Annotated in this window: 50 protein-coding genes (1 of these 50 running past the window's edge); 22 read left to right on the top strand and 28 right to left on the bottom strand. The window is 59.1% G+C overall.

What is annotated here, in order from left to right; translation table 11 throughout:
• Positions 1 to 383 precede the first annotated feature (383 nt).
• Together iolB and ABLU50_RS19740 are read right to left on the bottom strand one after the other, a co-directional pair.
• Positions 384 to 1,193, bottom strand: coding sequence for a 5-deoxy-glucuronate isomerase (gene iolB, locus ABLU50_RS19745; protein WP_087832353.1), 810 nt, complete (start codon positions 1,191 to 1,193; stop codon positions 384 to 386).
• Between the two features lie 18 nt (positions 1,194 to 1,211).
• Positions 1,212 to 2,717, bottom strand: a complete 1,506-nt coding sequence (locus ABLU50_RS19740; RefSeq protein ID WP_004146794.1) for a CoA-acylating methylmalonate-semialdehyde dehydrogenase — start codon at positions 2,715 to 2,717, stop codon at positions 1,212 to 1,214.
• Between the two features lie 351 nt (positions 2,718 to 3,068).
• Here ABLU50_RS19740 and ABLU50_RS19735 point away from each other — a divergent pair, with 351 nt between their 5' ends.
• Both ABLU50_RS19735 and ABLU50_RS19730 read left to right on the top strand, forming a co-directional pair.
• Positions 3,069 to 3,890 carry a TIM barrel protein gene (locus tag ABLU50_RS19735; protein WP_087832354.1) on the top strand — a complete coding sequence of 274 codons (822 nt, stop codon included), beginning with the start codon at positions 3,069 to 3,071 and terminating at the stop codon, positions 3,888 to 3,890.
• Between the two features lie 97 nt (positions 3,891 to 3,987).
• On the top strand, positions 3,988 to 5,490 hold the full coding sequence (locus ABLU50_RS19730; protein ID WP_060656880.1) for a helicase HerA-like C-terminal domain-containing protein: 1,503 nt from the start codon (positions 3,988 to 3,990) through the stop codon (positions 5,488 to 5,490).
• A 48-nt stretch (positions 5,491 to 5,538) separates the two neighbouring features.
• Here ABLU50_RS19730 and lptG read toward each other — a convergent pair whose 3' ends face one another.
• Together lptG and lptF are read right to left on the bottom strand one after the other, a co-directional pair.
• On the bottom strand, positions 5,539 to 6,621 hold the full coding sequence (gene lptG / locus ABLU50_RS19725) for an LPS export ABC transporter permease LptG (RefSeq protein WP_002886956.1): 1,083 nt from the start codon (positions 6,619 to 6,621) through the stop codon (positions 5,539 to 5,541).
• Positions 6,621 to 7,718: an LPS export ABC transporter permease LptF gene (lptF, locus tag ABLU50_RS19720; RefSeq protein ID WP_012969078.1), complete on the bottom strand. Its 1,098-nt coding sequence runs from the start codon at positions 7,716 to 7,718 to the stop codon at positions 6,621 to 6,623. The genes lptG and lptF overlap by 1 nt, the downstream gene beginning before the upstream one ends.
• A gap of 389 nt (positions 7,719 to 8,107) precedes the next feature.
• Here lptF and pepA point away from each other — a divergent pair, with 389 nt between their 5' ends.
• From pepA to ABLU50_RS19700, 4 genes are all read left to right on the top strand, one after another.
• Positions 8,108 to 9,619, top strand: a complete 1,512-nt coding sequence (gene pepA, locus ABLU50_RS19715; RefSeq protein ID WP_004206531.1) for a leucyl aminopeptidase — start codon at positions 8,108 to 8,110, stop codon at positions 9,617 to 9,619.
• Positions 9,620 to 9,740: 121 nt separating this feature from the next.
• Positions 9,741 to 10,184, top strand: a complete 444-nt coding sequence (holC, locus tag ABLU50_RS19710; protein ID WP_004206530.1) for a DNA polymerase III subunit chi — start codon at positions 9,741 to 9,743, stop codon at positions 10,182 to 10,184.
• Positions 10,184 to 13,039: a valine--tRNA ligase gene (locus ABLU50_RS19705; RefSeq protein ID WP_017900564.1), complete on the top strand. Its 2,856-nt coding sequence runs from the start codon at positions 10,184 to 10,186 to the stop codon at positions 13,037 to 13,039. Before holC ends, ABLU50_RS19705 begins: the two co-directional genes overlap by 1 nt.
• Before the next feature lie 119 nt (positions 13,040 to 13,158).
• Positions 13,159 to 13,662 carry a GNAT family N-acetyltransferase gene (locus ABLU50_RS19700; protein WP_017900565.1) on the top strand — a complete coding sequence of 168 codons (504 nt, stop codon included), beginning with the start codon at positions 13,159 to 13,161 and terminating at the stop codon, positions 13,660 to 13,662.
• Between the two features lie 281 nt (positions 13,663 to 13,943).
• Here ABLU50_RS19700 and miaE read toward each other — a convergent pair whose 3' ends face one another.
• Both miaE and rraB read right to left on the bottom strand, forming a co-directional pair.
• Entirely contained in the window at positions 13,944 to 14,708 is a 765-nt protein-coding gene (miaE, locus tag ABLU50_RS19695) for a tRNA isopentenyl-2-thiomethyl-A-37 hydroxylase MiaE (protein ID WP_004206526.1), read from the bottom strand.
• 58 nt (positions 14,709 to 14,766) lie between these two features.
• Complete coding sequence (gene rraB / locus ABLU50_RS19690; protein ID WP_004206524.1) at positions 14,767 to 15,189, bottom strand: ribonuclease E inhibitor RraB; 423 nt, start codon at positions 15,187 to 15,189, stop codon at positions 14,767 to 14,769.
• A 163-nt stretch (positions 15,190 to 15,352) separates the two neighbouring features.
• On the opposite strand from rraB, the gene argF reads away from it, so the two are divergent.
• Complete coding sequence (gene argF / locus ABLU50_RS19685; protein WP_004178387.1) at positions 15,353 to 16,357, top strand: ornithine carbamoyltransferase; 1,005 nt, start codon at positions 15,353 to 15,355, stop codon at positions 16,355 to 16,357.
• A gap of 69 nt (positions 16,358 to 16,426) precedes the next feature.
• Here argF and ABLU50_RS19680 read toward each other — a convergent pair whose 3' ends face one another.
• On the bottom strand, positions 16,427 to 16,879 hold the full coding sequence (locus ABLU50_RS19680) for a YhcH/YjgK/YiaL family protein (RefSeq protein WP_057212378.1): 453 nt from the start codon (positions 16,877 to 16,879) through the stop codon (positions 16,427 to 16,429).
• A 194-nt stretch (positions 16,880 to 17,073) separates the two neighbouring features.
• Here ABLU50_RS19680 and ABLU50_RS19675 point away from each other — a divergent pair, with 194 nt between their 5' ends.
• The 5 genes from ABLU50_RS19675 to ridA all read left to right on the top strand — a co-directional run bounded on the left by ABLU50_RS19675 (position 17,074) and on the right by ridA (position 19,165).
• Positions 17,074 to 17,178 carry a pyrBI operon leader peptide gene (locus ABLU50_RS19675; RefSeq protein WP_002886930.1) on the top strand — a complete coding sequence of 35 codons (105 nt, stop codon included), beginning with the start codon at positions 17,074 to 17,076 and terminating at the stop codon, positions 17,176 to 17,178.
• Positions 17,153 to 17,212 (top strand): pyrBI operon leader peptide, encoded by a 60-nt coding sequence (locus tag ABLU50_RS19670; protein ID WP_227650304.1) that lies wholly within the window; start codon positions 17,153 to 17,155, stop codon positions 17,210 to 17,212. The genes ABLU50_RS19675 and ABLU50_RS19670 overlap by 26 nt, the downstream gene beginning before the upstream one ends.
• Positions 17,213 to 17,214: 2 nt before the next feature.
• Positions 17,215 to 18,150, top strand: a complete 936-nt coding sequence (gene pyrB, locus ABLU50_RS19665; RefSeq protein ID WP_004206522.1) for an aspartate carbamoyltransferase — start codon at positions 17,215 to 17,217, stop codon at positions 18,148 to 18,150.
• Between the two features lie 14 nt (positions 18,151 to 18,164).
• Positions 18,165 to 18,626, top strand: coding sequence for an aspartate carbamoyltransferase regulatory subunit (gene pyrI / locus ABLU50_RS19660; protein ID WP_002886927.1), 462 nt, complete (start codon positions 18,165 to 18,167; stop codon positions 18,624 to 18,626).
• Positions 18,627 to 18,778: 152 nt separating this feature from the next.
• A complete protein-coding gene (gene ridA, locus ABLU50_RS19655) occupies positions 18,779 to 19,165 on the top strand; it encodes a 2-iminobutanoate/2-iminopropanoate deaminase (protein ID WP_002886926.1) in 387 nt (128 codons plus the stop codon).
• 73 nt (positions 19,166 to 19,238) lie between these two features.
• Here ridA and mgtA read toward each other — a convergent pair whose 3' ends face one another.
• Positions 19,239 to 21,947, bottom strand: a complete 2,709-nt coding sequence (mgtA, locus tag ABLU50_RS19650; RefSeq protein ID WP_004206521.1) for a magnesium-translocating P-type ATPase — start codon at positions 21,945 to 21,947, stop codon at positions 19,239 to 19,241.
• 377 nt (positions 21,948 to 22,324) lie between these two features.
• Between mgtA and treR the strand changes: the two genes are divergently transcribed.
• From treR to nrdG, 5 genes are all read left to right on the top strand, one after another.
• Positions 22,325 to 23,272 (top strand): trehalose operon repressor TreR, encoded by a 948-nt coding sequence (gene treR, locus ABLU50_RS19645; RefSeq protein WP_069135465.1) that lies wholly within the window; start codon positions 22,325 to 22,327, stop codon positions 23,270 to 23,272.
• A gap of 130 nt (positions 23,273 to 23,402) precedes the next feature.
• Positions 23,403 to 24,821 carry a PTS trehalose transporter subunit IIBC gene (treB, locus tag ABLU50_RS19640; RefSeq protein ID WP_004206516.1) on the top strand — a complete coding sequence of 473 codons (1,419 nt, stop codon included), beginning with the start codon at positions 23,403 to 23,405 and terminating at the stop codon, positions 24,819 to 24,821.
• A 51-nt stretch (positions 24,822 to 24,872) separates the two neighbouring features.
• Entirely contained in the window at positions 24,873 to 26,528 is a 1,656-nt protein-coding gene (treC, locus tag ABLU50_RS19635) for an alpha,alpha-phosphotrehalase (protein ID WP_087832355.1), read from the top strand.
• Between the two features lie 385 nt (positions 26,529 to 26,913).
• Positions 26,914 to 29,052, top strand: a complete 2,139-nt coding sequence (nrdD, locus tag ABLU50_RS19630; RefSeq protein WP_004206513.1) for an anaerobic ribonucleoside-triphosphate reductase — start codon at positions 26,914 to 26,916, stop codon at positions 29,050 to 29,052.
• A 382-nt stretch (positions 29,053 to 29,434) separates the two neighbouring features.
• A complete protein-coding gene (gene nrdG, locus ABLU50_RS19625; protein ID WP_032456904.1) occupies positions 29,435 to 29,899 on the top strand; it encodes an anaerobic ribonucleoside-triphosphate reductase-activating protein in 465 nt (154 codons plus the stop codon).
• Between the two features lie 3 nt (positions 29,900 to 29,902).
• On the opposite strand, the gene ABLU50_RS19620 is transcribed toward nrdG, so the two are convergent.
• From ABLU50_RS19620 to pmbA, 14 genes are all read right to left on the bottom strand, one after another.
• The gene (locus ABLU50_RS19620) at positions 29,903 to 30,184 is read right to left on the bottom strand and encodes a type II toxin-antitoxin system RelE/ParE family toxin (protein ID WP_048322786.1); all 282 of its coding nucleotides are present in this window, start codon (positions 30,182 to 30,184) and stop codon (positions 29,903 to 29,905) included.
• The gene (locus ABLU50_RS19615) at positions 30,174 to 30,416 is read right to left on the bottom strand and encodes a type II toxin-antitoxin system RelB/DinJ family antitoxin (protein ID WP_002886901.1); all 243 of its coding nucleotides are present in this window, start codon (positions 30,414 to 30,416) and stop codon (positions 30,174 to 30,176) included. Before ABLU50_RS19615 ends, ABLU50_RS19620 begins: the two co-directional genes overlap by 11 nt.
• A gap of 77 nt (positions 30,417 to 30,493) precedes the next feature.
• Positions 30,494 to 32,404 (bottom strand): PRD domain-containing protein, encoded by a 1,911-nt coding sequence (locus ABLU50_RS19610; RefSeq protein ID WP_087832356.1) that lies wholly within the window; start codon positions 32,402 to 32,404, stop codon positions 30,494 to 30,496.
• 22 nt (positions 32,405 to 32,426) lie between these two features.
• Positions 32,427 to 33,578 carry a lactonase family protein gene (locus ABLU50_RS19605; RefSeq protein WP_087832357.1) on the bottom strand — a complete coding sequence of 384 codons (1,152 nt, stop codon included), beginning with the start codon at positions 33,576 to 33,578 and terminating at the stop codon, positions 32,427 to 32,429.
• Positions 33,579 to 33,644: 66 nt separating this feature from the next.
• On the bottom strand, positions 33,645 to 34,385 hold the full coding sequence (locus ABLU50_RS19600; protein WP_017900574.1) for a KDGP aldolase family protein: 741 nt from the start codon (positions 34,383 to 34,385) through the stop codon (positions 33,645 to 33,647).
• Entirely contained in the window at positions 34,382 to 35,500 is a 1,119-nt protein-coding gene (locus ABLU50_RS19595) for a DgaE family pyridoxal phosphate-dependent ammonia lyase (RefSeq protein WP_087832358.1), read from the bottom strand. Before ABLU50_RS19595 ends, ABLU50_RS19600 begins: the two co-directional genes overlap by 4 nt.
• The gene (locus tag ABLU50_RS19590) at positions 35,484 to 36,617 is read right to left on the bottom strand and encodes an amidohydrolase/deacetylase family metallohydrolase (RefSeq protein ID WP_348864940.1); all 1,134 of its coding nucleotides are present in this window, start codon (positions 36,615 to 36,617) and stop codon (positions 35,484 to 35,486) included. Before ABLU50_RS19590 ends, ABLU50_RS19595 begins: the two co-directional genes overlap by 17 nt.
• A 112-nt stretch (positions 36,618 to 36,729) precedes the next feature.
• Positions 36,730 to 37,374 carry a DUF4310 family protein gene (locus tag ABLU50_RS19585; protein WP_004206504.1) on the bottom strand — a complete coding sequence of 215 codons (645 nt, stop codon included), beginning with the start codon at positions 37,372 to 37,374 and terminating at the stop codon, positions 36,730 to 36,732.
• Between the two features lie 13 nt (positions 37,375 to 37,387).
• Entirely contained in the window at positions 37,388 to 38,164 is a 777-nt protein-coding gene (locus tag ABLU50_RS19580) for a DUF4311 domain-containing protein (RefSeq protein WP_002886897.1), read from the bottom strand.
• Positions 38,165 to 38,185: 21 nt separating this feature from the next.
• Positions 38,186 to 38,485, bottom strand: a complete 300-nt coding sequence (locus ABLU50_RS19575) for a DUF4312 family protein (RefSeq protein WP_004206503.1) — start codon at positions 38,483 to 38,485, stop codon at positions 38,186 to 38,188.
• A gap of 2 nt (positions 38,486 to 38,487) precedes the next feature.
• Positions 38,488 to 38,850: an SFCGS family glycine-rich protein gene (locus ABLU50_RS19570; protein WP_004206501.1), complete on the bottom strand. Its 363-nt coding sequence runs from the start codon at positions 38,848 to 38,850 to the stop codon at positions 38,488 to 38,490.
• Positions 38,851 to 38,860: 10 nt separating this feature from the next.
• A complete protein-coding gene (locus tag ABLU50_RS19565) occupies positions 38,861 to 39,199 on the bottom strand; it encodes a PRD domain-containing protein (protein WP_004206500.1) in 339 nt (112 codons plus the stop codon).
• A gap of 289 nt (positions 39,200 to 39,488) precedes the next feature.
• A complete protein-coding gene (cybC, locus tag ABLU50_RS19560) occupies positions 39,489 to 39,875 on the bottom strand; it encodes a cytochrome b562 (RefSeq protein ID WP_002886893.1) in 387 nt (128 codons plus the stop codon).
• A 36-nt stretch (positions 39,876 to 39,911) separates the two neighbouring features.
• Positions 39,912 to 41,264 (bottom strand): metalloprotease PmbA, encoded by a 1,353-nt coding sequence (gene pmbA / locus ABLU50_RS19555; protein WP_042929315.1) that lies wholly within the window; start codon positions 41,262 to 41,264, stop codon positions 39,912 to 39,914.
• A 94-nt stretch (positions 41,265 to 41,358) separates the two neighbouring features.
• Between pmbA and yjgA the strand changes: the two genes are divergently transcribed.
• Positions 41,359 to 41,910, top strand: coding sequence for a ribosome biogenesis factor YjgA (yjgA, locus tag ABLU50_RS19550; RefSeq protein ID WP_004206498.1), 552 nt, complete (start codon positions 41,359 to 41,361; stop codon positions 41,908 to 41,910).
• 428 nt (positions 41,911 to 42,338) lie between these two features.
• Positions 42,339 to 43,547, top strand: a complete 1,209-nt coding sequence (locus tag ABLU50_RS19545; protein WP_087832359.1) for an aldose 1-epimerase family protein — start codon at positions 42,339 to 42,341, stop codon at positions 43,545 to 43,547.
• Positions 43,548 to 43,589: 42 nt separating this feature from the next.
• Here ABLU50_RS19545 and ABLU50_RS19540 read toward each other — a convergent pair whose 3' ends face one another.
• Together ABLU50_RS19540 and mpl are read right to left on the bottom strand one after the other, a co-directional pair.
• Positions 43,590 to 44,117 carry a GNAT family N-acetyltransferase gene (locus ABLU50_RS19540; RefSeq protein ID WP_004206495.1) on the bottom strand — a complete coding sequence of 176 codons (528 nt, stop codon included), beginning with the start codon at positions 44,115 to 44,117 and terminating at the stop codon, positions 43,590 to 43,592.
• 68 nt (positions 44,118 to 44,185) lie between these two features.
• Complete coding sequence (mpl, locus tag ABLU50_RS19535; protein WP_106479136.1) at positions 44,186 to 45,559, bottom strand: UDP-N-acetylmuramate:L-alanyl-gamma-D-glutamyl-meso-diaminopimelate ligase; 1,374 nt, start codon at positions 45,557 to 45,559, stop codon at positions 44,186 to 44,188.
• Between the two features lie 175 nt (positions 45,560 to 45,734).
• Between mpl and fbp the strand changes: the two genes are divergently transcribed.
• A complete protein-coding gene (fbp, locus tag ABLU50_RS19530; RefSeq protein ID WP_004206493.1) occupies positions 45,735 to 46,733 on the top strand; it encodes a class 1 fructose-bisphosphatase in 999 nt (332 codons plus the stop codon).
• Positions 46,734 to 46,777: 44 nt separating this feature from the next.
• Here fbp and yjfF read toward each other — a convergent pair whose 3' ends face one another.
• The 4 genes from yjfF to ytfQ all read right to left on the bottom strand — a co-directional run bounded on the left by yjfF (position 46,778) and on the right by ytfQ (position 51,381).
• Positions 46,778 to 47,776 carry a galactofuranose ABC transporter, permease protein YjfF gene (gene yjfF / locus ABLU50_RS19525; protein ID WP_002886825.1) on the bottom strand — a complete coding sequence of 333 codons (999 nt, stop codon included), beginning with the start codon at positions 47,774 to 47,776 and terminating at the stop codon, positions 46,778 to 46,780.
• The gene (gene ytfT / locus ABLU50_RS19520; protein WP_004206491.1) at positions 47,763 to 48,788 is read right to left on the bottom strand and encodes a galactofuranose ABC transporter, ATP-binding protein YtfT; all 1,026 of its coding nucleotides are present in this window, start codon (positions 48,786 to 48,788) and stop codon (positions 47,763 to 47,765) included. Before ytfT ends, yjfF begins: the two co-directional genes overlap by 14 nt.
• Positions 48,789 to 48,798: 10 nt before the next feature.
• Positions 48,799 to 50,301 (bottom strand): galactofuranose ABC transporter, ATP-binding protein YtfR, encoded by a 1,503-nt coding sequence (ytfR, locus tag ABLU50_RS19515; RefSeq protein ID WP_008807146.1) that lies wholly within the window; start codon positions 50,299 to 50,301, stop codon positions 48,799 to 48,801.
• Between the two features lie 123 nt (positions 50,302 to 50,424).
• Positions 50,425 to 51,381: a galactofuranose ABC transporter, galactofuranose-binding protein YtfQ gene (ytfQ, locus tag ABLU50_RS19510; RefSeq protein WP_087832361.1), complete on the bottom strand. Its 957-nt coding sequence runs from the start codon at positions 51,379 to 51,381 to the stop codon at positions 50,425 to 50,427.
• A gap of 403 nt (positions 51,382 to 51,784) precedes the next feature.
• On the opposite strand from ytfQ, the gene ppa reads away from it, so the two are divergent.
• Complete coding sequence (gene ppa / locus ABLU50_RS19505; protein WP_002886766.1) at positions 51,785 to 52,315, top strand: inorganic diphosphatase; 531 nt, start codon at positions 51,785 to 51,787, stop codon at positions 52,313 to 52,315.
• A gap of 74 nt (positions 52,316 to 52,389) precedes the next feature.
• Positions 52,390 to 52,575: the 5' end (the start) of a hypothetical protein gene (locus ABLU50_RS19500; protein WP_087832362.1), read on the top strand. Its footprint extends 1,002 nt past the window's final position; only the first 186 of its 1,188 coding nucleotides appear in the window; it begins with the start codon at positions 52,390 to 52,392; the stop codon falls past the right edge of the window.

The raw sequence follows: 52,575 nt of genomic DNA, 5'->3' as shown, positions 1-52,575 counted from the left end.
TGCGGGCTGCCCCGGCCTTCCGGGAACGTCTCAGCGATTTTGAGGCCGTCAGCACTGGCAGTTTCAGTCGCGCAAGTGGGTAAATCAAGGACAGGTCGCAGGAACCCTGTAGGCCGGGTCAGGCGCCACCCGGCATAAAGGCGGCGCTACGCTTGCCGGGCCTGGGGTATATGGGCTTAGGGGGGATCCTGTAGGCCGGATAAGCGTAGCGCCATCCGGCACAGCCACGGGTACGGTGCCTGACTGCTCAGCGGCGCTGTGCTTGCCGGGCCTGAGAGAGAGATTCTGCGGAGCGTTACGCTACAAATGTACCCGCTGCTCTCAAACAAAAAGGCCGGTTAGCATCGCTAACCGGCCTTGTTTATCGGCGTCTGCGCGTCACGTTAGTCGTGGCGCGGATACTCCGGCGTGTTGATCCAGGCGTGGCCATCTTCCCAGGTGAACAGCCATTTCCGGTCCGGCCCGGCCATGACGTTCAGATAGTAGCTGTCGTAACCGGCAATCGCCGCCACCGGATGGTAACCGCGCGGCACCATCACCACGTCGTGGTTATAGGGCGCCATGCAGGCATCCAGGCTGCGGTCGTCGGTGTAGACCCGCTGGAAGGCAAAGCCCTGCGGCGGATCGAAGCGGTGATAGTAGGTCTCTTCCAGCTGCGTCTCTTTGCCCGGCTGGGCGGTATCGTGCTTATGCGACGGCCACGAGCTGGTGGCCCCTTCGTCGGTGTAGACTTCCACCACCAGCAGGCAATCCGCCTCGGCGCTGTCCGGCAGAATATTATGCACCCGACGCTGGTTGCGCCCTTTCCCACGATGCTCGACGCCGACGTCTTCCGGCCGAATAAGGCGTGCCGGGAAGCTGCCTTTGCCCGGCGCGCTACACACCGCCAGCTCCAGATCGGAATCGGCGGTCACCTCGACCCGCTCCTGCGGTGGCACGTACACCGACCACGGCGGGGTGCGTTCAAACGGCGACATCCGTTTACCGAGATTTGGGAAATCGGCCTGCTGCGTTTTCACCGACGCCAGGCCGGCGACCAGCACCAGGCACAGCTCGCGGTCGCCGCTCTCCAGCGTCACGGTCTGCCCTTTTTTCAACATCCAGACATCAAAGCCGATATAGCGCCAACCGGCGCTTTGCGGCGTAATATGCTGGATCTGTCCCTCTTTTCGCGATTTAGCCAGTAACGACATGGCGCTCTCCTTCGCCGATTAACCTAACGTCGGCATGCTGAATTCAGATACGGTCTGCTGCCCTGCCGGCCAGCGTACGGTGGCGGTCTTCATGCGCGTGTAGAAGCGCACGCCGTCCGGCCCGTGAACGTTCAGCGCCCCGAACACTGAGCGCTTCCAGCCGCCGAAGCTGTGGAACGCCATCGGCACCGGGACCGGCACGTTCACCCCGACCATCCCCGCCTGCACGTCGTGGACGAATTCACGCGCGGTGTGGCCGTTGCTGGTGAAGACGGCGCTGCCGTTGCCAAACTCGTGGCTGTTGACCAGTTCGAGGGCGCTGTCATAGTCCGCCGCGCGCACAATCCCCAGCACCGGGCCAAAGATCTCTTCGCGCCAGATGGTCATCTCCGGGGTGACGTGATCGAACAGGGTGCCGCCGACATAATAGCCCGCGTCGTAACCCGGCACGCGCAGTTTGCGGCCATCGACCACCAGTTTTGCCCCTTCGCTTTCGCCTTTATCAATATAGCCGAGGACTTTTTTCTGGTGAGTATCAGAAACTACCGGCCCCATCTCGTTCTCTTCCTGGCCGCGCATGCAGCCCGGGCCCACTTTCAGCGCTTCCACCAACGGCTTCAGGCGGGCGATCAGTTTGTCGGCGGTTTCATCTCCCACCGCGACCACCACCGGCAGCGCCATGCAGCGCTCGCCCGCGGAACCGAAAGCGCCGCCCATAATGGCGTTAACGGTGGCGTCGAGATCGGCATCCGGCATCACTATCGCGTGGTTTTTGGCAGCGCCAAAGGCCTGCACGCGCTTGCCGTGGGCGCTGGCGGTCTTATAGATATACTCCGCCACGCCGGAGGAGCCAACGAAGCTCACTGCCGCAATGCGCGGGTCAGTGTACAGCTGCTCGGCATCTTCATTGCTGCAGTGCACGACGTTAAACACGCCGTCCGGCAGACCGGCCTCTTTCAGCAGCTCTGCCAGACGCACGGCGGCCGTCGGCGCCAGCGCCGGCGGCTTGAGGACGAAGCTGTTGCCGCAGGCCAGCGCCAGCGGGAACATCCACATCGGCACCATCGCCGGGAAGTTGAACGGGGTGATCCCGGCCACCACGCCCAGCGGCTGCATCAGCGAATAGCTGTCGACGCCGGTGCCGACGTCAGAAGAGTATTCACCTTTAATCAGGTGCGGGATCCCGCAGGCGAATTCGACCACTTCCATGCCGCGGGTCAGCTCGCCCAGCGCATCCGACCACACTTTGCCGTGCTCGCTGACGATGATCCCCGCCAGCTCTTCCACGTGCTGCTCCAGCAGCATTTTGAAGTTGAACAGCACGCGGGCGCGGCGCAGCGGCGTGGTACGGGACCAGCTGTCAAACGCATCGCGAGCAACCTGAATCGCCTCAGAGACTTCCTGCGCGGTCGATACCGTGACTTCGCGCACCGCTTTGCCCGTCGCCGGATCGTACACCGGCATCGTTTCGTTGCTGCTGCTGATAACGGTTTTCCCGCCAATAAAGTTTCCTGTGATCGTCATGTTCTCGCCTCATAGTGAAGAGGGCCAGCGCACACCGGCCCGTCGCTGATTCTGCTGTGCTATAACCGTAGTAAAATGAAATTTATATTTCAACATTGTTGTGAAATGAAATTTCATTTTGGTGATAACAGTCGCATTTTGCGCTCACGCATCGCTTACACGCTTCCCCCATCGAGCCGCGCCGCCTCGTGATGCCAGGCTCCCCGTCCCGGTCGCTCCCGCCGCGGCGGCCGGGAATATTTTGCGAGGCAGCTCAAACAATCATCATTTTCATTCTTGCTTATTTTGGAATAAACGTTTTGACTGTTAGCCAATTGAACGAACCTAACCCTCTTCCGTCAGGAGTGTCCTATGGCCATCGCAATGCAACGTTTTTGTATTAACCGCAAAATCGCGCCAGCGCTCAGCATTGAAGCGTTTTTCCGTCTGGTGAACCGTCTGGGCCTGAATAAAGTCGAGCTGCGCAACGATTTACCCAGCGGGAAGGTGACCGACGATTTAAGCCATCAGCAGGTGCGCGAGCTGGCGGCGCGTTATCACATCGAGATCCTGACGATTAACGCGGTCTATCCCTTTAACCGCCGTAGCGAAGAGGTGCGGCAGATGACCGAGTCGCTGCTGAAAGAGGCTCAGGCCATCGGCGCCAAATCGCTGGTGCTCTGCCCGCTCAACGACGGCAGCGAGGTACCGGCCAGCGACACCCTGGGCGCCCTGCGCGACCTGGCGCCGCTGTTCGCCTTCTACGGCATCCACGGCCTGGTGGAGCCGCTGGGCTTCCCGCAAAGCTCGCTGCGATCTGCGCACCAGGCGCAGACGCTGATCCATGACGCGCGCGTGCCTTTTAAGCTGCTGATCGACACCTTCCATCACCATCTCTACCCGCAGGCGGCGGACGAGTTCAGCCAGGTGGAAGTGGCGGACATCGGGCTGGTCCACCTTTCCGGAGTGGACGATACCCGTTCGCGCGAGCAGCTCACCGATGCCGAGCGCATCATGCTGACGCCGCAGGATCGTCTCGGCACCTGCGAGCAGGTTAAGGCCCTGGAAGCCCGCGGCTATCAGGGGATATACGCTTTTGAACCCTTCGCTCCCGAGCTGGCGCAGTGGAGCGAAGCGGATATCGAGCGCGAAATTGAGCAGAGCATCGCACTTATCCAACGCCACTGCGCCTGAGGCCTCTCGCGACAGCGTGCGCGGCGCGTGACGATTTCCGCAACGCCGGACGACGAGGTTGCCTATAATCGTCGCAGGATAAATGGAGGAATCGATCATGAGCTCACCCCTGTTGATTGCGCGCACGCTGGATAACGCGCTCTATTTGCTGCCCGCGATGGCCAACCGCCATGGGCTGATCACCGGTGCGACCGGCACCGGTAAAACCGTCACCCTGCAAAAGCTGGCTGAGTCGTTTTCGGAGATTGGCGTGCCGGTATTTATGGCGGACGTCAAGGGCGACCTGACCGGCATTGCCGCCGCGGGGCAGAGCTCAGAGAAACTGCAGGCGCGGCTGGAGAAGATCGGCGTCAGCGACTGGGAGCCGCACGCCAACCCGGTGGTGCTCTGGGATATCTTTGGCGAAAAGGGCCATCCGGTGCGGGCGACGGTCTCCGATCTTGGCCCTCTGCTGCTGGCGCGCCTGCTCAATCTCAACGAGGTGCAGAGCGGCGTGCTGAACATTATTTTCCGCATCGCGGACGACCGCGGCCTGCTGCTGCTCGACTTCAAAGACCTCCGCGCCATCACCCAGTTTATCGGCGACAACGCCAAATCTTTCCAGAATCAGTACGGCAATATTAGCAGCGCCTCGGTCGGCGCCATCCAGCGCGGGCTGTTGACCCTGGAGCAACAGGGCGCCGGGCACTTCTTCGGCGAGCCGATGCTGGATATTGCCGACTGGATGCGCGTCGATGCCAGTGGCAAAGGGGTGATCAATATCCTCAGCGCTGAAAAGCTCTACCAGATGCCGAAGCTCTACGCCGCCAGCCTGCTGTGGATGCTCTCCGAGCTGTACGAGCGCCTACCGGAGGCGGGCGATCTCGACAAGCCCAAACTGGTGTTCTTCTTCGATGAGGCGCATCTGCTGTTCAACGATGCGCCGCAGGTGCTGCTGGATAAAATCGAACAGGTGATCCGTCTTATCCGCTCCAAGGGCGTCGGCGTCTATTTTGTCTCGCAGAACCCGGCGGATATTCCCGACGCTGTGCTCGGCCAGTTGGGCAACCGTGTGCAGCACGCGCTGCGCGCCTTTACGCCGAAGGATCAGAAAGCGGTGAAAACCGCCGCCCAGACCATGCGCGCCAACCCGGCCTTCAGTACCGAACAGGCGATCCAGGAGCTGGGCACCGGCGAGGCGCTGATCTCCTTCCTCGATGAGAAAGGCAGTCCGTCGGTGGTTGAGCGGGCAATGGTTATCGCCCCCTGCTCGCGGATGGGGCCGGTCAGCGATGACGAGCGCAATGGCCTGCTGAATCACTCGCCGCTGTACGGCAAGTATGAAGAGGAGGTGGACCGCGAGTCGGCCTTCGAGATGCTGCAGCAAGAGGTGCAGGTCACCACCGAGCAGCAGTCGGCTCCGCCGGCGAAGGGTCAGCAGAGCGGGGAAGACGACGGGCTGCTCGGCGGCCTGAAAGATATCCTGTTCGGCAGCACCGGCCCGCGGGGCGGCAAACGCGACGGTATCGTGCAGACCGCGGCGAAAAGCGCAGTTCGCCAGGTCACCAATCAGATCGTCCGCGGCATGCTGGGCAGCCTGCTGGGCGGACGCAAGCGCTAAAAAAAAGCCCCCTCATCAATGAGGGGGCTTAGGTTTCAGGCTTACCCGCTAGGCCTTACGCATCATCAGCCAGAGGCTTATCAGGAAGAAGCTGGCGCTTGGCAACAGCGCGCCGATGATCGGCGGTATGCCGTACACCAGGGTCAGCGGGCCGAAAATCTGATCCAGCACGTAGAAGATAAAGCCGAAGCTAATCCCCGTCACTACCCGGACGCCCATCGGCACGCTACGCAGCGGGCCAAAGATAAACGACAGCGCCATCAGCATCATCACCGCCACCGACAGCGGCTGGAAGATTTTGCTCCACATATTGAGCTGGTAGCGTCCCGGATCCTGACCGCTGGATTTCAGGTATTTCACATAGTTGTGCAGGCCGCTGATCGACAGCGCATCCGGATCCAGGGCCACCACGCCGAGCTTGTCCGGCGTCAGGTTGGTTTTCCAGGTACCGCTCACCATCTGCGACCCGGTCACCTGCTTCGGATCGGTCAGATCGGATTCATCCACCTGCGACAGGCGCCACACTTTATTCTCGCTATCGAATTTTGCCGAGGCGGCATAGCGCACCGACTGTAAACGACGCTCCGGGTTGAAGGCATAAATGCTGACGCCCCCCAGCTCATCGTTACCTTTCACCCGTTCGATATAGACAAAGTTATGGCCATCTTTCGCCCACAGCCCCTGCTGGGTGGAAAGTAACGAACCGCCGTACATCTGCTGGGCGCGGTAGTTGCGCGCCATCTGTTCGCCCTGCGGCGCCACCCACTCGCCGATCGCCATGGTCAGCAGCACCAGCGGGATAGCGGTTTTCATCACCGCCAGCGCCACCTGCAGCCGGGTGAAACCGGACGCCTGCATCACCACCAGCTCGCTGCGCTGGGCCAGCATCCCCAGCCCCAGCAGCGCGCCAAGCAGCGCCGCCATTGGGAAGAAGATCTGGATGTCTTTCGGCACGCTGAGGATGGTATAGAGGCCGGCGCCCAGCGCGTCGTAACTGCCCTGCCCGGACTTTTTCAGCTGATCGACAAACTTGATAATGCCGGAGAGCGACACCAGCATGAACAGCGTCATCATGATGGTGTTGAAAATCGTCTTACCGATATAACGGTCAAGTACGCCAAACGCCTGCATCAGGCCGCTCCTTTATTAAAACGGGCGCGGAAGCGGCGCATCGGCACCGTGTCCCACAGGTTTAACAGCACCGCCAGCGCAAAATAGAGCAGGTTGATCGCCCACATCCAGATAGCCGGGTCCATTTTGCCTTTGCCGCCGTTCGACTTGATTGAGGTCTGCAGCAGGAAGAACACCAGGTAGAGCAGCATCGCCGGCAGCATCGACAGTACGCGGCCCTGGCGCGGGTTCACCACGCTGAGGGGCACCACCATCAGCGCCATAATGAAGACCGTCGCCACCAGCGTGAAGCGCCAGTGCAGTTCGGCACGCGCGCGGTCGGTGTGGGTCTGCCACAGAGTGCGCATATCCATCTGTTCGGTGTCGTCCGGATCGGAGGTCACCGCCTGGTGGCCGATAATGGCCTGATAGTTATTGAAATCGGTAATGCGGAAATCGCGCAGCATCGCGGTGCCTTCAAAGCGGGTGCCCTTGTTGAGGGTCACCACCTGCGAACCGTCTTTCTGCTGCGATAGCTCGCCGGAATCCGCCACCACCACGGAGGGGCGAGCGTTGCCTTTCGGACGCAGCTGGGCAAGGAAGACGTCATGGAAGCGGTTGCCGTTCACGCTCTCGATAAACATCACCGCGTTACCATCGCTGGCCTGCTGGAACTGGCCCTGGGCCAGAGCGGCCATGCCGGGGTTGGCTTTGGCTTCCGCCAGCACTTCATCCTGATGGCGCGACGACCACGGCCCCGCCCACATCACGTTGACCGCCGCCACCGCGCCGGTGAACAGCGCGAGGATCATCGCCGCCTTGATCAGCACGGCTTTACTCAAGCCGCAGGCGTGCATCACCGTAATTTCGCTTTCGGTGTACAGCTTGCCGAGGGTCATCAGCAGGCCAAGGAACAGACTTAACGGCAGGATAAGCTGCGCCATCTCCGGGATGCCGAGCCCCAACAGCGAGAGCACCAGATTGGTTGGGATATCGCCATCCACCGCAGCGCCGAGGATCCTGACTAATTTCTGACAAAAGAAAATCAGTAACAGGATGAATAGGATCGCCAACTGGCTTTTCAGCGTCTCACGAACCAGATATCTTATGATTATCACTATAAATACGCCCGTAAAAACCCGTTTTAGTGCAGGAAAATTGCTTGTTTCATGGCTTAAACGTCATTTATTCTCTTTGGTCGTCGAAAACGTCGCTAAGATTAAATGACTCATCGGTTCTGCATGTCAGGATCTTTTCTGACGAACCCAGGCCTTAATAACGTTAAGATTAACACGAAGTCACCGCAACAGCGGATATGAGTTACGAAAGCTTGCAATTATATACTCAATGGATTTCGAGTTGTAAGAAGGCAGCAGGGCTGTGGCCCCTGGCGCGCACAATGTGCCACGTCAGGGTAAGCAGGCGCAGCCGGCGCATCTGCAACTTGAAAGGCGACGAGTATAGCCGTAGCCACCACTGTTGTCTTTAAGATTCAGGAGCATAGTGCATGGAGTTCAGTGTAAAAAGCGGTAGCCCGGAGAAGCAGCGGAGCGCCTGTATCGTGGTCGGCGTCTTTGAACCACGTCGCCTCTCCCCCATCGCCGAACAACTCGATAAAATCAGCGACGGCTACATCAGCGCCCTGCTGCGTCGCGGCGAGCTGGAAGGCAAACCTGGCCAGACGTTATTGCTGCACCATGTGCCAAACATTCTGTCTGAGCGCATTCTGCTGATTGGCTGCGGCAAAGAGCGCGAACTGGATGAGCGTCAGTATAAGCAGGTCATCCAGAAAACCATCAATACCCTGAATGATACCGGTTCAATGGAGGCGGTCTGCTTCCTGACCGAGCTGCACGTCAAAGGCCGTAACAACTACTGGAAAGTTCGCCAGGCGGTTGAAACCGCCAAAGAGACGCTGTACAGCTTCGACCAGCTGAAGACCAACAAAAGCGAGCCGCGTCGCCCGCTGCGTAAAATGGTCTTTAACGTGCCGACCCGTCGCGAGCTGACCAGCGGCGAACGCGCCATTCAGCACGGGCTGGCGATCGCCGCCGGCATCAAAGCGGCGAAAGATCTCGGCAACATGCCGCCGAACATCTGTAACGCCGCCTATCTGGCCTCCCAGGCACGCCAGCTGGCCGATACCTATAGCAAAAACGTTATCACCCGCGTGATCGGCGAACAGCAGATGCGCGAGCTGGGAATGAACGCCTACCTCGCCGTCGGCAACGGTTCGCAGAACGAGTCGCTGATGTCGGTCATCGAGTATAAAGGCAACCCGTCGGAAGACGCGCGCCCTATCGTGCTGGTCGGTAAAGGCCTGACCTTCGACTCCGGCGGCATCTCCATCAAGCCGGCTGAAGGCATGGACGAGATGAAGTACGACATGTGCGGCGCCGCGGCGGTGTACGGGGTGATGCGGATGGTTGCTGAGCTGCAGCTGCCGCTGAACGTGATCGGCGTGCTGGCGGGCTGTGAAAACATGCCTGGCGGTCGCGCGTATCGCCCGGGCGATGTTCTGACCACCATGTCCGGCCAGACGGTGGAAGTGCTGAACACCGACGCCGAAGGCCGTCTGGTGCTGTGCGATGTGCTGACCTACGTTGAGCGCTTCGAGCCGGAAGCGGTTATCGATGTCGCAACGCTGACCGGCGCCTGCGTGATTGCCCTCGGCCATCACATCACCGGCCTGATGTCGAACCATAACCCGCTGGCCCATGAGCTGATCGGCGCCTCTGAACTGGCGGGCGACCGCGCATGGCGTCTGCCGCTGGCCGATGAGTTCCAGGACCAGCTGGAATCCAACTTTGCCGATATGGCGAATATCGGCGGCCGTCCTGGCGGCGCGATCACCGCCGGCTGCTTCCTGTCGCGCTTCACCCGCAAGTACAACTGGGCGCACCTCGACATCGCCGGCACCGCCTGGCGTTCCGGCAAAGCCAAAGGCGCCACCGGTCGTCCGGTCGCTCTGCTGTCGCAGTTCCTGCTCAATCGCGCGGGTTTTAACGGCGAAGAGTGATTGCCGTCTGATGCCCGGTGGCGCTACGCTTACCGGGCCTACGGAAAGATGCCGTTTGTAGGCCGGGTAAGCGTAGCGCCACCCGGCTTTGCATTTAAATCCACGACAAGAAGCCCCATATATGAAGAATGCAACGTTCTACCTTCTGGACAACGAAGACACCGTCGACGGCCTGAGCGCCGTCGAGCAACTGGTGTGTGACATTGCCGCAGAACGTTGGCGCAACGGCAAGCGCGTCCTGATCGCCTGTGAAGATGAGCAGCAGGCGATTCGTCTCGATGAGGCGCTGTGGTCGCGGCCGCCGGAGAGCTTTGTGCCGCACAATCTGGCGGGCGAAGGCCCGCGAGGCGGCGCGCCGGTGGAGATTGCCTGGCCGCAAAAGCGCAACAGCAGCCCGCGGGATATTCTGATCAGCCTGCGGCTTAACTTTGCAGATTTTGCCACCGCTTTCACAGAAGTGATAGACTTTGTCCCTTACGAAGAAAATCTGAAACAACTGGCGCGCGAACGCTATAAGGCGTACCGCATGGCTGGTTTCAACCTGAACACGGCAACCTGGAAATAATGGAAAAGACATACAACCCACAAGATATCGAACAGCCGCTTTACGAGCACTGGGAAAAGCAGGGCTATTTCAAACCGAATGGTGATGAAAGCCAGGAGAGCTTCTGCATCATGATCCCGCCGCCGAACGTCACCGGCAGTTTGCATATGGGTCATGCCTTCCAGCAAACCATCATGGATACCATGATTCGCTACCAGCGCATGCAGGGCAAAAACACCCTGTGGCAGGCGGGGACCGACCACGCGGGTATCGCTACCCAGATGGTGGTTGAGCGTAAGATTGCCGCTGAAGAAGGGAAAACCCGCCACGACTACGGCCGCGACGCCTTCATCGACAAAATCTGGCAGTGGAAAGCGGAATCCGGCGGCACCATTACCCGTCAGATGCGCCGTCTCGGCAACTCCGTGGACTGGGAGCGCGAGCGCTTCACCATGGACGAGGGGCTTTCCAATGCCGTGAAAGAAGTCTTTGTTCGCCTGTACAAAGAAGATCTGATCTACCGCGGTAAACGCCTGGTTAACTGGGACCCGAAACTGCGCACCGCCATTTCCGACCTCGAAGTGGAAAACCGCGAATCGAAAGGTTCGATGTGGCACATCCGCTACCCGCTGGCCGATGGCGCGAAAACCGCTGACGGTAAAGACTACCTGGTGGTCGCCACTACCCGTCCGGAAACCCTGCTGGGCGATACCGGCGTGGCCGTTAACCCGGAAGATCCGCGCTACAAAGATCTGATTGGCAAATTCGTGGTGCTGCCGCTGGTAAACCGCCGCATCCCGATCGTGGGCGACGAACACGCCGACATGGAGAAAGGCACCGGCTGCGTGAAGATCACCCCGGCGCACGACTTTAACGACTACGAAGTGGGTCGTCGTCACCAGCTGCCGATGATCAACATCCTGACCTTTGACGGCGACATCCGCGAAAGCGCGGAAGTGTACGACACCAAAGGCAATGAATCTGACGTCTACTCCAGCGAGATCCCGGCGGAGTTCCAGAAACTGGAACGCTTCGCGGCGCGTAAAGCCGTCGTTGCGGCGGTTGACGCCCTCGGCCTGCTGGAAGAGATCAAACCGCACGACCTGACCGTCCCTTACGGCGACCGCGGCGGCGTGGTTATCGAACCGATGCTGACCGACCAGTGGTACGTGCGCGCGGACGTGCTGGCCAAGCCGGCGGTGGAAGCCGTTGAAAACGGCGACATCCAGTTCGTGCCGAAGCAGTACGAAAACATGTACTTCTCCTGGATGCGCGATATTCAGGACTGGTGTATCTCCCGTCAGCTGTGGTGGGGTCACCGCATTCCGGCATGGTATGACAACGACGGCAACGTCTACGTGGGCCGTAGCGAAGACGAAGTGCGTCAGGAAAACAACCTGAGCGCCGACGTTGCGCTGCGTCAGGACGAAGACGTTCTCGATACCTGGTTCTCCTCCGCGCTGTGGACCTTCTCCACCCTCGGCTGGCCGGAAAACACCGACGCCCTGCGTCAGTTCCACCCAACCAGCGTGATGGTGTCCGGCTTCGACATCATCTTCTTCTGGATCGCCCGCATGATCATGATGACCATGCACTTCATCAAAGATGAAAACGGTAAACCGCAGGTTCCGTTTAAGACCGTCTACATGACTGGTCTGATCCGCGATGACGAAGGCCAGAAGATGTCCAAATCCAAGGGTAACGTTATCGACCCGCTGGATATGGTTGACGGCATCACCCTGCCGGAGCTGCTGGAGAAACGTACCGGCAACATGATGCAGCCGCAGCTGGCGGAGAAAATCCGTAAGCGCACCGAGAAACAGTTCCCGAACGGCATCGAGCCGCACGGCACCGACGCCCTGCGCTTTACCCTGGCGGCGCTGGCCTCTACCGGCCGCGACATCAACTGGGATATGAAGCGTCTGGAAGGTTACCGTAACTTCTGTAACAAGCTGTGGAACGCCAGCCGCTTTGTGCTGATGAACACGGAAGATCAGGATTGCGGCTTCAACGGCGGCGAGATGGTGCTCTCCCTGGCCGACCGCTGGATCCTTGCGGAATTCAACCACACCGTCAAAGCGTATCGCGAAGCGCTGGATAACTTCCGCTTCGATATCGCCGCCGGCATCCTGTATGAGTTCACCTGGAACCAGTTCTGCGACTGGTACCTGGAACTGACCAAGCCGGTCATGAACGGCGGCAGCGAAGCGGAGCTGCGCGGCACTCGCCATACGCTGGTGACTGTGCTGGAAGGTCTGCTGCGCCTGGCGCATCCGATCATTCCGTTCATCACCGAGACCATCTGGCAGCGCGTGAAGGTCATCTGCGGGATCACCGCCGACACCATCATGCTGCAGCCGTTCCCGCAGTACGATGCCTCTCAGGTGGACGACGCGGCGCTGGCCGACACCGAATGGCTGAAGCAGGCGATCGTCGCCGTGCGTAACATCCGTGCGGAAATGAACATCGCTCCGGGCAAACCGCTGGAATTGCTGCTGCGCGGCTGCAGCAAAGAGGCCGAGCGTCGCGTGAACGACAACCGCAGCTTCCTGCTGAATCTGGCGCGTCTGGAAAGCATTACCGTGCTGCCTGCCGAGGATAAAGGTCCGGTCTCGGTGACCAAGATCGTCGACGGCGCCGAACTGCTGATCCCGATGGCGGGCCTCATCAACAAAGAAGATGAGCTGGCGCGTCTGGCGAAAGAAGTGGCGAAAATCGAAGGCGAGATTGGCCGCATCGAAAGCAAGCTGGCCAACGAAGGCTTTGTGGCCCGCGCGCCGGAAGCGGTGATCGCCAAAGAGCGCGAGAAGCTGGAAGGCTACGCGGAAGCGAAAGCGAAGCTGATTGAACAGCAGGCGGTGATCGCCGCGCTGTAACCCTCCCGCCCCTTGCCACCCGGCAAGGGGCGTTTTTATGAAACATCCTCGCTTGCGCTCTCCCCTGCCGCGATGTTATTAACATCATCATTCGTCTTTTTTGGGTAATGAGTCATTGTATGAATACGAGCGTCCCCGCGGCGACGTTGCTGCGTCGCATTACGGCGGCAGACAATCCCGCCATCGCCAGGGTCATCCGTCAGGTCTCCGCTGAATACGGCCTGACCGCCGATAAAGGCTATACGGTCGCCGACCCGAATCTCGATGAGCTGTATGAGCTCTACAGCCAGCCCGGCTCCGCCTACTGGGTGGTGGAGAAAGAGGGAGAAGTGGTTGGCGGCGGCGGCGTCGCGCCGCTCGCCTGCAGCGAGCCGGATATCTGCGAGCTGCAGAAAATGTATTTTATGACCAGCGCCCGCGGCCAGGGGCTGGCGAAGAAGCTGGCGCTGCTGGCGCTGGACTACGCCCGCGAGCAGGGCTTTAAACGCTGCTATCTGGAAACCACCGCCTTCCTGACGGAGGCGATCGGCTTATATGAGCATCTTGGCTTCGAACATATTGACGGTCCGCTGGGCTGCACCGGCCACGTGGACTGCGAAGTGCGGATGTTGAAAACGCTGTAGCGCCTCGATATCGCAGGCGTCCCCGGTAGCGCTACGCTTACCGGGGCTACAGTTCGGTAGCCCGGCTAAGCGCAGCGCGAGCCGGGGTATGTCCCGGATGGCACTGCTTGCACCTTACCCGTGCTCGCGGTGCCGTTTTTTTGTCGGGTGGCGGCTAACGCCTTACCCAACCTACTGCCCGTACTATTGCGAGCTGAAGCTCTCAACGCTATCTCTCCCCATGACTACTGAAACTGCCGGTATTAGTGGCTACCGGGGCTACAGGGGCCGAATAGCGTGGGCTACGCCGCCGCCGGCACGCCGCTGTGAAAGCGGAACTCAGCCTCCGGACGGAGGATCAGCGCCGCTTCCGCCTCGCCGAGCTGGCGTACCCGCTCGCTGATATCTTCTCCGGCAATCTTCTGCGCCAGATCCAGGTAGTCCTGATAGTGACGCGCTTCCGAGCGCAGCAGCGACAGATAGAACTTCTGCAGATCGTCGTCCAGCCACGGCGCCAGCGCCGCAAAGCGCTCGCAGGAGCGGGCCTCGATATAGGCGCCGCAGATGAGCTTGTCGATCAGCATCACCGGCTCATGTGAGCGTACCTCCCGTCGCATGCCGCGGGCATAGTTGCTGGCGGTGATTTTGACGTAGGGGATATCGCGCGCCAGCATCATCTCCCGCACTTGCCAGAAGTGATGCAGCTCCTCTTTAATCAGCAAAATCATGCTGTCCAGCAGCTGACGGCCCCACGGGTCATCGGTCTGCGGCATGGCGCTTTTGTTGATCCGCTTATGCAGAGCGACAAAATCCGGCTCCGGCCCCCGGCGGTAGGTGAAGTCTTCATACGGCTTCAGGCAGTCCAGAAGCTCATCGGCGTCGGCTTTATCCGCGACGTAGCGACGCACCAGCAGCATGGCGTTCTGCGCCGCTTTCAGTTCGCACACCATATGGTCGGTCAGCAGCAGCGGCAGGTTTTCCGGCTTGCGGGCTTCATCAATCCACGCCTGCGGCGTCGGGCAGTGCAGGAAGTTGATAATCGGGGAGAGTATCTGCGGGTAATCCATGGAAGTTCCTTGCTATACGGCGGCTGGCGCCGCCGTATCCATCTACAACATCTGCGACTTAGTGACGAACGCCATCGTCGTCTTCATCGACAAAATCTTCGTCATCATCGCCGTCTTCTTCGCCGTTCGGGTCCTCATAGTAGGTGCCCCAACCGTCATACTCGACGTCAAATTTTTCTGCCAGCGTCATCAGCTGTTCCACCTGGGCATCGATCAGTTCTGCGTTCAGGGCGCATTCGCTCAGAATATCGCAGCAGATGACCACTTCACCCTCTTCCACTTCCAGCTCTTCGGGCTCGGTTACTTCGTAGCCCAGCTTAAAGGCTTCCACCGCCACTTTCTCCAGGGTTTCGAAATCGTCTGCAGAGAGGTGATGCTCAATCGTGTACAGTGCGTCCGGATCGCTGCCATCCTCCAGCAGCTCTTCGATAATCAGACGCGTCTCTTCACGCTGTTCTTCCAGGTGTTCCGGGTTTGCCATGGCTCGTTCCTCATAATGTGCGGCAGTTATCCCTATTGTCACATACCGCCGTCATTGCCTCCACTTCTCAGTGAAAGATTTCGATCACAGACTTGCAAATGAATATTCATACATATAAATTGAATTTTAATTCAATTAGTGGCCTATGCCAGGTGAGGGAACCATGTCTGCGTTTTACCAGAAGCATTTTTTAAAGTTACTCGATTTTACGCCTGCAGAAATCACCGCCCTGCTCGAGCTGGCGGCAAAGCTGAAAGCCGATAAGAAAAACGGTATCGAAGTCCAGAAACTGGCAGGGAAAAACATCGCGCTCATCTTCGAAAAAGACTCAACCCGTACACGATGCTCTTTCGAAGTTGCCGCATACGATCAGGGCGCCCGCGTGACCTACCTGGGGCCAAGCGGCAGCCAGATTGGCCATAAAGAGTCGATCAAGGACACCGCCCGCGTGCTCGGACGGATGTACGACGGCATTCAGTATCGCGGCCACGGCCAGGAAGTGGTGGAGACCCTGGCGCAATATGCCGGCGTGCCGGTATGGAACGGCCTCACCAACGAGTTCCACCCTACCCAGCTGCTGGCGGACCTGCTGACCATGAAAGAGCACCTGCCGGGCAAAGCCTTTAACCAGATGACGCTGGTCTACGCCGGCGACGCGCGCAACAACATGGGCAATTCGATGCTGGAAGCCGCGGCGCTGACCGGTCTGGATCTGCGCCTGGTGGCGCCCTCGGCCTGCTGGCCGGAGGCCGCGCTGGTGGAAACCTGTACCGCGCTGGCGAAACAGCAGGGCGGCAACATCACCCTGACGGAAGATATCGCCGCGGGGGTGAAAGGCGCCGATTTTATCTATACCGACGTCTGGGTCTCAATGGGCGAGGCGAAGGAAAAATGGGCCGAACGTATCGCCCTGCTGCGCGACTATCAGGTTAACAGCGCGATGCTGGCGCTGACCGGCAATCCGCAGGTCAAGTTCCTCCACTGCCTGCCGGCGTTCCATGACGACCAGACCACTCTGGGCAAACAGATGGCGGCCGATTACGGCCTGCACGGCGGCATGGAAGTGACTGACGAGGTGTTTGAGTCGGCGGCAAGCGTGGTCTTTGACCAGGCGGAAAACCGGATGCACACCATCAAAGCGGTGATGGTGGCGACGCTGAGCAAATAGTCCTTCGCTCGCCGTCAAATCCCGGATCGCTCAGCGCGTATCCGGGATACCGCCCGTCAGGGCGCTGCGTTACGCCATCAGCATCTTCACCACCGCTTTGCGCACTTTCGCCGGCGCGCCCACGGCGCACAGCGGTTTATGCACTTCCCCGGGATAAAACACCACAAAGTCCCCTTCGTTAAGGATCACCGTTTGCTCCTGCGTCCCCTCCGCCAGGAAAGCGATGTCTTTCTCCGCCAGCCAGTCGGTCTGCGGCTCTCCTGCCGGCAAGGTGCTGAAGGTCATCCCCTCGCTGCCGCGGAGCACAATCTGGATATCAAGATAGCGGACATGATATTCCGCGCGGCGTGCGGCCTGCGGCTCGGTGGTGTCTTCGGAAATCAGATAAAACAGGTTGTCGCCGTCGATATCGTGTTTACCCAGCGGCGTCGCCTCGCTGACATGGGCGATAACGTGTTCGATAGCCTCGCGCAGCGCGGCCGGCAGCCACGGCTGCAGATGGTGGATATTGCCAATAATCATCGCTTACCTCAAATATAAAACAACATTTCATTTTTGCGTTTTATACCCCCATCACCGCTGCCATACCAGTACAGTTTCATGGTTCTTTGCGCTGGCGCACTTTTCTGCAGGCAAACGATTACCTGATTGTGAATGAATCGCTTGATCGTCATAACGGTCTGCGTATAATGCCAGTCGTTTTGCCGGGAGGAAGCATGGCCAATTGCGTACGACATTCTGTCTTAGCGCGTCTCAATGCAGACGCTGGCCTGCCGTTTTTCTTTCCGTTGCTCATTGGATTCCCGAAGCCCCTTATTTAAGGGGCTTTTTTTTTGCCCAGGCGTCAGGAGATAAGCATGGCTAACCCGCTATATCAAAAACATATCATTTCCATAAACGATCTCAGCCGCGAAGACCTCGAACTGGTGCTGGCGACGGCGGCAAAGCTGAAAGCCAATCCACAACCCGAGCTGCTGAAGCATAAGGTTATCGCCAGCTGTTTCTTTGAAGCCTCGACCCGCACCCGCCTCTCTTTTGAAACCTCGATGCACCGCCTGGGGGCCAGCGTGGTCGGCTTTTCCGACAGCGCCAACACCTCGCTGGGCAAAAAAGGGGAAACGCTGGCGGATACCATCTCCGTCATCAGCACCTACGTTGACGCCATCGTGATGCGTCATCCGCAGGAGGGCGCGGCCCGTCTGGCGACCGAATTCTCCGGCGGCGTGCCGGTACTGAACGCTGGCGACGGCGCTAACCAGCACCCGACCCAAACCCTGCTCGACCTGTTCACCATTCAGGAGACCCAGGGCCGCCTCGAAAACCTCAACGTGGCGATGGTCGGCGATCTGAAGTATGGCCGTACCGTCCACTCCCTGACCCAGGCGCTGGCCAAGTTCAGCGGCAACCGCTTCTACTTCATCGCCCCGGACGCGCTGGCCATGCCGCAATACATCCTCGATATGCTGGATGAAAAAGGTATCGCCTGGAGCCTGCATAGCGCCATCGACGACGTAATGGCGGAAGTGGATATTCTGTACATGACCCGCGTGCAGAAAGAACGTCTGGATCCGTCGGAATATGCCAACGTCAAAGCGCAGTTCGTCCTGCGCGCCGCCGACCTTGAAGGGGCGCGCGCTAACATGAAGGTGCTGCACCCGCTGCCGCGCATTGACGAAATCACCACCGATGTCGATAAAACGCCGCACGCCTGGTACTTCCAGCAGGCCGGTAACGGCATCTTCGCCCGCCAGGCGTTACTGGCACTGGTACTGAATAGCGAGCTGGCTCTGTAAGGGGGAAATGAGAGATGACACACGACAATAAACTGCAGGTAGAAGCGATCAAACGCGGCACCGTGATCGACCACATTCCGGCGCAGGTCGGCTTTAAGCTGCTCACCCTGTTCAAACTGACCGAAACCGACCAGCGCATCACCATCGGCCTGAACCTGCCCTCCGGCGAGATGGGCCGCAAAGACTTGATTAAAATCGAGAACACCTTCCTGACCGACGAGCAGGTTAACCAGCTGTCGTTATACGCCCCGCAGGCGACGGTAAACCGCATTGATGATTACGAAGTGGTGGGCAAATCCCGCCCGAGCCTGCCGGATCGTATCGACAGCGTGCTGGTCTGCCCGAACAGTAACTGTATCAGCCACGCCGAACCGGTTTCTTCCAGTTTTGCAGTGAAAAAGCGCGCTGATGACATCGCACTCAAATGTAAATACTGCGAAAAAGAGTTTTCTCATTATGTGGTGCTGGCCAACTAAATGCGGTTGGTATTGGTGGTAGGCCTCCCTATAATGGCTACCACCCTACGCTTCGTCCTTCAGGCGGCGTCTGCGCCGGCGATACAGCGCTTATCGCCTGGCGGCAACCTGAATGATTTTGCGTAACATTACTCAGTTCATCTGGAGATAACATGAGCAAAACTATTGCGACGGAAAATGCACCAGCAGCGATTGGCCCATACGTTCAGGGCGTTGACCTCGGCAGCATGATCATCACCTCTGGCCAAATCCCGGTCGACCCGAAAACCGGCAGCGTTCCGGAAGACGTGTCCGCACAGGCGCGCCAGTCGCTGAACAACGTGAAAGCGATCGTTGAAGCCGCTGGCCTCACCGTCGGCGATATCGTCAAGACCACCGTTTTCGTCAAAGACCTCAACGATTTCGCTACCGTTAACGCCACTTACGAAGCGTTCTTCACCGAGCACAACGCCACCTTCCCGGCGCGCTCCTGCGTTGAAGTGGCGCGTCTGCCGAAAGATGTGAAGATCGAGATCGAAGCCATCGCCGTGCGTCGCTGATCGCTAACCTCGGCATGAAAAAAGGCAGCCCGCAGGCTGCCTTTTTTACGTGGGTCATCCGTAAACCTTCCCCTCATTGCCAGCCGTAGCGGCGGCTGTAGAAGCCTTTGACGGTTTGGGTCAGCACCATATAGCCCGCCAGGATCGCCACCAGCCACGGGAAGTAGCTCAACGGCAGAGCCTGCAGCTGCAGATAGCCCGCCAGCGGCGAGAACGGCAGCGCGATCCCCACCGCCATCACCACCAGGGTCATGGCGAACAGCGGCCAGGCGGCGCGGCTCTGGACGAACGGAATGCGCCGGGTGCGGATCATGTGCACAATCAGCGTTTGCGACAGCAGCCCCTCGATAAACCAGCCGGACTGGAACAGGGTCTGCATCTCCACGGTATTGGCGTGGAACACCCACCACATCAGGCCGAAGGTGAGGATATCGAAAATCGAGCTGATCGGGCCGAAAAAGACCATAAAGCGCCCGAGATCGGCCGGGTTCCAGCGCTGCGGTTTGCGGATCTGTTCATCATCGACGTTATCGAACGGGATCGCCACCTGGGAGACATCGTACAGCAGGTTTTGAATCAACAGGTGCAGCGGCAGCATCGGCAGAAACGGCAGGAAGGCGCTGGCCACCAGCACGCTGAAGACGTTGCCGAAGTTGGAGCTGGCGGTCATTTTGATGTACTTAAGCATGTTGGCGAAGGTGCGGCGGCCTTCGATCACCCCCTCCTCCAGCACCATCAGGCTCTTCTCCAGCAGAATGATATCCGCCGCCTCGCGGGCAATATCCACCGCGCCGTCGACCGAGATGCCGATGTCCGCCGCGCGCAGCGCCGGGGCGTCGTTGATGCCGTCGCCCATAAAGCCCACCACGTGGCCTTCGCGTTTCAGCAGCGTCACGATACGCTCCTTATGCAGCGGCGCCAGGCGGGCGAAGAGCGTGGTGCGTTTCGCCAGCGCCGCCAGCTCGTCGTCGCTCATCGCTTCAATCTGGCTGCCAATCACCACTTCGCCAGCATCCAGCCCCACTTCATGGCACACCTTGGCCGCCACCAGCTCGCTGTCGCCGGTGAGGATCTTCACCGTGATGCCGCTGGCTTTTAATGCTTTCAGCGCCGGAGCGGTGGTCTCTTTCGGCGGATCGAGGAAGGCGATGTAGCCTTCCAGGATCAGGTCCGACTCATCGGCGCGCTGGTAGTCGCCTTCGCGGGCCGGCAGATATTTGGTCGCCACCGCCACCACCCGCAGCCCCTGCCGGTTGAGGGTGTCGGTCACCCGGCGAATGCGGCGCAGCATGGTGTCGTCCAGCGGCACGATATCGCCGTTGTAGCGCACCTGGGTTGAGACGTTGAGGATCTCCTGCAGCGCCCCTTTGCAGATCAGCTGATGCGCGTCGTCCTGCTCTTTCACCACCACCGACATGCGGCGGCGTTCGAAGTCGAAGGGGATCTCATCTACCTTCTGCCAGCGCGCCGCCAGCCCGCGGGCGGCTTCCAGCTCAACGCCCTCCAGCACCGCGGTGTCGAGCAGGTTTTTCAGGCCGGTCTGGTAGTGGCTGTTGAGCCAGGCGGCATGCAGTACCCGCTCGCTGACCTTGCCGGAGACGTCGGTATGGTTCTCCAGTACGATTTTATCCTGGGTCAGGGTGCCGGTTTTATCGGTGCAGAGGATGTCCATCGCGCCAAAATTCTGAATGGCGTCGAGGTGCTTCACGATAACCTTTTGCTTCGACAGCTTCACCGCCCCGCGCGCCAGCGTCGAGGTGACGATCATCGGCAGCATCTCCGGCGTCAGGCCGACCGCCACCGACAGCGCGAACAGCGCCGCCTCCCACCAGTCGCCTTTGGTGTAGCCATTGATCAGCAGCACCACCGGGGCCATCACCAGCATAAAGCGGATCAGCAACATGCTCACCCGACTGATGCCTTTCTGGAAGGCGTTCGGCTCGCTCTCCTGCTCGCTGACGCGGCCGGCCAGTTGACCAAACCAGGTGTGGCCGCCGGTGGCGAAGACGATGGCCTGCGCCGAGCCGCTCACCACGTTGGTGCCCATAAAGCACAGGGTGTCGCACTCCAGCGGGTTCTGCTGCAGCGGATCGCGGCTGCGGGCCACTTTCTCCACCGGCAGCGATTCGCCGGTCAGCGAGGCCTGGGCGACGAACAGATCCCGCGCCTGCAGGATACGCAGGTCGGCCGGGATCATGTCTCCCGCCGATAGCCTGATGATGTCGCCCGGCACCAGCTGGTCGATAGGCAGTTCCAGCCAGCGGCTCTCCCCCTGCTCGTTGACCACCCGCAGCACGGTGGCGGTATTGCTCACCATCGCCTTCAGCGCATCCGCCGCTTTGGTCGAGCGCGCCTCCTGGATGAAGTTGAGCAGCGTCGAGATCCCCACCATCAGGGCGATAACCCCGGCGGCGAACAGATCCTCGGTGGAATAAGAGACGATGCCGAGCACCGTCAACAGCAGATTGAACGGGTTGCGGTAGCAGGTCCACAGATGCACCCACCACGGCGAGGGCTTCTGCGCCGGGATCTGGTTGTCACCGTGTTTGAGGATTTTCGCCGCCACTTCGCCTTCATTGAGCCCTTCTGGGTGGCTGTCAAAGGCGCGCCAGATCTCCTGGTCGTCCATCGCCGCCACGTCCAGACACTGTTTGCCCAGCGACTCAGGAATGGGGCCGCTCGCCAGATGACGGGCGTCCGGCAGCGGATCGCGCTGGACTAAACGGCGTGGCAGATGGCGGCTAAGCTGTGCGAACAGCTGCCGGGTATAATTTTTCAGCATAAACAGTCCCTCCGCGCTCGCCAAAGCGAACGCAGCGTTGCCGACGGGCGTAGCAAAACCTACCTGTCAGGCATGTTATTTTTATGGCAGGGACATCAAGGACGTCACTGCTTTACGCTTTCCGGTAAAGCAGTGTTAAACAAGCTTACCGGAAAGAAAGGTTGCTCCATCGAGGATGAGGAGTGGGATCGGGGTCCATAACTATCTCCGGTAAGTGAATATAAACGGCGCGGATTATAGCGCCCTCGTTAAGGATTGTGTGGCAATAATGGCGATGATAAACCCGCGCAACTAAACCGAACGTAAACCAGACTTTGCTCATTGCGGTTTGGTTGAGTAGCATTATGCTCACTTCTACCCCCTGACGAGAATTCCGCATGCAGAACCGGCTGACCATCAAAGATATCGCGCGCTTAAGCGGCGTAGGGAAATCAACGGTATCCCGCGTCCTCAACAACGAGAGCGGGGTCAGCGAACGGACCCGCGAGCGCGTCGAAGCGGTGATGCAGCAGCACGGTTTCTCGCCCTCCCGCTCCGCCCGCGCCATGCGCGGCCAGAGCGATAAAGTGGTGGCGATTATCGTCACCCGTCTCGATTCGCTGTCGGAAAACCTCGCCGTGCAGACCATGCTGCCCGCCTTTTATGAGCAGGGTTACGACCCGATTATGATGGAGAGTCAGTTCTCCCCGGGGCTGGTGGAGGAGCATCTCGGCATGCTCGCCCGGCGTAATATTGACGGCGTGGTACTGTTCGGTTTTACCGGCATCGACGAGGCGATGCTCGCCCCCTGGCGCGACACCCTGGTGCTGATGGCCCGCGACGCCCCCGGCTTCGCCTCGGTGTGCTATGACGACGAGGGGGCCATCACGCTGCTGATGCAGCGGCTCTACGATCGCGGACATCGCCACATCAGCTTCCTTGGCGTACCGCACAGCGACGTCACCACCGGCGAACGCCGACATCTCGCCTACCTCGCCTTCTGTAAAAAGCATCGTCTGACGCCCACCGCCGCCCTGCCGGGGCTGGGCATGAAGCAGGGGTATGACACCGTCGCCAGCGTGTTGACGGCCGAGACCAGCGCCCTGGTCTGCGCCACCGATACCCTCGCTCTCGGCGCCAGCAAATATCTCCAGCAGCAGGGCCGCGATGCGCTGCAGCTCGCCAGCGTCGGCAGCACGCCGCTGATGAAGTTTCTCCACCCGGAAATATTGACCGTCGATCCGGGCTATGCCGAGTCCGGACGCCGGGCCGCCCGGCAGTTGATCGAGCAGATCGCCGGCAGCGTCGATCCCCGCCAGATCGTGATTCCCGCCGCCCTGAATTAATCTCGTTCGGGCGATTTATGTGATCGTCGCCGGGTTTCGGGAACGTTCCCATTTTGCAAATTAAGCGGAACGGTTAGGATGCCCTCAAGGTAAAAACGGCATCTCTCCCCTCTGTTTTTGAGGCTTCATCATGAGCAAAGTAAACCAGCAGGACATCGATAAACTGATCGAACTGGTGGGCGGGCGCGGTAACATCGCCACCGTCAGCCACTGTATTACCCGTTTGCGCTTTGTGCTGAACGACCCGGCCATCGCCAGACCAAAAGAGATTGAGCAGCTGCGCATGGTGAAGGGATGCTTCACTAACGCCGGCCAGTTCCAGGTGGTCATCGGCACCGAGGTGGGCGATTACTACAAAGCCCTGCTGGCGACGACTGGCCAGACTTCCGCCGATAAAGAGCAGGTCAAACAGGCCGCGCGGCAAAATATGAAGTGGCATGAACAGCTGATCTCGCACTTCGCCGAGATCTTCTTCCCACTGCTGCCGGCGCTGATCAGCGGCGGTCTGATCCTCGGTTTCCGCAACGTCATCGGCGACCTGCCCATGAGCAATGGCCAGACGCTGGCCCAGATGCACCCGTCGCTGAAAACCATCTATGACTTCCTGTGGCTGATTGGCGAGGCGATCTTCTTCTATCTGCCGGTGGGGATCTGCTGGTCGGCGGTGAAGAAGATGGGCGGTACGCCGATCCTCGGGATCGTCCTTGGCGTTACCCTGGTGTCCCCGCAGCTGATGAACGCCTATCTCCTCGGCCAGCAGGTGCCGGAGGTGTGGAACTTCGGCCTGTTTACCATTGCCAAAGTCGGCTACCAGGCGCAGGTGATCCCGGCCCTGCTGGCTGGCCTGGCCTTAGGCTTTATCGAGACGCGCCTCAAGCGCATTGTGCCGGACTACCTCTACCTGGTCATTGTCCCGGTCTGCTCGCTGATCCTGGCGGTATTCCTCGCGCACGCCATTATCGGTCCGTTCGGCCGCCTGATCGGCGACGGCGTGGCCTTCGCGGTGCGCCATCTGTTAACCGGCAGCTTTGCGCCGATCGGCGCCGCGCTGTTTGGCTTCCTCTACGCGCCGCTGGTGATAACCGGCGTCCACCAGACCACCCTCGCCATCGATATGCAGATGATCCAAAGCATGGGCGGCACCCCGGTGTGGCCGCTGATTGCGCTGTCCAACATTGCCCAGGCGTCGGCGGTGGTCGGCATCATCATCGCCAGCCGCAAGCAGAATGAACGTGAAATCTCGGTGCCGGCGGCGATCTCCGCCTATCTCGGGGTCACCGAGCCGGCAATGTACGGTATCAACCTGAAGTACCGCTTCCCGATGCTGTGCGCAATGATCGGCTCTGGCCTCGCCGGCCTGCTGTGCGGCCTGAACGGCGTGCTGGCGAACGGCATCGGCGTCGGCGGCCTGCCGGGGATCCTCTCCATCCAGCCTACCTACTGGCAGGTGTACGCCATGGCGATGGCCATCGCGGTGGTGGTGCCGATTATCCTCACCACCGTGGTGTATCAGCGCAAGTACCGTCAGGGCACCTTGCAGATTGTCTAACTTCTTCTTTCGGGGCGCCTTTGGCGCCCCTCGTTGCAGCAGGAAAGTACTATGAATCAACTCCCCCACTGGTGGCAAAACGGCGTTATTTATCAAATCTATCCGAAGAGTTTTCAGGATACCACCGGCAGCGGTACCGGCGACCTGCGCGGCGTCACCTCCCGCCTCGACTATCTGCAAAAGCTTGGGGTAGACGCCATCTGGCTGACGCCGTTCTACGTCTCTCCGCAGGTGGATAACGGCTACGACGTGGCGAACTACACCGCCATCGATCCCTCCTACGGCACGATGGCCGACTTTGACACCCTGGTGGCGGAGGCGAAGGCCCGCGGGATCCGCATCGTGCTGGATATGGTGCTGAACCATACCTCGACCGAACACGAATGGTTCCGTCAGTCGCTGAATAAGGAAAGCCCCTACCGTCAGTTCTATATCTGGCGCGATGGCGAACCGGACGCCCTGCCGAACAACTGGCGCTCCAAGTTTGGCGGCAACGCCTGGCAGTGGCACGCCGACAGCGGGCAGTATTATCTGCACCTGTTCGCCATTGAGCAGGCGGATCTCAACTGGGAGAATCCGGCGGTGCGCGCCGAGCTGAAAAAGGTCTGCGAATTCTGGGCCGACCGCGGCGTCGACGGTCTGCGCCTCGACGTGGTCAACCTGATCTCAAAAGACCAGACCTTTCCCTGCGATCTGGACGGGGATGGCCGCCGCTTCTATACCGACGGCCCGCGGGTGCATGAGTTCCTGCAGGAGATGAGCCGCGATGTCTTCACCCCGCGTAACCTGATGACCGTCGGCGAGATGTCTTCCACCTCGCTGGAACACTGCCAGCAGTACGCCGCGCTGGACGGCCGCGAGCTGTCGATGACCTTTAACTTCCACCATTTAAAAGTCGATTATCCCGGAGGGGAGAAGTGGACCCTCGCCCGCCCGGACTATGTGGCGCTGAAGGCGCTGTTCCGCCACTGGCAGCAGGGGATGCACAACCGGGCATGGAACGCGCTGTTCTGGTGTAACCACGATCAGCCGCGCATCGTCTCGCGCTTTGGCGACGAAGGCGCGTACCGGGTGCCGGCGGCGAAGATGCTGGCGATGGTGCTGCACGGCATGCAGGGCACGCCCTATATTTATCAGGGCGAAGAGATCGGCATGACCAATCCGCACTTCAACAGCATCAGCGATTATCGCGACGTCGAGAGCCACAATATGTTTATCGAACGTGCGGCGCAGGGGCAAAGCCCGGACGAACTGCTGGCAATCCTTGCCAGCAAATCGCGCGACAACAGCCGCACGCCGATGCCGTGGCATAGTGGCGAGAACGGTGGCTTTAGCGACGGTGAGCCGTGGATCGGCCTTGGCGATAACTACCGGGAGATCAACGTCGAGGCGGCGCTGGCGGACCCCGATTCGGTGTTTTATGTCTATCAGCAGCTGATTACGCTGCGTAAAACCCTGCCGCTGCTGACCTGGGGCGATTATCAGGATCTCCTGCCTGACCATCCGTCGCTGTGGTGTTATCGCCGTCAGTGGCAGGGACAAACGCTGGTGGTCGCCGCCAACCTGAGCCGCGACCTGCAGACCTGGCAGCCAGAGGAGGCACCAGGCGACTGGAAGATGATTATCAGCAACTATGCCGAGACCACGCCCCGCCCGACCGGGCTGACGCTGCGGCCGTTCGAAGCGGTATGGTGGCTACAGGCGTAAGGTATCCCCTGCCCTCCCGAGATGAGAATGTCATGCCTGGCGCCGGTGGCGAACGCCAGGTATTTTTGCTTATTTTCCAGCCAGATAAATTTACATTTATCGCCAGCGCCCATCATCCGTACTCTCACCTTTTTACCTTGTTCTGGGTCAATAAAATCGCAAACATCTTTGATGCAAATCACTACATATAGAACTTAAAATGCGTCCCGGCCCTACATGTTGTATTAATCGTCTATTATGTCACCATATCTTGTCGATGTCTGGCGGTGATGAGATGTGGATAAAACGGGCCGGATCTGAAGGCAAACAGCACGAGCCGTAGCGCGCAGCGCCTTCGGGATAACCTCCGCCTCTGTGGATAACCTGTTCTATATATGGAGTGATCATGACACCGCATGTGATGAAACGTGATGGCTGTAAAGTGCCGTTCAAGTCAGAGCGCATTCAGGAAGCAATTCTGCGTGCAGCTAAAGCAGCGGGAGTCGATGACGCAGACTATTGCGCCACCGTCGCAGAAGTCGTTAGCCAACAAATGCAGGGCCGCGCCCAGGTCGACATCAATGAGATCCAGACCGCGGTGGAAAACCAGCTGATGTCCGGCCCCTATAAGCAGCTGGCGCGCGCCTATATTGAGTATCGCCATGACCGCGATAGCCAGCGTGAGAAGCGCGGCCGCCTCAATCAGGAGATCCGCGGTCTCGTCGAGCAGACCAACTCCGCGCTGCTCAACGAAAACGCCAACAAGGACAGTAAAGTCATCCCGACCCAGCGCGACCTGCTGGCCGGTATCGTCGCCAAGCACTACGCCCGGCAGCACCTGCTGCCTCACGATGTGGTGATGGCCCACGAACGCGGCATGATCCACTATCATGACCTCGATTACTCGCCCTTTTTCCCGATGTTTAACTGCATGCTGATCGACCTGAAAGGCATGCTGACCCAGGGCTTTAAGATGGGCAACGCGGAGATCGAGCCGCCGAAGTCTATCTCTACCGCCACCGCGGTGACAGCGCAGATCATCGCCCAGGTCGCCAGCCATATTTACGGCGGCACCACCATTAACCGCATCGATGAAGTGCTGGCGCCGTTCGTCAGCGAAAGCTTTAACAAGCATCGCAAAATCGCCGAAGAGTGGCAGATCCCGGATGCCGAAGGCTATGCCCGCGCCCGTACCGAAAAAGAGTGCTACGACGCCTTCCAGTCGCTGGAGTATGAGGTTAACACGCTGCATACCGCCAACGGCCAGACGCCGTTCGTCACCTTCGGGTTCGGCCTTGGCACCAGCTGGGAATCGCGGCTGATCCAGCAGTCGATTCTGCGTAACCGCATTGCCGGCCTCGGTAAAAACCGTAAGACCGCGGTGTTCCCGAAACTGGTGTTCGCGATCCGTGACGGCCTGAACCATAAGTTCGGCGATCCGAACTACGACATCAAACAGCTGGCGCTGGAGTGCGCCAGCAAGCGCATGTACCCGGATATCCTCAACTACGACCAGGTGGTGAAGGTTACCGGGTCGTTTAAAACGCCGATGGGCTGCCGCAGCTTCCTCGGGGTGTGGGAAAACGAGAACGGCGAGCAGGTGCACGATGGGCGCAATAACCTCGGCGTTATCAGCCTCAACCTGCCGCGCATCGCCCTGGAAGCGAAAGGCGACGAAGCCGCCTTCTGGGCGCTGCTGGACGAGCGCCTGCAGCTGGCGCGCAAAGCGCTGATGACCCGTATTGCCCGCCTGGAAGGGGTAAAAGCGCGCGTGGCGCCGATCCTCTATATGGAAGGGGCCTGCGGCGTGCGACTGAAAGCCGACGACGACGTCTCCGAGATTTTCAAAAACGGCCGGGCGTCGATTTCGCTGGGCTATATCGGTATCCATGAAACTATCAATGCGCTGTACGGCAACCAGCATATGTACGACAGCGAGGCGCTGCGCGAGAAGGGTGTGGCCATCGTCCAGCGCCTGCGCGACGCCGTCGATTTGTGGAAGGAAGAGACCGGCTACGGCTTTAGCCTGTACAGCACGCCGAGCGAAAACCTGTGCGATCGCTTCTGCCGTCTCGATACCGCCGAGTTTGGCGTGGTGGAAGGGGTGACCGACAAAGGTTACTACACCAACAGCTTCCACCTCGACGTGGAGAAGAAGGTCAACCCGTACGACAAGATCGATTTTGAAGCGCCGTATCCGCCGCTGGCCAACGGGGGCTTCATTTGCTACGGCGAATACCCGAACATCCAGCACAACCTGAAGGCGCTGGAGGACGTGTGGGATTACAGCTATCAGCATGTGCCGTATTACGGAACCAATACGCCGATCGATGAGTGCTACGAGTGTGGTTTCACCGGCGAGTTCGAGTGCACCAGCAAGGGCTTTACCTGCCCGAAATGCGGTAACCACGACGCCTCCCGCGTTTCCGTTACACGCCGGGTGTGCGGCTACCTCGGTAGCCCGGACGCGCGTCCGTTCAACGCCGGCAAGCAGGAAGAAGTGAAGCGCCGCGTTAAACACCTGGGCAATGGGCAGATCGGTTAAAGAACAATGCGCTTTTCCCGGATAGCGGCGCGCAGCGCCTTATCCGGGCTACCACTCCTGCGCAGAGTTCTCACCCTCACCCTACCCCTCTCCCTCAAGGGAGAGGGAATCGTTCGAGCACGCCGTTGAGCCCGGCGCGGATTTTCCCCCTCTCCCCATGGGAGAGGGCCGGGGTTAGGGCATCAGCCCCTGGTAGCCCGGCCGAGCGCAGCGACGCCGGGAGCCGTTCCCTTTACAAATGCACAGCACCTCCGTTTTCGCAAAGCAATTAGCGTCAGAGCAAGGCGGCAAACGAAGGAATCCCCGGGAGCGTACATTAAGTACGTGACTGGGGTGAGCGAGCGCAGCCAACACCGCTATGGCGTTAATTGAGAAGCGAAAAATGAATTACCATCAGTACTACCCGGTAGATATTGTCAACGGCCCCGGCACCCGCTGCACCCTGTTTGTCTCCGGCTGCGTCCATGAGTGCCCAGGCTGCTACAACAAAAGCACCTGGCGGGTGAATTCCGGCATGCCCTTCACGACCGAGATGGCCGACCGCATCATTGCCGACCTCAACGATACCCGCATCAAGCGCCAGGGGATTTCACTCTCCGGCGGCGATCCGCTGCATCCGCAAAACATCGCGGAGATCTTAAAGCTGGTTCAGCGCGTGCGCGCCGAATGCCCCGGTAAAGATATCTGGGTCTGGACCGGCTATAAGCTGGAAGAGCTGAATGAGGCGCAGATGCAGGTGGTGAACCTGATCAACGTGCTGGTCGACGGTAAGTTTGTGCAAGATTTAAAAGACCCGGCGCTGATCTGGCGCGGCAGCAGCAACCAGGTCGTGCATCATTTGCGATAGCGTTTAGAGCCGTTTATTCGCCTGATGATAAACGGCCGCTTTCTCTCTTTTGCCAATGGCAATAACGTAAACCACCACCACACTATCTCGTACTTGATACACCAGCCGATAACCTGACGCCTTAAGCTTGATTTTGTAGCAATCCGGCAAATCGCTCAGCCTGGCCGACTCAATTCGCGGATTCTGCACAATCTGCTGGAGCTTATTTTTGAACTGTTTTTTGACCGTCTCGCCAAGCTGCCATTCGCGCCAGGCTCGTGGATCAAACTCCAGTTCATAGGTCATCCAGACTCACCTTAACCCCCGGCCGTGGGTTTTCCAGCCGCTCGCGAACGGTGCGTAACAACGCCGCTTCGCCATCGCTGATGGTCATACTTTTCACCGGCATGCGGCCATTTTCCGCAATGTATTGAAACAGCAGGCGTACCGCCTCCGTTGGCGTCATATCGAGTTTCTCCAGCACGGCATAAGCCTCTTTTTTGAGTTTATCATCCAGCCGAACGTTGAGCGTGGCCATTATGCCTCCAGAAAGGGATATTTTGTAATGCATTATAGCATTACATTTGAATTACACTCGAATCTGGAAAACGCCTCTCAAAACCGGCTGACGCATTCCATCGCCACCGTTTTAAACTCATCGAAGCTGCGGGTCGTGGCGAGGCGGCTCATGGCGCGCTCGCGCAGGAAAGTAACGAAAATATCGTAGATCGCCATCGCCTCTTCATACTCGCGCTTGCTGATAGCGAGCAGGAAGATGATATGGGCGGTTTCGTCCCCCCAGGCGATGCCCTGCGGAGCGATAACGGTATAGACCACCGTCTTTTTCGCCAGCAGACCCAGGGAGTGCGGTAGCGCAATACCGTCGCCGAGCATGGTGCTGACGATCGCTTCACGCTCCACCACCGAAGCATGAAACTCCGCATCGACGAAGCCTTCCTCCAGCAGCTGCTGACACAGTTCGGCGAATAGCGTTTGCTGATCCATCGGCGTGTCGATCACCCGGAAATGGGCGGCATCGAAGTACTTATTCAGCATCCACGGACGGGTGCGGTCCACCAGCACCAGCTTGCCGATCTGATCCAGTTGATAGTCAGTGGGGAACGGCGCGATGGTCACTACCGGCTTGTCTTTTTCGCTGATCCGCACCGTGGAGATAACAAAATCCGCCTCGATCGCGTCCCGCTGTTCGTACTCGCGCTGGGAAATAGTGGCGGCGATCTCCAGCTGCGGATATTTGCGCTGCAGGATCGCCTCAATCATCCGCACCATCGCATTGCTGGTATCGCACACCAGCAGCACCTGCGGCTGACGCTGGTAGCCGATGTTGTAGTGGCGCTCCAGCCCGACGCCGATATGCAGCACCAGAAAACCGATTTCGTTTTCGCTAATGGTATAAGGCGTGTATTTGCCCCAGCTGGAGACCGCGGCGAGGGTCATATCCCAGGCCATCGGGTAGTGCTGTTTGATGTTATCCAGCAGCGGATTGGGGATCATGATCTGGTAGCGTACGCGGGTGATCATGGTCTTTATGTGGGTCAGCAGATCGGCGTGCAGCTGGGCATCGTCCAGCAGATTGTAGTTATACTGGCTGTTGATGTAGCGCAGGATGTAGTTGACCAGCGCTTCGTCATCGTCGGCGCTGATGGTTTCCGGGTCCACGTCCTGTACCTGACGGGCGGCGATATGCACGCACAGCCACTCTTCTTCCGCGGGCGATAAAGGTTTACCGGCCAGCCGCTGCAGTTCGCCCGCCAGATCGCGCGCGGCATCACGGACGTTCTGCGCCACATCTTCAGCACTGAAATCCGCCAGCGGGTAGCCTTCGCTGACGCGGCGCACCACCACCGCCCCGTACAGGCAGATAAAGCGCTCGCCGACGTCGGTGAGGCGAATATGGTGCCGGGAGAGCGTCTCCTGCAGCACGGGCTCCAGCAGCGCTGGCACCTCCGCGGCAAAGGCCTCGGCGCCGATCGGCGGCGCGATACCGCCCTGCTGGGCCAGCTCCCACAGCAGGTCGGTGAGGCAGGCGCGAACCGATACCTCGCTGCCAAACAGCTTCATACCGTGGCGCGGGCGGGTTTCAAGGGTGAGCTGATAGCGCTGGAAGCGCTCGCGCACCTCGACCATATCGTTCTGCAGCGTGGCGCGGCTGACGAACCACTCATCCGCCAGGTCTTCCAGCTTGATGGAGAACGCCGATGTCAGAAAACGCACCAGCAGAAACGTGATGCGATCCTGGGCGGTACGCGGGACATGCTGCGCCTTCGGCGACGTCTCCTCCAGTGTCTGAAAGCTCGCCGGGTTATCAATTTTCAGCTGATAACCACTGCCGCGGTTAAGGATAAACTGCGCGCCATACTGCGCCAGTAGCGCATTCAGGGCGGTAATATCGGCGCGCACGGTACGGGTGGAAACCGACAGGCGTTGCGCCAGCTCATCCTGCGGCAGCGTTTCATTCCGCAGCAGGGTGAAGAGTTGCGCTAAGCGTTGGTTGGGAAATCGCATGTCAGTTCCTTGTGGTTACGGCTCAGGGTTGGGCGGATATCACCATCTGCGATGGGCTGCCGACCGGCGTGTAGTCTGAGACAAAGGTCAATTTGCCATCCTTCGGCGCCACGCTGAAGCGGGTAATATTATCGCTACGCTGGTTCATGACGTACAGCCACTGCCCCTGAGTATCCAGGGTCAGCGTGCGGGGGTAATCTCCGCGCGTCCAGATATCCTCCTGGTGGCTCAGGCGGCCATCGGCCTGCACCGTAAAGTGGGCGATGCTGTTATGCAGACGGTTGGCGACGTACAGCTGTTTGCCGTCGTTGCTCAGCGCCAGACCGGCGGCAAAGCTGGTGCCCTTATACTCTTTCGGCAGCGCGGAGACGGTTTTGCCTTCGCGCAGCAGACCGCTTTGCTGATCCAGATGATAGAAGGTCAGCGTCGACGCTTCTTCGTTAATCAGCCACAGGCCGTCGCCCTTTGGCGTAAAGACGAAGTGGCGCGGGCCGGCGCCCGGCGACGAAGCGGCGATAAATGGCGGTTCGTTCGGCGTCAGCTTGCCGCTGGCGCTATCCAGCCGGTACTGATAGATCCGATCCAGCCCCAGATCGGTAGAGTAAACGTATTTTCCGCTGGGATCGGCGGCGATCATATGGGCGTGCGGGCCATTGTGATCGCTGATGGCGAAGCTGCCCTCGACGGCCGCCGCCGGGCGTTCGGCCCCTGCCGGGCCTTCATCCTGATGCCTGTCCACCGCCTCACCCAGGCTACCATCTTCTTTGACCGGTAGCACGGCGATGCTGCCGCTGACGTAGTTGGCTACCAGCAGCTGTTTACCGTTTGGCGTCAGGGAGAGATAAACCGGCCCGGCGCCGCCGGAGGCGACCTGATTGAGTGCGGTCAGCTCACCGTTCTTCTCAATGCGCCACGCCTGCACCACGCCTTTCTCCACCTCGCTGGCGGCATACAGCGTTTTGCCATCGCGCGAGACGGTCAGCTGCGCGGCGTTCGGCAACGAGCTCACCAGCGTCCTGTCACGTAGCGCGCCGGTGTGGCTATCAACGGTAAAGCGGTACAGACCTTCGCCATTGGGATTATAGGTGCCTACCCAGGCATAGTGAGTTTGCGCGGCGGCGGCGGCGGCAAACAGGGACAGTGAAGCGACAAGCAGATGACGAGCGACAGGCATAGCAACTCCTTGATGGTTCAGTGGGATAAGCTGCCCCTCACCCTTTGAGGGTGAGGGGCAAGGGCACTACTTCACTAACTGTTTGGTCATCTCCAGCAGCTGGCGAACATCGGCCGGGCGGGTGTTGCCGCTGGCCTTATCGATAATCGAGCTGTAGATATGCGGGATGATTTTGCTCACCCCGGCATCGAGGGCGATCTTCAGGATCGCGCTGTAGTTTTCCAGATCGATACCGCCGGTCGGCTCCAGCCAGAAATCGTGCGCGGCGCAGGCTTTGGCCACCGCCTCGAACTCGTCGCGGTGCTTCAGGCCGCCCATCGGGAAGTATTTGATGGAGCTGCCGCCCATATCTTTTAACAGCGCGATGGCGGTTTCCAGCGGCACAATCCCATCCGCCGCTCCGCTGCTCAGCGGGCCGGTGGAGATCTTCACCATACCCGGGGTGCCGGTGGGCGAGACCAGGCCGTTGACCACCGTTTCGTTCTGCCCGAGCAGCGCGCGGCTGGTGGCCACGCCGGTGAAGACCTGGTTGACGTGCTGCGGCTGCACCTGGCGAGAAATCTCGCTCACCATCGCCGACTGATTCGGATCCCCCGCGCCCAGCCCGACGGAGAGGGCGTTATCAATCAGCTTCGCGTAGTCGCGCATATCGGCCACCGCGCTGGCGACGTCCGGGTAATTTTTGGAGAGCACGCCGACCAGGACATGACCTTCCGCCGCGTCGTAGATTTCCCGAGCGTTGTCTTTGCTGCCCGCCAGGACGTTCAGGCACACGCGGTCACGGTAAAAGTTTGGGGTCAGTTTCATGCTTGTTTCTCCTTGTGCAGAACTTCCGCGATGCGACGGGCGACCACCGCCAGCTGCTGTGCGTTAACGCTGCGGACATCGGCTTCGATAATGCCTTCATTCGCTTTATAGCCGCGGAAGTAGATGGCGTATTCGCCTTGCTTCAGCGCGTTAACCAGATCGCCGGTCTTCACGCCGGTCACCGCTTCGTCGAATTTGATTTCGGCGCGGGCGATATCGCGGCCGGCGCTGTCCCATACCACACGGGCAGTGACGCCGTTGAGGGTGTTGAGCTGTTCGATAAACGGCGTCATCTTCGTCACCATCTCCTCACCGCTCTCTTTGCTCGTCATCAGGTAGTGTTCAATGGCGCAGGTCAGGCCGAGGATCCCCTCTTTCCCCACTTTCATCGCCCGGCCAATGCCCATCGACTGGCGTTTAACCCACTCAACGTACTGCGTTTTGCCGATCACCAGCCCGCTGGTCGGCCCTTCAATCGCTTTCGCGCCGCTGTAGATAACCAGGTCGGCGCCCATGCGGTAGTAGCACTGCAGATCTTCCTCCGCCGCCGCGTCGACGATCAGCGGTAAATGATGCTGACGCGCTACTTCCGCGGCCTGCGCGACGTTGAGCATGCTTTTCTGCACGCAGTGGTGGGATTTGATGTAGAGGATCGCCGCGGTGCGCGGGGTGATCGCCGCCGCCAGCTGTTCGGCAGAGCATTCGTTGGCGTAGCCCGCTTCCACCAGCTTACCGCCGCCCAGCGCCACCATGGTGCCGACCGGCGCGCCGAAGTTGACGTTGTGGCCCTTCGGCAGGACGATTTCGTTATTCTCTATCGGCGTAACGTGCAGGTTCTCCAGCAGCCAGTCGCTGTCTTTCACCAGCACCGCCGCCACCGACTGGGCAATCCCTGCCGACGCGCAGGAGACCACGGTCGCCCCTTCCACGTCCAGCAGCCTGGCGATGTACTCGCCGGTCTTATTCACCAGGTCTTTCATTTCAAAGTACTGGTTCATACCGGCCATCGCGGCTTCCACCACTTCCGGGCGCGGCGTGGAGACGCCCAGCGCCGTCATCCGGCCGGAAGCGTTAATAACTTGTTTTAAATGGTATTTTTCAAAAATCGAAGGCATGTTCCGCGCTCCCTTGTTCGGTCAGATAGCCTTTGCCCGCGCGGATCGCGGCCAGCGGCACCAGAATGTTGTCTGCCTGGAGGCTCTCTTTTTCGGCATCCACCAGCAGCGTTGGCTGGCGCTCCAGGCGAAATAGCGTTAGATCGGCGTCGAAACCCACTTCCAGCCGCCCTTTACGCGACAGGCGCAGCCCCTCGGCGGCGCTGACGGTCACGCAGTCAATCACCTGCGGCAGGGTCATGCCGATGGCGAGGAATTTCGACATCACCAGCGCCAGCGAACGCACCGGGCCGTCGATGCGGTTGCGGCAGTAAATATCCGAGCTGATGGTGTGCGGCAGAATGCCCAGCGCAATCACCCGGCGCGCCACTTCAAAGCTGAAGCTGGCGGTACCGTGGCCGACGTCAAGGCGCACGCCGCGGTGCAGGGCGCGGGTAATCGAACTGCGCAGTTCGCCGGCAGGATTCAAAATGCGGTTCGGCTTGCCGTTATAGCAGTGGGTAATGATGTCGCCGCGACTCAACAGCTCGGCAATTTCATCGAGGTTCGGCGGATTATTGCCGATGTGTACCATCAGCGGCAGATCGCCGTTTTCCTGCTGCATAGTCTTGGCGCGCGCCAGCGGCGTAATGCCGTTTTCGCCCACCACGCTGCTGCTCATCCGCGCCTTCAGGCCGACGATAAAGTCGGGATGGCGCTGCACCGCCTGCTTCACCGCCTCGGCGTCGATATTGGCCATATTGGCCAGTTCGTTCTGGGCAATCAGCCCGACGCGGGAGATATTGAGCAGGGCATAGACTTCCGTCACCGCTTTGCGGGTTAACTGGTAGAAGTCGTCCACATCGTCGGCGCCGGTGCTGCCAGCATCAATCACGGTGGTGACGCCGGTGGCGATGCCAACGCTGTCCGGCTCATCGTGATATATCGGCGAATTTGGGTAGCAGTGAACGTGGGAGTCAATCCAGCCGGCGCTGACGTAGCTGTTGCCCTGCAGATCGATGGTTTTACGGGAGGGCGCGCTAATCTCGCCCAGCGCCGCGATTTTCCCGTCCTGAATGGCGATATCAGTCAGGGTATCGTCGACGAGGCGCGCGCGGCGCAGGAGTAAATCAAACATAGCTATCTCCTGATGAAAGAGTGAATCTGTTGCCGGATGGCGGCGTACCGCCTTATCGGGCCTACACATCGCGCTGACCTGTAGGCCCGATAAGCGCAGCGCCATCGGGCGATTAGCTAATCGCCACCGGGAAGATCGAGCCGAGGATCATCGCGCCGAGGATGGCGCCACCGGTGATCGGTTTCTGCCAGATATAGAACAGCAGTGCGCCAACCAGCGAGCCGATCCCGATAGGAATCGAGGCGGTCATTGCGCTGAGGATAATCAACGGCCCCAGGAAGCGGCCGGAGGCGTTACCTGCGCCCATCATCACGTCGGCGCCGTAGGTGGAGTCGCTCTGGTTGATGGTGAACTTACGCGCCAGAATGATGATGTAGCCCACCGCCAGGCCGAGGATCAGGCCGGTTGCCAGCGAGGCGGCGAAGTTCGCCACCGGGAAGACAAAGCCCGCGCCGAGCAGCAGCGCCGGGACGCCAAGACCGATCCCGGTCTGAATAGCGCCGCCGATATCGAGGATCCCCACCAGCGACCCTTCGATGATGCGGGCGAACAGGAAGCTGGCGCCAAACGCCGCCACCGCGCCGTAAACGCCGGTATCAATCCCCGACTTCAGCATCGCCACGAAGGCGACTTCGTTAAAGGCGCCGATGCCGTACAGGTAGTACATGTGGGTCCCGGCGAAGACGCCGGAGGAGAGCAGGCCAACGAAGATCGGGAACGACCAGTCGGCATACCAAAAACCTTTATTCTGTTCCATTATCAGGCTCCCGTTATTTGCCGCTGAGTGAGTTGTGGATCATGTCCAGCCAGTTCGGCACGGTCAGATGGAAGGATTCGATCATCTTCATGTCGAAGCCGCGGAAGAAGCCGCTGAGGACGAACAGGGCGACAATGGCCACCATCATCACTTTGGTGACCCGGTTCCAGCCGCTCTCTTCAACGCCTTTGCCGATCAGAATACCCAGCACCAGCCCCGGTACGGCGTTGCCCATAATCAGCTGCGCCGCGCCGCCGAAGATGGTCGCCCAGAAGCCTGATTTTTTACCGGCGTCGATCGCCGCCAGCCAGAAGATCACCGGCATCACGGTGTTCACCAGCAGGTTTGCCGCCGGTACCAGTACCTTAACCGCGGTCACCTGCAGCGCTTCCGGTACGGACGAGGCGGTAAGGTTGAGGAAGGCGACGACAATCATGCCGATGATGCCGCAGGAGATGGCCATTTTTTTCGGATCGTGCAGCGTTTCGCCGACGTTACGATTTTTCAGCATCAGCGCCGCCGCGCCCCAGTTGGGGATAATGCGGTGGTCAACATCCTGGGTGAAGGAGCCTGCTGCAACGGAAGAGGCCCAGGCGTTAAAGAAGAAACCGAGGCCAAAGGAGAAGTGGGAAGCCGGATCGCCCTCACAGGAGTTCAGCTCGCCCAGGGTTCGAAACGCCCCCATCCCCTGGGTGGTAGGGGCATGAAACATGCGTGCCGCTCCGGCGCCCACGCCGACGCCGACCAGGCCGCCGATGATAAGCGATTTTATTAAAATTATCAGGAACATAGTCAGACCCTTTGCTAACAATCAGGTTTGCGTGACGAAATCCACTTTATCGAGATCGATGGCGGTCACGTTGACGGTGACGTCCAGCTCCACGCTGTAGGTCCGTCGTTCACGGCGCAAAAAGAAAAACAGGAAGGCCTCTTTTCGTACCGCTTCGCGCGCATGAACAACCGTCACGTCCTGTGGCTCAATACGCAGCAGAATGTGCGATGAGGTTTTCATCACCGCAGCCTGCACATGGTTCAGGGCATCGGCGAAGGCCCGTGATTTGCTTTCGCCTTTGCCGGCAACCCTCACCGTGGTGGTGAATTGCTCTTTCATACTTATGCGCCGTATTTCTTTTTCCAGGCTTCTACCAGGCGCTCGCCCAGCTCTTCTTTATCCATAAAGCCGAAGCCCAGCACGTTGCAGCCTTCGTTGATGGCGGTGACGCCCTCTTCAACAGAACGCATGCCGTATTTCGCTTTGTAGCCGTATTTGGTCTGGGCGGTGATGGCGCCGGCGCCGCCGCTGCCGCAGAAAGAGATGCCGAAGGTGGCGTTTTCCGCTTTCATCATGTCGCCAAGCTTCATGTCGGCAGCAACGCCAGGGACGACCACTGCGCGTGCGCCGGCTTTCTCTGCGCCTGCGGCGACCTTTTGGCCTTTACCCAGACGGTCGCCAATAACTACGGTGATTTGTTCCATGTTTTGCTCCTTACAGGTTTTCTTTTGCGACTTCGAAGTGGACGGAGAGCAGCCAGGCCTCTTCATCAGGCAGGTTGCCGAACTGCGCGACCACTTCGCGGGCCAACGTCATTGAATCTGGTGAAATCTCTTCGAACAGGCTGGCATCCACTTCCGGCAGCGGTTCGCCGCTGATTGACCGGTGGGCCATCGCCCGCACGTGGGAAGTCAGCATTTGCTCCTGAACGTCGTTAGGGACGATGCCGTGACGGCTTAACAGGGCAAAAACCTGCTGCAGCATCTTGTCAGCCAGGCGTTCGGTCTGCGCTGCCTGCTCCCCTACGTCGTGTATTACCGCTCCGTTATTCACTTCTGATACCCCGCTGATGGCTCTGGGAATCAAAGTAGCGCCGGGGGATGGGAGTTTGTAGCGAGTTGTTTTCCACTTCGAAGTGGAAAGGGAGACGGCAGGCGTGATCGACACCACATATTCACTGGAAAAATGAAAAAACAGCAATTATGGCGTGAGACGTATCACAACAATGCGCGCGAATGAGCCGCCCGCGGCTGCGGAAAGGCCGGAAAAAGAAAAGGGAAAAATGTGATACAGGTAGGTTTTCAGGCGGGAGACATCGGCTGATGCCTCCCGAAAAGAACAGTTAGCGGTACTTCTTATGGTAGGTGTTGCGGGTGGTTTTAAACTCCTCCGCGGCGGCCTGCGCCTCTTTCACCTTGCCTTCATTCGCCAGCTTCAGCGCGCCGTCGATCTGGCCGATCAGAATATCCAGACCGTGACGGTAATCTTTCATCTCAGCGCTGTCGGCCGCTTTGCCTTCCAGCTTCGGCGGGGTCTCTTTCTGGGCATCAACCGCGGCGGTACGCATCTTATTCAGCGCCGCTTTCAGCTCGCCGGCGTCGGAGGTCTTCTGTACCACTTGCAGGTTTTCTGCCAGAGTGTCCATGTCTTCGCCCAGGTCGGCGAAGGCCGACGCTGAACCGAGCGCAAAAGCAGAGACAGCCAGCATCGCTAACAGTTTTTTACGCATTGCTCACTTCCTTTTTATTATTTAAGCAAACAGGTGTTATTGTCCGGCGATTTTCATCTCCGGCAGCAGCACAGAACCACACTGAATGTTGCTGCGCGTTTCAATATCATCGCCAATGGTCACGATATTACGCCACATTTCTTTCAGATTTCCTGCAATGGTGATCTCACTGACAGGATATTGAATTTCGCCATTTTCTACCCAGAAGCCGGATGCGCCGCGTGAGTAGTCGCCGGTGACGCCACTGACACCCTGCCCCATCAGTTCGGTAACCACAAGACCGGTGCCCATCTCTTTAAGCATCTTTGCAAAACTCAGACCGCGGCCGTTGATGCGCCAGTTATGGATGCCCCCGGCGTGGCCGGTACTTTTCATCCCCAGCTTGCGGGCGGAGTAGTTGGTCAACAGCCACTGGGTCAGCACGCCATCTTTGACGATATCGCGACGCTCGGTGCGCACGCCTTCGCTGTCGAACGGCGTGGAGGCCAGCCCTTTCAGCAGGTGCGGATGCTCTTCAATGGTCAGCCACTCCGGCAAAATTTGTTTGCCCAGCGAATCGAGCAGGAAGGTGGATTTGCGGTATACCGAACCACCGGCAATCGCCCCCACCAGGTGGCCAAACAGACCGGTCGCCACTTCGTTGGCGAAAATCACCGGCGCCTTCATGGTCGACAGCTTACGCGGCGCGAGGCGCGACAGGGTGCGGCGGGCGCACTCTTCCCCGACCCATTCCGGGGACTGCAGATCCTCGATTGCCCGGCCAATGGTGTAGGCGTAGTCACGTTCCATATCGCCGTCATCTTCCGCAATGACGCAGCTGGAGAGCGAATGGCGAGTCGAACAGTAGCTTTGCAGCATGCCATGGCTGTTGCCGAACACTTTGATGCCATAGTGGCTGTTAAAGCTGCCGCCTTCGGTGTTGGTGATGCGTTTATCGGCCTTCAGCGCCGCTTGCTCCGCGCGGGCGGCCAGTTCAATGGCCTCATCCGGGGAGACCTCCGCCGGGTGGAACAGGTCCAGATCCGGGGCGTCAAAGGCCAGCAGCTCTTTATCGGCCACGCCGGCGAAGGGATCCGGGGAGGTGTAGCGGGCGATATCCAGCGCCGCCTGCACGGTACGGGCGATGGCGTCCGGGCTGAGATCGGTGGAAGAGGCGCTGCCTTTGCGGTTCTGGTGGTAAACCGTGATGCCTAACGCCCCATCGCTATTGAATTCTACATTCTCCACTTCGCCATAGCGGGTGCTGACGCCGATGCCTGTCGTTTTGCTGACGGAGACTTCTGCGCCATCGGATTTACCTGCCGCCAGTTCCAGCGCCGTGGTCACGGCCTCTTCCAGCGTCTTACGTTGCTGGGCAACTTGAGAGATCACTTTCATTGCTAATGCCATAATGTAAGAAGGAGTTAACTGAAGTCTAACAGAGAACCGTTTTTCAGTGCGCGCCTTAACTGGTAACATTAGCCTCTTTTTTAAGGAGCCTGAGATGACAAAGCAGCCCGAAGACTGGCTCGACGACGTTCCCGGTGATGATATCGAGGATGAAGACGATGAAATTATCTGGGTCAGTAAGAGTGAAATTAAGCGCGACGCGGAAGAACTGAAGCGTCTTGGCGCTGAACTCGTTGACCTGGGGAAAAACGCGCTGGATAAAATTCCGCTGGATACTGACCTGCGCGACGCCATCGAACTCGCCCAGCGAATCAAAAAAGAGGGTCGCCGCCGCCAGCTGCAGCTTATCGGTAAGATGCTGCGCAATCGCGATGTCGATCCGATTCGTCAGGCGCTGGATAAGCTAAAAAACCGCCACAACCAGCAGGTTGCGCTGTTCCACAAGCTGGAGCAGATTCGTGACCGACTGATTGACGACGGGGATGACGCCGTAGCTGAAGTGCTGAACCTGTGGCCAGATGCTGACCGTCAGCAGCTGCGTTCCCTGATCCGCAATGCGAAGAAAGAGAAAGAAGGCAACAAACCGCCGAAATCCGCGCGCCTGATCTTCCAGTATCTGCGCGAACTGGCGGAAAACGAAGGCTAATTCCCGCCACTTTTGCCGCACAAGTCACCCGGATGGCGGCGCGCTGCGCCTTATCCGGGCTACTCCGCTGTTTCCGGCGTTGTGCCGGATGGCGGCTACGCCTTATCCGGCCTACCTTCCCCATCTTCAACGCCAACATCGCGCCAGCAGGGGGTTCCCGCTGCATCTCCTGAGTCCCCCTAATCCGCACAACGATACTTTTGTTTATTGCCTCACCATGGCTGAATCGTTAAAGCCAAAAGCAATGCAGATCACATCTTGTGGTGATAATTAATCATGCCTTAGCACAATAATACGACACTTATCGCATTTAACATCTTCAAAACGGCCACTTTCTCACCAGGTGAGGCGCTTCACATTTTAATCACCCCCATGCCGGTAGATTTCACACGTCAATGACACAATCGATTCAGCAAAAGGGAATAAAAATGAAAAAGACATTGGTTCTGACGGCTATCGCTCTGCTGGTTTCTGGCTCCGCCGCAGCAAAAACATGGGTGCTGACGAGTGCTGAAGAGGGCATGGATAAAGGAAACTGGCAGATCAGCAGCGATCAGCTGAAGGTGAAAGACCATATGTTCAGCATTGAGCAGAAAGTCCTGCACGGCGGCAAGCAGGAAGGCAGCAAAATCCTCACCATTCGCAGTAAAGACGGCCTGACTATCACCCTCAGCCCGACGCGGGGCATGAACTTGCTGCGAGTGGAAGGCTTCGGCAGCCGGATGGGCTGGGATTCGCCGGTCAAAGAGGTTGTTAACCCGGCGTTTATCAACCTGGAGAGCCGCAACGGACTCGGCTGGCTGGAAGGGTTCAACGAGATGATGGTCCGCTGCGGCTATGAGTGGACCGGCCATCCGGTCACCGCGGACGGGCAAATTTATACCTTGCACGGCAAGGCCGGCAACACGCCGGCCTCCCTGGTGGAGGTTGAGGTGGCCGACAGCGCGCCGTATGAAATTCGCGTCCGCGGGCTGGTGAAAGAGAGCACCTTCAAAAAAGCCGATCTGCAGACCATGACCGAGCTGCGCTATATCCCGGGCAGCAACAGCTTCAGCCTGCACGATGTCTTAACCAATCACGCCGACTATCCGCATGATTATCAGATCATCTACCACAGCAACTTCGGTACCCCGATCCTCGAAGAAGGCGCACGTTTCCTCGCCCCGATGTCCAGCATCAGCCCGTTCAATGATTACGCCAAGAGCGGGTTAAAAACCTGGCAAACCTATCAGGGACCGACCAAAGACTTTGACGAGATGGTATTTAATATTCAGCCGCTGGCCGATGAAAATCACCAGACGCTGGCCGCCGTGGTCAACAAGGCTGGCGATAAAGGCGCCTCCATTCAGTTCGACACGCGCCAGCTGCCGGTCCTGACGCTGTGGAAAAACACCGACACCGTCAAACAGGGTTACGTCACCGGTATCGAGCCGGGGACCAGCTACGCCTATCCGGTGACCATTGAACGCGAGCAAAAACGCGTGAAGCAGCTGCAGCCGGGCGCCAGCGCGCAGTTTGAACTGACCTACACCCTGCTGCACGACAGCGCCCAGGTGGCCGCCGTTGAGCAGAAGATCGCGCAGATTCAGGGCAACAATAAAGTGGTGGAGAACGAAACGCCGATCGCCAAAGAGTAAAAATACCCCAGCCGAACGCCCGGAGCGGTACGCCGCGCCGGGCTACTCCCGCCCCATCACCTCGTGCCCGAGATCCCGGGCAAACTGCTGGTACTGTCGCTCATCGATCGGCTGCGGATAGCTCAGCACCAGCAGCTCATGATCCGCGATGCCCTGATGATAGGTGGGATGACGATGCGCCCAGGGGTTAGCGTGGAATCCCATCGACTGATAAAAGCGCAGCCGTTTATGGGCGATCTCGCTGGTGAGCGGATCGATTTCCAGAATAGTCAGCGGGGCGCGCGTCAGGATCTGCGCCAGCAGCTGTTTACCATAGCCACGGGAGCGCAGCGTATCGTCGATCGCCAGATGTTCGACATAACCGTAGCCGGCAAACTGCCAGCAGCCGCTGAGGCCGATAAATACGTCCTCATCGAACCACGCCTCCAGCGCGTAGTGCGGGTGGCTCAGCGCCTGAAGTTTGGCCTCGCTTTCGCGCTGCTCGTGCCACGGAAAGGCGCGCGCGTAGAGCGCGTCCAGCATGGCGAAATGGGGCGAGTCGGTAGAAAGTACGCTTTCGCAGGTCAGCATCACACCCTCCCTGTTGGTAAAAACAAAACTGCCCTCACGCGGAGGGCAGTGACCGGAGGTGCTCGGGCTTACTCTGCCGCGGCCGCTTTTTGCGCCAGCTTATCCAGCAGCTTTTGATGAATGCCGCCGAAGCCGCCGTTGCTCATCACCAGGATATGGTCGCCAGGATGGGCGGTTTTGACCACCATCTCCGCCAGGGTATCGACGTCGGCGCTCCAGTGGGCCGGCTGGACGCAGGCTTCCGCCACTTCCGCCACCTGCCATGGAATATGCTGCGGCTGCAGGAGGAACACTTCATCGGCGCGGCCAAGGGACGGCGCCAGATCGTCCTTGCAGACGCCCATTTTCATGGTATTAGAGCGCGGCTCCAGCACGGCGAGAATGCGCGCGGTGCCGCCCACTTTGCCGCGCAGCGCCTGCAGCGTGGCGAGGATCGCCGTCGGATGATGAGCGAAATCGTCATACACGGTGACGCCGTTGGCTTCGCCGCGCAGCTCCAGGCGACGGCGGGCGTTGATAAAGCTGCCCAGCGCGTTCGCGGCATCCGCCGGCAGTACCCCGACGTGACGCGCCGCGGCAATGGCCATCAGGCCGTTATGCATATTATGTTCGCCGACCAGCGCCCACTTCACCTCGCCGACCTTTTCGCCGTCAAACAGCACTTCCCACTGCGAGGCGTCGGCGTTCAGCTTCTTCGCCTGCCAGTGGCCCTGCTCGCCCACCAGCTCCTGCTCGCTCCAGCAGCCCATCGCCATCACCTGCTTCAGGTTGATGTCGTTCTCCGGCAGGATAATTTTGCCTTTGCCCGGCACGATGCGCACCAGATGGTGGAACTGCTTCTGAATCGCCTTCAGGTCGTCAAAGATATCAGCGTGGTCGAACTCAAGGTTGTTGAGGATCAGCGTCCGCGGGCAGTAGTGAACAAATTTGGAGCGCTTGTCGAAGAAGGCGCAGTCGTATTCATCCGCTTCAATGACGAAGAACGGGCTGTCGCCCAGGCGCGCAGAGACGTCGAAATTGCCCGGAACGCCGCCAATAACGAAGCCCGGCTGGTAACCGCAGGCTTCAAGGATCCAGGTCACCATGCCGGCGGTGGTGGTTTTGCCGTGGGTCCCGGCGACGGCCAGCACCCAGCGATCGCGCAGCACGAAGTCGTGCAGCCACTGCGGGCCGGACATATAGGGAATATTGTTTTCCAGCACCGCTTCAACGCACGGGTTGCCGCGAGTCATGGCGTTACCGATGATCACCAGGTCCGGCCGGGGCTCCAGCTGGCTGGGGTCATAGCCCTGAATTAAATCAATCCCCTGGTTTTCCAGCAGGGTGCTCATCGGCGGATAGACGTTAGCATCCGACCCCGTTACCTCATGACCGAGGGAGCGCGCCAGCATGGCCAGGCCCCCCATAAACGTGCCACAGATTCCTAAAATATGAATGCGCATTCGTCATTTCCTTCTCTTATCCGGGGCACATTTTACCCATATCCCGGGCCCTGGCGAAATGCATTTCAGGCGAATCTGTATTTTGCTGGCGCGATTCACCAGTGCGCACTTTTTTGATTCTTTGTTAAGATTGTTGCGTTCGTTTTACTCAACATAAAAATGCAGGGAACGAGTTATGAAAACGTTAGGTGAGTTTATTGTTGAAAAGCAGCACGAGTTCTCCCACGCCACCGGTGAGCTGACTGCTTTGTTGTCAGCAATAAAGCTGGGCGCCAAGATCATCCACCGCGATATCAACAAGGCCGGTCTGGTCGATATCCTGGGTGCCAGCGGTGCTGAAAACGTTCAGGGCGAGGTTCAGCAAAAACTCGATCTGTTCGCTAATGAAAAATTAAAAGCCGCACTGCGAGCACGCGATATTGTTGCCGGGATCGCCTCTGAAGAAGAAGATGAGATTGTCGTCTTCGAAGGGTGTGAACACGCCAAATACGTGGTGCTGATGGACCCTCTGGATGGCTCCTCTAACATCGACGTTAACGTCTCTGTCGGTACGATCTTCTCTATCTATCGCCGTGTGACGCCTGTTGGCACGCCGGTGACAGAAGAAGATTTCCTGCAGCCGGGAAACAAGCAGGTGGCAGCGGGCTATGTGGTCTATGGCTCTTCGACAATGCTGGTGTATACCACCGGCTGCGGCGTCCACGCCTTCACCTACGACCCGTCCCTCGGTGTCTTCTGTCTGTGCCAGGAGCGCATGCGCTTCCCGGAGAAGGGCAATACCTACTCCATTAACGAAGGCAACTACATCAAATTCCCGCAGGGCGTGAAGAAGTACATTAAGTACTGCCAGGAAGAAGATAAAGCGACTCAGCGTCCTTATACCTCACGCTATATCGGCTCTCTGGTGGCGGACTTCCACCGCAACCTGCTGAAAGGCGGCATCTACCTCTATCCAAGCACCGCCAGCCACCCGGATGGTAAGCTGCGCCTGCTGTATGAATGCAACCCGATGGCCTTCCTTGCCGAACAGGCGGGCGGTAAGGCCAGCGATGGTAAAGAGCGTATTCTGGATATTGTTCCGGAAAGCCTGCACCAGCGCCGCTCTTTCTTCGTCGGCAACAACCACATGGTGGAAGACGTCGAGAACTTTATTAAGTCGTTCCCGGACGCCTAAACGCCCTGCCCGCTCCTCCCGCGCCTGCGGGAGGAGCCTCTCGCTTAGCGACTCCCCGCCCCGCTCACCCGCGTCACCGCCGCATTCTGCCGGTTTTCCCACAGCACGGTCAGCCCACGCTGCAGCGCGATAAAGATAAACAGCAAAATGCCGATGGCGATTTTCGTCCACCATGAGCTGAGGGTGCCGTCGAAGTTGATGTAGGTCTGAATCAGCCCCTGGATCGCCACCCCGAACAGGGTTCCCAGCACGGTGCCAACGCCGCCGCTGAGCAGCGTGCCGCCGATCACCACCGAGGCAATGGCGTCCAGCTCCACGCCGACGCCCGCCAGCGCATAGCCCGCCTGGGTATAAATGGAAAAGACGATCCCGGCCAGCGTCGCCAGCCCGGTGGAGAGCATATAGATACGGATTGTGGCGCTGCGGGTGGAAATCCCCATCAGATTCGCCGACGTCGCGTTGCCGCCGATGGCATACACCTGATTGCCGAAGCGGGTGCGGTGGGCGACAAAAATACCGGCCACCACCACCAGCAGCATCAGCAGCCCCATGGCGCTGAGGCGTCCGCCGCCGGGAATGGTCCATGCCAGCCCGGACAGGGTGTCATACACCGGGTGGTTAATCGGAATCGACTCCTCTGACACCAGATAGCTCACGCCGCGCAGGAAGAACATGCCGGCGAGGGTGATGATAAAGGCCGGGATCTTCAGGGCGTCAATCAGCAGCCCCATAAACGCGCCGAAGGCGCAGCCCATCACCAGCACCAGCGGAAACGCCACCAGCGGTGATATTCCCCAAAAGCCAATCGCTTTGGCGAGAAAGACGCCGGTAAAGGCGATCACCGACCCGACAGACAGATCGATCCCGCCGGAGAGGATCACGAAGGTCATGCCCACGGCGATGATCCCGAGGAAGGCGTTATCCGTCAGGATATTGCAGATCACCCGCGTCGAGGCAAAGCCGGGGAATTGCGTCAGGCAGTAGAGGTAGCCCAGCACAAACACCGCGAGGGTGATCATCAACGGTAAATTACGTTTTATCATGGCCGCGTACCCCTTTCAGTAAACCGATAAAGCGCGGCGACTGGACAATCAGTACGCACAGCACCACCACCGCTTTCACCACCTGGTTGAGCTCCGGCGGGAAGCCGGAGAGCAAAATCCCGGTGTTCATGCCCTGGATAATCAGCGCCCCCACCACCGACAGCAGCAGGTTGAATCGCCCGCCCATCAGCGAAGCGCCGCCGATGACCACCGCCAGAATGGCGTCCAGCTCCAGCCATAGCCCGGCGTTATTGGCATCCGCGCCGCGAATGTCCGCCGCCACGATGATCCCGGCGATCGCCGCGCAGACGCCGCTCAGGACATAGGCCAGCATCACCACGATGCGGGTATTAACGCCGGCGTTTTTCGCCGCGCGGATATTGATCCCCACCGCTTCGATAAACATGCCCAGCGCCGTTTTACGGGTAAACAGCCAGAACAGCAGCAGCGTAGCAGCGGCGACGATCACTGGCGTCGGAAACAGCAGAAACGATCCGCTGCCAAGCCACGCCAGCGCTGGGGAATCAAAGGTGACGATCTGCCCGGCGGTGATCAACTGCGCTACCCCGCGTCCGGCCACCATCAGGATCAACGTCGCCACAAAGGGCTGGATCTTAAGGACCGCCACGAGGATGCCGTTCCACAGCCCGGCCAGCGCGCCCGCCGCCAGCGAGGCCAGCAGCACCACCGCCAGGCTGTGTCCGGCGACGGTCATCGAGGCGGCCGTCGCGCCGGCAATCGCCATCACCGCCCCCACCGACAGGTCGATGCCGCCGGTGGCGATCACCAGCGTCATGCCGATGGCCAGCAGCGCCACCGGAGCGGCGCGGTTGAGAATATCGATTGGGCTGCCAAACAGGCGGCCATCCTGGAGCACCACCTGATAAAAATGGGGCGCCACCAGGCTGTCGACCAGCAGAACCAGCAGCAGCGCAATGATCTGCGGGGTGCCCTTCGGCCAGGTGAAGCGTCGCTTCTCCGGGCCGGTTTGCGAAAGAGATCGAGGCATCATGAGTTACTCCTTATGCCGCAATAGCGTTCATGATCGCCGGTACAGAGAGCTCGGCGAGCGGGATCTCGGCCACCTGCCGGCGATCGCGCATGATAATGACCCGATCGGCGTAACCCACCAGCTCCTCCAGTTCAGAGGAGATGACCAGCAGCGCCAGACCATCGGCGCAGAGGGTTTCAATCAGGCGAATAATTTCCGCGTGGGCGCCGACGTCAATGCCGCGGGTCGGTTCATCGAGGATCAGGAACTGCGGTTTGGTCAGCAGCCAGCGAGAAAGTAATACCTTCTGCTGGTTGCCGCCGGAGAGAAACTCGATCGGCTGCTCCGCGCTGGGGGTACGGATCCCCAGCTGGCGAATAAAGCGCTCGGCGATCTCGTTCTGTTCACGCCGGGGTATCGGCCGCAGCCAGCCGCGCTGCGCCTGCAGGGCAAGGACGATATTTTCCCGCACCGAAGCGGCGGCGATAATGCCGTCGGTTTTGCGATCCTCCGGACAGAAGCCGATCCCGAGGCAGGAGGCCTGATGCGGAGAGCGCAGGGTTTGCGGTTTGCCTTTGATCCATGCCTTCCCGCTGTCCGCCGTTTTAATGCCGAAGATCACTTCGGCGGTTTCAGTGCGTCCGGAACCCAACAGGCCGGCGAGGCCGACAATTTCGCCCGGACGGACCTGCAGGTCGAACGGGGCGATGGTGCCTTTCTTGCCGTAGCCTTCGAACGCCGCCACCGGCTTATCGCTCAGCAGGGTTCGGCCCGCCCGCTGCAGGGCGTTGTGGTCCAGTTCGCGGCCCAGCATCATTTTCACCAGCTCAATCTGCGGCAGCTCGCGGGTTTCGCGGCAGCCGACGAAGCTGCCGTTGCGCAGCACGGTAATGCGGTCGCTGACCGCATAGACCTGGTCGAGAAAATGGGTGACGAAGATCAGGCTGACGCCGTTATCCCTGAGCTGGCGCATCAGGGTAAACAGCATCTCCACCTCCTGAGTATCGAGGCTGGCGGTGGGCTCGTCGAGGATCAATACCTTGGCCGACAGGTCGATAGCCCGACAGATAGCGACGATCTGCTGCATCGCCACTGAAAAGCGGTTCAGCGGCTCGCGCACATCGAGGGAAAAGCCGTAGGAGGCCATCAGCGCCGTCGCCCTGGCCTCCATCTCTTTACGCCGGAGCAGGCCAAACCTCCGCGGCTCACGGCCGATAAACAGGTTGTCCGCCACCGACATATTCGGCAGCAGGTTCACTTCCTGATAAACGGTGCCGATCCCCAGCTGCTGGGCATGGGCGGTATTTTTCGGGGAAATGGCCTGGCCTTCCAGCCAGATGGTGCCGCGATCGGCATGGTAAACGCCGGTAAGCGCTTTGATCAGCGTCGATTTTCCGGCGCCGTTTTCGCCCAACAGGGCCATGATTTCGCCGCGCCGCAGGCTAAAGTTGACGTTATCCAGCGCCTTAACGCCGGGGAAGAATTTACTGAGTCCTTCGGTGCGAAGGATCTCCTGGTGTGCCTCGGCGCTCATAATCGATATCACCTTCAAATGATGTCAGGTTGCCCCGGTTCGCGCTCTGCTTGCCGGGGTTACTGGAACGCTGCCTGTTACCCTCTCCGCTTGCGGAGAGGGCCGGGATGAGGGGCTAGCCACTCAGTAGCCCATATTTTTCTTCTTCTCTAACTCTTCTTTAGCCGTATCCGGCAGATACAGCGTCGATTTAGTAATGGTCAGCTTCTCCGGCAGGGTGCCGTCTTTTTTGTATTTATCCAGCGCATCAAACGCCGGGCCGGCCATATTCGGCGTCAGCTCGACGCTGGCGTTGGCTTCGCCGGCGATCATCGCTTTATAGATATCCGGCACGCCGTCGATGGAGCCGGTCAGAATATCTTTGCCCGGCTTCAGACCGGCTTCTTTAATGGCCTGGATGGCGCCGATGGCCATATCGTCGTTATGAGCGAATACCATGCAGATGTTTTTGCCGTTATTCTCCGCCTTGATAAAGCTCTCCATGACCTCTTTCCCTTTGCTGCGGGTGAAGTCGCCGGACTGAGAGCGGATAATTTTGATATTCGACGCTTTGGCGATAGCGTCGGCGAAGCCTTTCTTACGGTCGATGGCCACGCTGGCCCCGACGGTGCCCTGCAGTTCAACGACGTTACACGGCTTACCGTCGACGGTTTTCACCAGCCAGTCGCCAATCAGCTGGCCTTCCAGCACGTTGTTGGCGGTCACGGTGGTCATGTAGAGATCTTTATCTTTCACATCAATGGAACGGTCGAGGAGGAAGACCGGTATCTTGGCCTCTTTCGCCTCTTTCAGCACCGGCTCCCAGCCGGTGGCCACCACCGGCGCAATGAAGATCGCGTCAACCCCCTGGGCGATAAAGGAGCGCACCGCTTTGATCTGGTTTTCCTGTTTTTGCTGACCATCAGCGATCTTCAGCGTAATACCGCGCTTGGCGGCTTCCTCTTTCGCGACGCTGGTTTCCGCCGCACGCCAGCCGGATTCAGAACCGACCTGCGAAAAACCTACGGTTAGCGGGGCAGCTATCGCCATAGACGACATAGCTGCGGAAACTGCTGTGACAAGAAGTAAGCGCTTCCACATAAGGGTATCCTCGTAGGGTTATTGTTGGTTAAAGTCTCACCTGCGGACAAACTATAGACAATCGGTGATGTAACTGAATGCGTTACATCACACTTCAAAAAAGTAAATGAGATGTTAATGACAGCCCAATAGCCCAGCGGAGAGCGGATAAGGCTTAGCGAGGAGCGCGGCAGCGGCGGTTTGTGACGTTTTTTTAAGCAGTTTGATAAATCAATCACATGCAATGAAAGCGGTTACATAAATTTATTCATGATGTGGCTATGTTTATGGATTTTCATGTCATTATGGCGTGCAAAATTCAGAGCACTCCGCGGCGAGATCGGGAAAAAGAAGCGAAGACATTCGATGTGAGTTGGCTATAATACCGAGCACTTGTTTGCCATACATTTTAAAGGAAACAGACATGAGCTTACTCAACGTACCTGCGGGCAAAGATCTGCCGGAAGACATCTACGTCGTGATCGAGATCCCGGCGAACGCAGATCCTATCAAATACGAAGTCGACAAAGAGAGCGGTGCACTGTTCGTTGACCGTTTCATGTCCACAGCGATGTTCTATCCGTGCAACTACGGCTACATCAACCACACCCTGTCCCTGGACGGCGACCCGGTTGACGTGCTGGTCCCGACCCCGTACCCGCTGCAGCCGGGCTCCGTGATCCGCTGCCGTCCGGTTGGCGTTCTGAAGATGACCGACGAATCCGGTGAAGACGCGAAACTGGTTGCCGTACCGCACACCAAGCTGAGCAAAGAATACGATCACATCAATGATGTGAACGACCTGCCGGAACTGCTGAAAGCCCAGATCACTCACTTCTTTGAGCACTACAAAGATCTGGAAAAAGGCAAATGGGTTAAAGTCGACGGTTGGGACAACGCGGAAGCGGCGAAAGCCGAAATCGTTGCCTCTTTCGAGCGCGCTAAGCAGAAGTAATTCTGTCTCAGGCAGGGTCATCCCCTGCCTGATTGCGGCACGGATTGCCGCGATAACACCATGGAGGGTGTCCCGTGAAAAGCGTTCGCTATTTCACTCTTAACTTTTCTGGCTTCACGACCGCCGCCTCTGAAAAACAGGGGTATCTGCGCCTTATCGCCGGCGAGCATGTCTTTTATACCGATAAACGCTATTTTAACGACCCCTCGCTTTTTGACCGTCTGAAGATCAATCAGCCCCTGCATCTTGGCGCCCGCCGC

It is taken from the genome of Klebsiella sp. GG_Kp173 (assembly GCF_040062415.1).
Lineage (GTDB): Bacteria > Pseudomonadota > Gammaproteobacteria > Enterobacterales > Enterobacteriaceae > Klebsiella > Klebsiella quasipneumoniae.
This window is presented reverse-complemented; position numbering and strand designations above follow the sequence as displayed.

Excerpts from the sequence above, each read along its gene's own strand:
- iolB (WP_087832353.1), bottom strand. The coding sequence starts at position 1,193 with ATGTCGTTACTGGCTAAATCGCGAAAAGAGGGACAGATCCAGCATATT.
- ABLU50_RS19740 (WP_004146794.1), bottom strand. The coding sequence starts at position 2,717 with ATGACGATCACAGGAAACTTTATTGGCGGGAAAACCGTTATCAGCAGC.
- ABLU50_RS19735 (WP_087832354.1), top strand. The coding sequence starts at position 3,069 with ATGGCCATCGCAATGCAACGTTTTTGTATTAACCGCAAAATCGCGCCA.
- ABLU50_RS19730 (WP_060656880.1), top strand. The coding sequence starts at position 3,988 with ATGAGCTCACCCCTGTTGATTGCGCGCACGCTGGATAACGCGCTCTAT.
- lptG (WP_002886956.1), bottom strand. The coding sequence starts at position 6,621 with ATGCAGGCGTTTGGCGTACTTGACCGTTATATCGGTAAGACGATTTTC.
- pepA (WP_004206531.1), top strand. The coding sequence starts at position 8,108 with ATGGAGTTCAGTGTAAAAAGCGGTAGCCCGGAGAAGCAGCGGAGCGCC.
- holC (WP_004206530.1), top strand. The coding sequence starts at position 9,741 with ATGAAGAATGCAACGTTCTACCTTCTGGACAACGAAGACACCGTCGAC.
- ABLU50_RS19705 (WP_017900564.1), top strand. The coding sequence starts at position 10,184 with ATGGAAAAGACATACAACCCACAAGATATCGAACAGCCGCTTTACGAG.
- ABLU50_RS19700 (WP_017900565.1), top strand. The coding sequence starts at position 13,159 with ATGAATACGAGCGTCCCCGCGGCGACGTTGCTGCGTCGCATTACGGCG.
- miaE (WP_004206526.1), bottom strand. The coding sequence starts at position 14,708 with ATGGATTACCCGCAGATACTCTCCCCGATTATCAACTTCCTGCACTGC.
- rraB (WP_004206524.1), bottom strand. The coding sequence starts at position 15,189 with ATGGCAAACCCGGAACACCTGGAAGAACAGCGTGAAGAGACGCGTCTG.
- argF (WP_004178387.1), top strand. The coding sequence starts at position 15,353 with ATGTCTGCGTTTTACCAGAAGCATTTTTTAAAGTTACTCGATTTTACG.
- ABLU50_RS19680 (WP_057212378.1), bottom strand. The coding sequence starts at position 16,879 with ATGATTATTGGCAATATCCACCATCTGCAGCCGTGGCTGCCGGCCGCG.
- ABLU50_RS19675 (WP_002886930.1), top strand. The coding sequence starts at position 17,074 with ATGGCCAATTGCGTACGACATTCTGTCTTAGCGCGTCTCAATGCAGAC.
- pyrB (WP_004206522.1), top strand. The coding sequence starts at position 17,215 with ATGGCTAACCCGCTATATCAAAAACATATCATTTCCATAAACGATCTC.
- pyrI (WP_002886927.1), top strand. The coding sequence starts at position 18,165 with ATGACACACGACAATAAACTGCAGGTAGAAGCGATCAAACGCGGCACC.
- ridA (WP_002886926.1), top strand. The coding sequence starts at position 18,779 with ATGAGCAAAACTATTGCGACGGAAAATGCACCAGCAGCGATTGGCCCA.
- mgtA (WP_004206521.1), bottom strand. The coding sequence starts at position 21,947 with ATGCTGAAAAATTATACCCGGCAGCTGTTCGCACAGCTTAGCCGCCAT.
- treR (WP_069135465.1), top strand. The coding sequence starts at position 22,325 with ATGCAGAACCGGCTGACCATCAAAGATATCGCGCGCTTAAGCGGCGTA.
- treB (WP_004206516.1), top strand. The coding sequence starts at position 23,403 with ATGAGCAAAGTAAACCAGCAGGACATCGATAAACTGATCGAACTGGTG.
- treC (WP_087832355.1), top strand. The coding sequence starts at position 24,873 with ATGAATCAACTCCCCCACTGGTGGCAAAACGGCGTTATTTATCAAATC.
- nrdD (WP_004206513.1), top strand. The coding sequence starts at position 26,914 with ATGACACCGCATGTGATGAAACGTGATGGCTGTAAAGTGCCGTTCAAG.
- nrdG (WP_032456904.1), top strand. The coding sequence starts at position 29,435 with ATGAATTACCATCAGTACTACCCGGTAGATATTGTCAACGGCCCCGGC.
- ABLU50_RS19620 (WP_048322786.1), bottom strand. The coding sequence starts at position 30,184 with ATGACCTATGAACTGGAGTTTGATCCACGAGCCTGGCGCGAATGGCAG.
- ABLU50_RS19615 (WP_002886901.1), bottom strand. The coding sequence starts at position 30,416 with ATGGCCACGCTCAACGTTCGGCTGGATGATAAACTCAAAAAAGAGGCT.
- ABLU50_RS19610 (WP_087832356.1), bottom strand. The coding sequence starts at position 32,404 with ATGCGATTTCCCAACCAACGCTTAGCGCAACTCTTCACCCTGCTGCGG.
- ABLU50_RS19605 (WP_087832357.1), bottom strand. The coding sequence starts at position 33,578 with ATGCCTGTCGCTCGTCATCTGCTTGTCGCTTCACTGTCCCTGTTTGCC.
- ABLU50_RS19600 (WP_017900574.1), bottom strand. The coding sequence starts at position 34,385 with ATGAAACTGACCCCAAACTTTTACCGTGACCGCGTGTGCCTGAACGTC.
- ABLU50_RS19595 (WP_087832358.1), bottom strand. The coding sequence starts at position 35,500 with ATGCCTTCGATTTTTGAAAAATACCATTTAAAACAAGTTATTAACGCT.
- ABLU50_RS19590 (WP_348864940.1), bottom strand. The coding sequence starts at position 36,617 with ATGTTTGATTTACTCCTGCGCCGCGCGCGCCTCGTCGACGATACCCTG.
- ABLU50_RS19585 (WP_004206504.1), bottom strand. The coding sequence starts at position 37,374 with ATGGAACAGAATAAAGGTTTTTGGTATGCCGACTGGTCGTTCCCGATC.
- ABLU50_RS19580 (WP_002886897.1), bottom strand. The coding sequence starts at position 38,164 with ATGTTCCTGATAATTTTAATAAAATCGCTTATCATCGGCGGCCTGGTC.
- ABLU50_RS19575 (WP_004206503.1), bottom strand. The coding sequence starts at position 38,485 with ATGAAAGAGCAATTCACCACCACGGTGAGGGTTGCCGGCAAAGGCGAA.
- ABLU50_RS19570 (WP_004206501.1), bottom strand. The coding sequence starts at position 38,850 with ATGGAACAAATCACCGTAGTTATTGGCGACCGTCTGGGTAAAGGCCAA.
- cybC (WP_002886893.1), bottom strand. The coding sequence starts at position 39,875 with ATGCGTAAAAAACTGTTAGCGATGCTGGCTGTCTCTGCTTTTGCGCTC.
- pmbA (WP_042929315.1), bottom strand. The coding sequence starts at position 41,264 with ATGGCATTAGCAATGAAAGTGATCTCTCAAGTTGCCCAGCAACGTAAG.
- yjgA (WP_004206498.1), top strand. The coding sequence starts at position 41,359 with ATGACAAAGCAGCCCGAAGACTGGCTCGACGACGTTCCCGGTGATGAT.
- ABLU50_RS19545 (WP_087832359.1), top strand. The coding sequence starts at position 42,339 with ATGAAAAAGACATTGGTTCTGACGGCTATCGCTCTGCTGGTTTCTGGC.
- ABLU50_RS19540 (WP_004206495.1), bottom strand. The coding sequence starts at position 44,117 with ATGCTGACCTGCGAAAGCGTACTTTCTACCGACTCGCCCCATTTCGCC.
- mpl (WP_106479136.1), bottom strand. The coding sequence starts at position 45,559 with ATGCGCATTCATATTTTAGGAATCTGTGGCACGTTTATGGGGGGCCTG.
- fbp (WP_004206493.1), top strand. The coding sequence starts at position 45,735 with ATGAAAACGTTAGGTGAGTTTATTGTTGAAAAGCAGCACGAGTTCTCC.
- yjfF (WP_002886825.1), bottom strand. The coding sequence starts at position 47,776 with ATGATAAAACGTAATTTACCGTTGATGATCACCCTCGCGGTGTTTGTG.
- ytfT (WP_004206491.1), bottom strand. The coding sequence starts at position 48,788 with ATGATGCCTCGATCTCTTTCGCAAACCGGCCCGGAGAAGCGACGCTTC.
- ytfR (WP_008807146.1), bottom strand. The coding sequence starts at position 50,301 with ATGAGCGCCGAGGCACACCAGGAGATCCTTCGCACCGAAGGACTCAGT.
- ytfQ (WP_087832361.1), bottom strand. The coding sequence starts at position 51,381 with ATGTGGAAGCGCTTACTTCTTGTCACAGCAGTTTCCGCAGCTATGTCG.
- ppa (WP_002886766.1), top strand. The coding sequence starts at position 51,785 with ATGAGCTTACTCAACGTACCTGCGGGCAAAGATCTGCCGGAAGACATC.